Origin of the sequence: Pseudomonas sp. IT-P294 (assembly GCF_949767865.1) — a bacterium.
Classification (GTDB): domain Bacteria; phylum Pseudomonadota; class Gammaproteobacteria; order Pseudomonadales; family Pseudomonadaceae; genus Aquipseudomonas.
The window spans coordinates 1-57,316 of the sequence record NZ_CATKQW010000058.1; the positions used below are offsets into that span (position 1 = coordinate 1).

Annotated in this window: 51 protein-coding genes (1 of these 51 cut by a window edge); 24 read left to right on the plus strand and 27 right to left on the minus strand. The window is 59.8% G+C overall.

What is annotated here, in order from left to right; translation table 11 throughout:
- Positions 1-1,166: retention module-containing protein (locus ACM6I0_RS28840; protein ID WP_414923857.1), on the minus strand; the 1,166-nt coding region annotated here is incomplete at its 3' end.
- Positions 1,167-1,757: 591 nt separating this feature from the next.
- Between ACM6I0_RS28840 and ACM6I0_RS28845 the strand changes: the two genes are divergently transcribed.
- Genes ACM6I0_RS28845 through ACM6I0_RS28855 form a run of 3 tightly spaced genes read left to right on the plus strand, consistent with a single transcriptional unit; the run spans position 1,758 to position 6,684 of the window.
- A complete protein-coding gene (locus tag ACM6I0_RS28845; RefSeq protein WP_285436547.1) occupies positions 1,758-3,116 on the plus strand; it encodes a TolC family outer membrane protein in 1,359 nt (452 codons plus the stop codon).
- A 19-nt stretch (positions 3,117-3,135) separates the two neighbouring features.
- A complete protein-coding gene (locus tag ACM6I0_RS28850; protein WP_222585174.1) occupies positions 3,136-5,295 on the plus strand; it encodes a type I secretion system permease/ATPase in 2,160 nt (719 codons plus the stop codon).
- 9 nt (positions 5,296-5,304) lie between these two features.
- A complete protein-coding gene (locus ACM6I0_RS28855) occupies positions 5,305-6,684 on the plus strand; it encodes an HlyD family type I secretion periplasmic adaptor subunit (protein ID WP_090181407.1) in 1,380 nt (459 codons plus the stop codon).
- A gap of 137 nt (positions 6,685-6,821) precedes the next feature.
- Here ACM6I0_RS28855 and ACM6I0_RS28860 read toward each other — a convergent pair whose 3' ends face one another.
- Positions 6,822-7,418: a tRNA-uridine aminocarboxypropyltransferase gene (locus tag ACM6I0_RS28860; RefSeq protein ID WP_285436548.1), complete on the minus strand. Its 597-nt coding sequence runs from the start codon at positions 7,416-7,418 to the stop codon at positions 6,822-6,824.
- A 4-nt stretch (positions 7,419-7,422) separates the two neighbouring features.
- Entirely contained in the window at positions 7,423-8,316 is an 894-nt protein-coding gene (locus ACM6I0_RS28865; RefSeq protein WP_007945995.1) for a LysR family transcriptional regulator, read from the minus strand.
- 311 nt (positions 8,317-8,627) lie between these two features.
- Here ACM6I0_RS28865 and speB point away from each other — a divergent pair, with 311 nt between their 5' ends.
- From speB to ACM6I0_RS28895, 6 genes are all read left to right on the plus strand, one after another.
- On the plus strand, positions 8,628-9,578 hold the full coding sequence (speB, locus tag ACM6I0_RS28870) for an agmatinase (RefSeq protein WP_090181405.1): 951 nt from the start codon (positions 8,628-8,630) through the stop codon (positions 9,576-9,578).
- Positions 9,579-9,588: 10 nt separating this feature from the next.
- Positions 9,589-10,011 (plus strand): YybH family protein, encoded by a 423-nt coding sequence (locus ACM6I0_RS28875; protein ID WP_285436551.1) that lies wholly within the window; start codon positions 9,589-9,591, stop codon positions 10,009-10,011.
- A gap of 54 nt (positions 10,012-10,065) precedes the next feature.
- On the plus strand, positions 10,066-11,577 hold the full coding sequence (locus ACM6I0_RS28880) for a purine-cytosine permease family protein (RefSeq protein ID WP_285436553.1): 1,512 nt from the start codon (positions 10,066-10,068) through the stop codon (positions 11,575-11,577).
- A 189-nt stretch (positions 11,578-11,766) separates the two neighbouring features.
- Positions 11,767-13,146 (plus strand): sodium:solute symporter, encoded by a 1,380-nt coding sequence (locus ACM6I0_RS28885; protein WP_222585170.1) that lies wholly within the window; start codon positions 11,767-11,769, stop codon positions 13,144-13,146.
- A gap of 85 nt (positions 13,147-13,231) precedes the next feature.
- Positions 13,232-13,957, plus strand: coding sequence for an MBL fold metallo-hydrolase (locus tag ACM6I0_RS28890; protein ID WP_414923858.1), 726 nt, complete (start codon positions 13,232-13,234; stop codon positions 13,955-13,957).
- A gap of 55 nt (positions 13,958-14,012) precedes the next feature.
- Complete coding sequence (locus ACM6I0_RS28895) at positions 14,013-14,264, plus strand: acyl carrier protein (protein WP_285436555.1); 252 nt, start codon at positions 14,013-14,015, stop codon at positions 14,262-14,264.
- Between the two features lie 88 nt (positions 14,265-14,352).
- Here the strand turns inward: ACM6I0_RS28895 and ACM6I0_RS28900 are convergent, their stop codons facing one another.
- On the minus strand, positions 14,353-14,481 hold the full coding sequence (locus ACM6I0_RS28900; RefSeq protein ID WP_007914492.1) for a PA1414 family protein: 129 nt from the start codon (positions 14,479-14,481) through the stop codon (positions 14,353-14,355).
- A 139-nt stretch (positions 14,482-14,620) separates the two neighbouring features.
- Entirely contained in the window at positions 14,621-15,514 is an 894-nt protein-coding gene (gene ptrR / locus ACM6I0_RS28905) for a putrescine utilization regulator PtrR (RefSeq protein WP_285436559.1), read from the minus strand.
- Between the two features lie 103 nt (positions 15,515-15,617).
- Here ptrR and ACM6I0_RS28910 point away from each other — a divergent pair, with 103 nt between their 5' ends.
- Positions 15,618-16,799, plus strand: a complete 1,182-nt coding sequence (locus ACM6I0_RS28910) for an MFS transporter (RefSeq protein WP_414923859.1) — start codon at positions 15,618-15,620, stop codon at positions 16,797-16,799.
- On the opposite strand, the gene ACM6I0_RS28915 is transcribed toward ACM6I0_RS28910, so the two are convergent.
- The 4 genes from ACM6I0_RS28915 to ACM6I0_RS28930 form a co-directional block, all read right to left on the minus strand.
- A complete protein-coding gene (locus tag ACM6I0_RS28915; protein ID WP_285436563.1) occupies positions 16,744-17,676 on the minus strand; it encodes a DMT family transporter in 933 nt (310 codons plus the stop codon). The genes ACM6I0_RS28910 and ACM6I0_RS28915 overlap by 56 nt on opposite strands.
- A gap of 166 nt (positions 17,677-17,842) precedes the next feature.
- The gene (locus ACM6I0_RS28920; RefSeq protein ID WP_414923860.1) at positions 17,843-19,288 is read right to left on the minus strand and encodes an NCS1 family nucleobase:cation symporter-1; all 1,446 of its coding nucleotides are present in this window, start codon (positions 19,286-19,288) and stop codon (positions 17,843-17,845) included.
- A gap of 377 nt (positions 19,289-19,665) precedes the next feature.
- A complete protein-coding gene (locus ACM6I0_RS28925; protein WP_285436566.1) occupies positions 19,666-20,055 on the minus strand; it encodes a DUF2177 family protein in 390 nt (129 codons plus the stop codon).
- Between the two features lie 46 nt (positions 20,056-20,101).
- The gene (locus tag ACM6I0_RS28930) at positions 20,102-20,938 is read right to left on the minus strand and encodes a S1 RNA-binding domain-containing protein (protein ID WP_090181387.1); all 837 of its coding nucleotides are present in this window, start codon (positions 20,936-20,938) and stop codon (positions 20,102-20,104) included.
- 351 nt (positions 20,939-21,289) lie between these two features.
- On the opposite strand from ACM6I0_RS28930, the gene ACM6I0_RS28935 reads away from it, so the two are divergent.
- The 3 genes from ACM6I0_RS28935 to ACM6I0_RS28945 all read left to right on the plus strand — a co-directional run bounded on the left by ACM6I0_RS28935 (position 21,290) and on the right by ACM6I0_RS28945 (position 23,347).
- The gene (locus ACM6I0_RS28935; RefSeq protein WP_017337097.1) at positions 21,290-21,478 is read left to right on the plus strand and encodes a hypothetical protein; all 189 of its coding nucleotides are present in this window, start codon (positions 21,290-21,292) and stop codon (positions 21,476-21,478) included.
- A gap of 205 nt (positions 21,479-21,683) precedes the next feature.
- On the plus strand, positions 21,684-22,400 hold the full coding sequence (locus tag ACM6I0_RS28940) for a TorF family putative porin (RefSeq protein WP_285436569.1): 717 nt from the start codon (positions 21,684-21,686) through the stop codon (positions 22,398-22,400).
- Between the two features lie 77 nt (positions 22,401-22,477).
- On the plus strand, positions 22,478-23,347 hold the full coding sequence (locus ACM6I0_RS28945) for a DUF6279 family lipoprotein (protein ID WP_414923861.1): 870 nt from the start codon (positions 22,478-22,480) through the stop codon (positions 23,345-23,347).
- A gap of 125 nt (positions 23,348-23,472) precedes the next feature.
- On the opposite strand, the gene ACM6I0_RS28950 is transcribed toward ACM6I0_RS28945, so the two are convergent.
- Positions 23,473-23,862 (minus strand): transcriptional regulator, encoded by a 390-nt coding sequence (locus ACM6I0_RS28950; protein ID WP_414923862.1) that lies wholly within the window; start codon positions 23,860-23,862, stop codon positions 23,473-23,475.
- Positions 23,863-24,039: 177 nt separating this feature from the next.
- Here ACM6I0_RS28950 and ACM6I0_RS28955 point away from each other — a divergent pair, with 177 nt between their 5' ends.
- The gene (locus ACM6I0_RS28955; protein ID WP_414923863.1) at positions 24,040-24,780 is read left to right on the plus strand and encodes a DUF899 domain-containing protein; all 741 of its coding nucleotides are present in this window, start codon (positions 24,040-24,042) and stop codon (positions 24,778-24,780) included.
- A gap of 167 nt (positions 24,781-24,947) precedes the next feature.
- On the plus strand, positions 24,948-25,223 hold the full coding sequence (locus tag ACM6I0_RS28960) for a hypothetical protein (protein WP_414923864.1): 276 nt from the start codon (positions 24,948-24,950) through the stop codon (positions 25,221-25,223).
- 70 nt (positions 25,224-25,293) lie between these two features.
- On the opposite strand, the gene ACM6I0_RS28965 is transcribed toward ACM6I0_RS28960, so the two are convergent.
- Positions 25,294-26,640 carry a DEAD/DEAH box helicase gene (locus tag ACM6I0_RS28965; protein ID WP_414923865.1) on the minus strand — a complete coding sequence of 449 codons (1,347 nt, stop codon included), beginning with the start codon at positions 26,638-26,640 and terminating at the stop codon, positions 25,294-25,296.
- 193 nt (positions 26,641-26,833) lie between these two features.
- Between ACM6I0_RS28965 and ACM6I0_RS28970 the strand changes: the two genes are divergently transcribed.
- Positions 26,834-28,132 (plus strand): mechanosensitive ion channel family protein, encoded by a 1,299-nt coding sequence (locus tag ACM6I0_RS28970; protein WP_222590237.1) that lies wholly within the window; start codon positions 26,834-26,836, stop codon positions 28,130-28,132.
- A gap of 137 nt (positions 28,133-28,269) precedes the next feature.
- Here ACM6I0_RS28970 and ACM6I0_RS28975 read toward each other — a convergent pair whose 3' ends face one another.
- A complete protein-coding gene (locus tag ACM6I0_RS28975; RefSeq protein ID WP_090181375.1) occupies positions 28,270-28,914 on the minus strand; it encodes a hydrolase in 645 nt (214 codons plus the stop codon).
- Positions 28,915-29,074: 160 nt separating this feature from the next.
- Here ACM6I0_RS28975 and ACM6I0_RS28980 point away from each other — a divergent pair, with 160 nt between their 5' ends.
- Entirely contained in the window at positions 29,075-29,974 is a 900-nt protein-coding gene (locus ACM6I0_RS28980) for a LysR substrate-binding domain-containing protein (RefSeq protein ID WP_414923866.1), read from the plus strand.
- Here ACM6I0_RS28980 and ACM6I0_RS28985 read toward each other — a convergent pair.
- From ACM6I0_RS28985 to ACM6I0_RS28995, 3 genes are all read right to left on the minus strand, one after another.
- A complete protein-coding gene (locus ACM6I0_RS28985; protein WP_222590234.1) occupies positions 29,971-30,837 on the minus strand; it encodes a carboxylate/amino acid/amine transporter in 867 nt (288 codons plus the stop codon). The genes ACM6I0_RS28980 and ACM6I0_RS28985 overlap by 4 nt on opposite strands.
- 346 nt (positions 30,838-31,183) lie before the next feature.
- Positions 31,184-31,783: an FMN-dependent NADH-azoreductase gene (locus ACM6I0_RS28990; RefSeq protein ID WP_285436580.1), complete on the minus strand. Its 600-nt coding sequence runs from the start codon at positions 31,781-31,783 to the stop codon at positions 31,184-31,186.
- A gap of 229 nt (positions 31,784-32,012) precedes the next feature.
- Positions 32,013-32,327: a 3-phosphoglycerate kinase gene (locus ACM6I0_RS28995; RefSeq protein WP_414923867.1), complete on the minus strand. Its 315-nt coding sequence runs from the start codon at positions 32,325-32,327 to the stop codon at positions 32,013-32,015.
- A 49-nt stretch (positions 32,328-32,376) separates the two neighbouring features.
- On the opposite strand from ACM6I0_RS28995, the gene ACM6I0_RS29000 reads away from it, so the two are divergent.
- The 5 genes from ACM6I0_RS29000 to aqpZ all read left to right on the plus strand — a co-directional run bounded on the left by ACM6I0_RS29000 (position 32,377) and on the right by aqpZ (position 37,588).
- The gene (locus ACM6I0_RS29000; RefSeq protein ID WP_285436582.1) at positions 32,377-33,300 is read left to right on the plus strand and encodes a LysR family transcriptional regulator; all 924 of its coding nucleotides are present in this window, start codon (positions 32,377-32,379) and stop codon (positions 33,298-33,300) included.
- A 14-nt stretch (positions 33,301-33,314) separates the two neighbouring features.
- Positions 33,315-34,130, plus strand: a complete 816-nt coding sequence (locus ACM6I0_RS29005) for an alpha/beta fold hydrolase (RefSeq protein WP_414923868.1) — start codon at positions 33,315-33,317, stop codon at positions 34,128-34,130.
- The gene (locus tag ACM6I0_RS29010; RefSeq protein ID WP_285436586.1) at positions 34,124-34,681 is read left to right on the plus strand and encodes a peptidylprolyl isomerase; all 558 of its coding nucleotides are present in this window, start codon (positions 34,124-34,126) and stop codon (positions 34,679-34,681) included. The genes ACM6I0_RS29005 and ACM6I0_RS29010 overlap by 7 nt, the downstream gene beginning before the upstream one ends.
- A gap of 85 nt (positions 34,682-34,766) precedes the next feature.
- Positions 34,767-36,599 carry an ABC transporter ATP-binding protein gene (locus ACM6I0_RS29015; protein WP_285436588.1) on the plus strand — a complete coding sequence of 611 codons (1,833 nt, stop codon included), beginning with the start codon at positions 34,767-34,769 and terminating at the stop codon, positions 36,597-36,599.
- A gap of 293 nt (positions 36,600-36,892) precedes the next feature.
- The gene (gene aqpZ / locus ACM6I0_RS29020; RefSeq protein WP_414923869.1) at positions 36,893-37,588 is read left to right on the plus strand and encodes an aquaporin Z; all 696 of its coding nucleotides are present in this window, start codon (positions 36,893-36,895) and stop codon (positions 37,586-37,588) included.
- 13 nt (positions 37,589-37,601) lie between these two features.
- On the opposite strand, the gene ACM6I0_RS29025 is transcribed toward aqpZ, so the two are convergent.
- Entirely contained in the window at positions 37,602-38,726 is a 1,125-nt protein-coding gene (locus tag ACM6I0_RS29025; protein ID WP_090181356.1) for a GNAT family N-acetyltransferase, read from the minus strand.
- 281 nt (positions 38,727-39,007) lie between these two features.
- Between ACM6I0_RS29025 and ACM6I0_RS29030 the strand changes: the two genes are divergently transcribed.
- The gene (locus ACM6I0_RS29030) at positions 39,008-40,339 is read left to right on the plus strand and encodes a putative porin (RefSeq protein ID WP_285436593.1); all 1,332 of its coding nucleotides are present in this window, start codon (positions 39,008-39,010) and stop codon (positions 40,337-40,339) included.
- A gap of 136 nt (positions 40,340-40,475) precedes the next feature.
- On the opposite strand, the gene ACM6I0_RS29035 is transcribed toward ACM6I0_RS29030, so the two are convergent.
- The 5 genes from ACM6I0_RS29035 to aceK form a co-directional block, all read right to left on the minus strand.
- Positions 40,476-40,712 carry an anti-sigma factor family protein gene (locus ACM6I0_RS29035; protein ID WP_090181353.1) on the minus strand — a complete coding sequence of 79 codons (237 nt, stop codon included), beginning with the start codon at positions 40,710-40,712 and terminating at the stop codon, positions 40,476-40,478.
- A complete protein-coding gene (locus ACM6I0_RS29040) occupies positions 40,706-41,317 on the minus strand; it encodes an RNA polymerase sigma factor (RefSeq protein ID WP_222590223.1) in 612 nt (203 codons plus the stop codon). The genes ACM6I0_RS29035 and ACM6I0_RS29040 overlap by 7 nt, the downstream gene beginning before the upstream one ends.
- A 153-nt stretch (positions 41,318-41,470) precedes the next feature.
- Complete coding sequence (locus tag ACM6I0_RS29045) at positions 41,471-42,592, minus strand: beta-ketoacyl-ACP synthase III (protein ID WP_090181350.1); 1,122 nt, start codon at positions 42,590-42,592, stop codon at positions 41,471-41,473.
- Between the two features lie 329 nt (positions 42,593-42,921).
- Positions 42,922-46,833, minus strand: coding sequence for an ATP-dependent RNA helicase HrpA (gene hrpA / locus ACM6I0_RS29050; protein ID WP_414923870.1), 3,912 nt, complete (start codon positions 46,831-46,833; stop codon positions 42,922-42,924).
- Between the two features lie 178 nt (positions 46,834-47,011).
- Positions 47,012-48,730, minus strand: coding sequence for a bifunctional isocitrate dehydrogenase kinase/phosphatase (gene aceK, locus ACM6I0_RS29055; RefSeq protein WP_285436597.1), 1,719 nt, complete (start codon positions 48,728-48,730; stop codon positions 47,012-47,014).
- A gap of 157 nt (positions 48,731-48,887) precedes the next feature.
- Between aceK and ACM6I0_RS29060 the strand changes: the two genes are divergently transcribed.
- On the plus strand, positions 48,888-49,796 hold the full coding sequence (locus ACM6I0_RS29060; RefSeq protein ID WP_414923871.1) for a DMT family transporter: 909 nt from the start codon (positions 48,888-48,890) through the stop codon (positions 49,794-49,796).
- A gap of 130 nt (positions 49,797-49,926) precedes the next feature.
- Here ACM6I0_RS29060 and ACM6I0_RS29065 read toward each other — a convergent pair whose 3' ends face one another.
- The 6 genes from ACM6I0_RS29065 to ACM6I0_RS29090 all read right to left on the minus strand — a co-directional run.
- Positions 49,927-51,507: an aldehyde dehydrogenase (NADP(+)) gene (locus tag ACM6I0_RS29065; RefSeq protein WP_414923872.1), complete on the minus strand. Its 1,581-nt coding sequence runs from the start codon at positions 51,505-51,507 to the stop codon at positions 49,927-49,929.
- A gap of 42 nt (positions 51,508-51,549) precedes the next feature.
- Entirely contained in the window at positions 51,550-52,545 is a 996-nt protein-coding gene (gene araD1 / locus ACM6I0_RS29070) for an AraD1 family protein (RefSeq protein ID WP_414923873.1), read from the minus strand.
- Between the two features lie 52 nt (positions 52,546-52,597).
- A complete protein-coding gene (locus ACM6I0_RS29075) occupies positions 52,598-53,773 on the minus strand; it encodes an L-rhamnonate dehydratase (RefSeq protein WP_414923874.1) in 1,176 nt (391 codons plus the stop codon).
- Between the two features lie 331 nt (positions 53,774-54,104).
- Positions 54,105-55,109 (minus strand): 4-hydroxythreonine-4-phosphate dehydrogenase PdxA, encoded by a 1,005-nt coding sequence (locus ACM6I0_RS29080; protein ID WP_414923875.1) that lies wholly within the window; start codon positions 55,107-55,109, stop codon positions 54,105-54,107.
- Positions 55,106-56,077 (minus strand): amidohydrolase family protein, encoded by a 972-nt coding sequence (locus ACM6I0_RS29085; RefSeq protein ID WP_414923876.1) that lies wholly within the window; start codon positions 56,075-56,077, stop codon positions 55,106-55,108. Before ACM6I0_RS29085 ends, ACM6I0_RS29080 begins: the two co-directional genes overlap by 4 nt.
- Positions 56,070-57,316: the 3' portion of an MFS transporter gene (locus tag ACM6I0_RS29090; RefSeq protein WP_414923877.1), read on the minus strand. The gene runs 94 nt beyond the window's last position; only the last 1,247 of its 1,341 coding nucleotides appear in the window; its start codon lies off the right edge, out of view; the stop codon is at positions 56,070-56,072. The genes ACM6I0_RS29085 and ACM6I0_RS29090 overlap by 8 nt, the downstream gene beginning before the upstream one ends.

Here is a 57,316-nt window from a genome sequence, read left to right on the forward strand (position 1 = left end):
GTGCCGTTGGGGTTGAGCACCAACGTGCCGTAGGTCCCAGTGAAGGTGCCGCCGATGATCGGCCCGCTGTTGGGTCCGACGGGAATGCGGTCAGCGCCTTGCGAGTCATTGGGCAACACGCTGCCGGTGAGGGTCAGCAGGGTTTCCGAGGCGGTACTGGCGTTGCTGTCATCGACCGCTTTGGGTACGTCATCGGTGATGTTGACGTCCAGCGTGCCGGTGGCGGTATCGCCGTTGGAATCACCGGCCACCACGGTGAACTGTTCGCTGAGGTTATTGGCCCCGTCGCCGGCCGAATGGGTTTCGTTGCCGACCAGCGTGTAGCTGTAACTCAACACGCCCGTGGCCGGGTTGTAGCCGGTGACGGTCAGGGTGTTGCCCAGTTGCGTGGTGATCGACTGCGGAAAGCCGACAGCCACTCCGCCCGTGATCACGTTGATCCCGCCGATGCTCAGGCTGGTCAGACCATCAGGCGCGGATACGGTGAAATTGCCGTTCTGGGTCAGCGCGCCCGGGTTGCTGGCGGAGCCGTTGGCGAGGTTGGCTTCGTTGAGGGTCAGCTCGCCACCCGCGACCGACAGGCCGGTAAGGGTGACCGGGTTGTTCGGAACGTCAGGCACGGGCACAACGCCTGTGTCGCCGGCACCGTTGTTCGGATCAGCGGCCAGACGCTCCTGCGGAAATTCGGGAATGCCGTTGAAGCCTGCGGTAGGGAACCCAATGACCGGATCGACGTGCCCCCCCACTTCTTCAAGCAAGACAAAACTGTGACCGCCACCCGCGGCACCACCGGGTGCGCCCGTCGATGCCGGACCGGCCGCCGTGGCCTCAGCGTTCTGGGTCGGGTCATCGCCGGCCGCGATAGCTTTTTGCAGTTGCTCGACGTCGGTCAGTTGCGCTTGCGTCGGCGTCACCGCTTCAGCGGTGTCCACATGGGGCGCCTGATGCGCCAGTAACTGCGGCGTCATGTCCAGGCTGCTGCCACGCCCAAGGGTCAGTTCCTGGCCATTTTGCAGATGCACCGCCACCGCGCCTTCGGCCCCGGTGACCAGTTGATCGCCAGCGAACAATCGATCGCCCTCGACCAACGCGCGCCGGGTGCCGTCGCCCGCGACCGCGAATACTTCACCAATGACCTTACTGACGATACCGATGAGCGTTGCCATGTGCATTTCCTCCGCTGCCAACAGCTGTCGGCATCCTGTTGTTCGCGAAGATGTGCTCATGGTTCAAGCAGGTGGCCTGGCGGATCGCCTGCCGGGCGCGTTTACCTGAGTAAGCCGCCGCCCTGGCGATCGTCTCGCCAAGCGTGTCGCTCACGGGGCGAGGTGTCCGGATTTTTTGTAAACCTCAATGCAATCAATGACATTGAAGGTCTGTTCCGGGTCAACCTGCTCAGTGAACGATGCGTAACGATTTTGAAGCACCAAAGTGACAAAAAACCGTCACCCCAAAATCGCTCGCTTCCCTCCCCTTCAGCACTTCTCCGCCCTATGTCGATAAGTGGATGGAACTTTTTCAAAGTCCCGAGAAGCTCCCTAAAGCTCCGAAATCAAGGGCTTTCGGAGTGAACAATGTGCTGGATTTAGCAGAGCGCATAAGTTTTTTTTGGCATAAGGCTTATGAAAAAAATTTCTTAGCTATTCTCTAGAATGTTCTTAGCTCTGTTGTTACAAGAGTGAAACGATTTCACCTATAAAAGTCGTCAAATAATTGGCGATCGATAAAGTACCATCAGGAATCAGGGAGATGTACCCATGCGCGTTTTAACCCCCCTATGCAGCGCAATTCTGCTGGCCATGGCCTGTACATCCCAGGCTCAAGCCATGTCATTGACCGAGGCGATCCAGAGCACCATCGCGACCCACCCGGAGCTGGCGTCACGCGTTGACAGCCGTCTCTCGGCCGATGAGCAAGTGAAAGTTGCCAAAGGGGGCTTTTATCCAACAGTTGATCTGAACGCCGCCTACGGGCGCGGGTACAGCGATAACACCAATACTCGAGCGTTGGGCAATCACCACACCGAAACCCTCAACTACACCCAGTCGGAGCTGCGCCTGCGGCAAATGCTCTTCGACGGTTTCAACACCGCCAACGAGGTTGAGCGCACCAAAGGCGTGGTCAATTCCCGGGCCTATTACGCTCAAGGCACCGCCCAGGATCTGGCATTGCGCACCATCGAGGTCTACCTCGAAGTGCTCAAGCGTCGTGAACTGGTGACCCTGGCCACGAACAACCTGCAGGCGCACCTGCGGGTCAACGACCAGATCGGCCTGCGCACCCAGCGCGGCGTCGGCAGCAACGCCGACTCCGACCAATCGGTAGCCCGTAAGGCACTGGCGCAAAACAACCTCGAAACCGCCGAAGTCGATCTGGCGGACGCCGAGTCGAATTTCTACTCCGTCGTGGGCCGCCTGCCCGATGAGCTCGAAGCACCGCCGTCGATTCGCGGCGAGGTGCCCACCACCCTGCCGGAAGCCCAGCAGAGCATGGTGGAAAACAACCCGTACCTGAAATCCGCGCAGGCCGATGTGCAATCGGCCGAGAGCCAGTACGAAGTCGCCAAGTCGCCGTTCTACCCGCGTTTCGACGCCGAAGCGGCAGTGGGCGCCAACAACAACGTGCAAGGCGATATTGGTCACGACAACGAGTGGCGCGCGGGTGTGGTGATGAACTACAACCTGTTTCGCGGTGGCAGCGACAAGGCGCGCCTGGCGTCCGACGCGCACCAGATCAACCAGGCAATGGACATTCGCAACAATGCCCTGCGCCAACTCAACGAAAACATCCACCTGGCCTGGAACGCCATGGTCAACGCCAAGAAACAAACCCCGACCGCACGCGAATACGCTGAGACCAGCCGGCGCGTTCGCGTGGCGTATCAGGATCAGTTCGGCCTCGGCCAGCGCACCCTGCTCGATTTGCTCGACAGTGAAAACGAGCTCTACAACGCCAATCGCCGCTACACCGAAGTGCGCTACATCGAGGAATTCTCGATGTACCGCGTGCTGGCGAACATGGGCCAGTTGCTGAGCAAACAACGCGTGGTGCTGCCCGCAGATGCGATCGCCTCTTCTGAAGTGAAAAACGAAGCGCGCTTGCCTGAACTGAAATAGCTCAACCGGAGCGATCAATGTGACCAGCATGGAACCCGGCAACATCGGTGTTGATCCGCGCCTGAGCTTCGATGACCCGCTTCTGGACGGTCTGTTGATCCTCTGCAAACTCCACGGCGCGACGGTCAGTCGCGCCAGTCTGAGCGCCGGGCTGCCCTTGAACAAACAGCGTCTGAGCCTGGACCTGTTGCCGCGCGCAGCGGCCCGGGCCAGCTTGCAGGCGCGTTTGCTGCGCCGTGAACTGGCGGATATTTCCGCGCTCAACCTGCCGGTGATGCTGATTTTCAATAACGGGCGCACCGCCATCCTGCGACGTTTTGGCGATGACGGCCGGCTGTTGATCCTGCCCAGCGAAGCCGACGGCGGTGAACAATGGGTCAGCCGCGAGGAACTGGCCGAAAATTACAGCGGCCAGGCCTTGTTCGCCCGGCCGCGTCACGAACTCGAAGACTTGCGCTCGCCACTGGTGCCGCGCGTGGAGGCGTGGTTTCGCGACACGTTGAAGCTGTCGAAATGGCTGTACAGCGACGCGATTCTGGCGAGTTTCCTGATCAACCTGCTGGGGTTGATGGTGCCGCTGTTCGTGATGCAGACCTACGATCGGGTGGTGCCTAACCAGGCCACGTCGACCTTGTGGGTGCTGTCGATCGGTCTGTTGATCGGCACCGGTTTCGAACTGGTGTTGCGGGTGGTCCGCGCGCACTTGCTGGACACTGCCGGGAAGAAAACCGATGTGATTCTGTCGGCCACCTTGTTCGAACGCATCACCGGCATGGCGATGAAAGCGCGGCCGGCGACCATCGGTGGTTTCGCCCAGAGCATTCATGATTTCCAGGGCCTGCGTGAGTTTCTCACCGCGGTCACGCTGACCAGCCTGATCGACCTGCCCTTCGCCGTGCTGATGCTGGTGGTGATCGGCTTGCTCGGCGGCTGGCTGGTGGTGATTCCGCTGCTGGCTTTTCCGATCACGATCATTTTCGCCATGGTGATCCAGGTGCGCCTGCGCGACACCGTGCAGAAAAGCTTGAGCCTGGGCGCGGAACGCCAAGCGTTGCTGATCGAAACCCTCGGCGGCCTCGAAACCCTCAAGGCCTGCAGCGCCGAAAGCGAACGCCAGCACAAATGGGAAAGCACCCACGGCGCCCTCACCCGCCTCGACAGCCATGCGCGCAACCTCTCGGCGCTGGCCACCAACGGCACGCTGTTCATCCAGCAATTCTCCGGCATGGCGACCATCGTCGCCGGGGTCTACAGCATCATCGCCGGCAACCTGAGTGTCGGCGCGCTGGTGGCGACCTACATGCTCGGCAGCCGCGTCCTCGCGCCCCTGGGGCAGATCGCCGGCCTGATCACCCGCTACCAGCAAGCGCAACTGACGATGAAAAGCACCGACGCGCTGATGTCCTTGCCGCAGGAGCGCGACGCCAAACAAAGACCGCTTGAGCGCACGCAACTGCAAGGCGCACTGGACGTCAGCGGCGTGACCTTCCACTACAACGGCCAGAATGCGCCGGCACTGGCCAACGTCAGCTTCAGCGTCAAACCGGGTGAACGGATCGGCATCATCGGTCGCAGCGGCTCGGGCAAGAGCACTCTGGCGCGGCTGGTGATGGGGTTCTATGCCCCGGAAGAAGGCCAGTTGCTGCTCGATGGCCTGGATCTGCGGCAACTCGATGTCGCCGACCTGCGCCAGCAAGTCGGCTACGTCGCCCATGACCTGCCGTTGCTCGCCGGCAGCCTGCGCGACAACCTGACCCTCGGCGCGCGTTACATCAGCGACTCGCGGATGCTTGAGGTGGCTGAATTGACCGGCGTCACCGAGCTGGCTCGCCAGCACCCACAAGGCTTCGACCGGCCCGTGGGCGAACGCGGCCAATTGCTCTCGGGCGGCCAGCGTCAGGCCGTGTTGCTGGCTCGGGCGCTGTTGCTCGATCCGCCGATCATGCTGCTCGACGAACCCACCAGCGCGATGGACAACAGCAGCGAAGACGTCTTGCGGCAGAAACTTCACGGCTGGGTCCAGGGCAAAACCTTGTTGCTGGTGACCCACCGCACCTCGATGCTCAGCCTGGTGGATCGGCTGGTGGTGCTGGACAACGGGCGGATCGTCGCCGACGGTCCGAAAGAAGCGGTCATCGATGCACTGCGCAAGGGCCGTGTCGGCTCTGCGGCTGTCTAGGAGCTCACCATGGCCCGTTCATCTTCCGACGCGTCGCTCCCTGAATCGAAGTCGCGCGGCTATTTCGGCAGCTTCGGCAAAACCGCCGAGAGCGAGTTCATGCCGGAAACCGCTGGCGCTTCGTTGCAGGACTCACCCCGTGGTTCGCGGATCACCGTCTGGCTGGCCGCCGGACTGATTATTGCGGCGCTGGTCTGGGCCAAGTTTGCGGTGCTGGAAGAAGTCACCATGGGCGAAGGCAAGGCGATTCCATCCAGCAAGGTTCAGGTGATCCAGAACCTGGAGGGCGGCATCGTCACCGAGATTTTTGTCCGCGAAGGACAAATGGTGAACAAGGGCGATACTTTGCTGCGCCTGGATGACACGCGCTTTCTGTCGAACAAGGGTGAGAGCGAAGCGGATCGCTACGCGCTGACGGCGCAAGTCGAACGTCTTTCGGCGGAAGCGGAAGGCCGGCCGTTCAAGCTCTCGCCTGAAGTGATCGCCAAGGCGCCGCAAGTGGCCGAAGACGAACGCTCGCTGTATGAACAACGCCAGCGCCGACTGGCCAGTGAACAGCGCACGCTGAGTGAGCAACTGCGGCAGAAAACCCAGGAGCTGGCGGAATTTCGCTCAAAACAAGGGCAGTTCAGTTCAAGCCTGGCGCTGCTGCAACAAGAGATGAACATGTCTGCGCCACTCGTGGGCACCGGGGCGGTTTCCCCGGTGGAAATCCTGCGCCTCAAACGCAGCGCGGTGGAAATTCGCGGCTCGTTGAATGCGACGACGCTGGCGATTCCCCGGGCCGAATCGGCGATCAACGAGATCAAGAGCAAGATCGACGAATCGGAACAATCCTTCCGCTCGGACGCGGCGAAAGAGCTGAATGAAAAACGCACCGATCTGTCGAAAATCACTGCGTCGAGCATCGCCATCGACGACCGCGTGAGCCGCACCACGGTGGTGTCGCCGGTGCACGGGATTATCAAGGTGCTGAAGGTCAACACCATCGGCGGCGTGGTCCAGCCCGGCAGCGACATGGTGGAAATCGTGCCACTGGAAGACAACCTGCTGATCGAAGCCAAGGTGCGGCCGCAGGACGTGGCGTTTCTGCACCCGGGGCAGAAAGCGATGGTCAAGTTCAGTGCATACGACTACACGATTTATGGCGGGTTGAGTGCCAAGCTTGAGTTGATCGGGGCGGACACGATTACCGATGACAAGGGCAACAGTTTTTATTTGATTCAGGTGCGCACGGACAAGAATCACTTGGGCGGGGATGTGAAGCCGTTGCTGATCATTCCGGGGATGGTGGCGACGGTCGATATCATTACCGGTGAGAAGAGCGTGCTGGATTACCTGCTTAAACCGGTGCTTAAAGCCCGGACCGAAGCGATGCGCGAAAGGTAGTTTTTGCTGGGATTCCCTGTGATTGTTCTACCGCTATCGCGAGCAGGCTCACTCCCACAGGGGCCGCATTCCTTCAGGAAGAACTTGGTCAACTGTGGGAGCGGGCTTGCCCGCGATGAGGCCATCAGCGAAACCGCCTATTTCAGCCCATGGTTGCGCTGGAAAGTCTCCTCCCCCATCGCTGCAATCTGCCCTTCGATCAACGCCTCGAACGGTTTTAACAACGGCTCGAACGTCGTTGGCGCTTCAAGCGTCTGCAACGCCTGGACTATCGCTTCCACCGTCGACAACGCCCCCGGCCCCGGCGACTTGCGCAGTCGATAGCGCGACACGCCGCCCTCCGCCAGCGTCACCCTCGGCAACGCCGCCAGCAACGGGTTGAGGTGCAATAGCTTGCGCGCCTTGCGCCAGGTGCCGTCCGGGACCACCAGCAACAGCGGCTCTTCGTTCCCGGTGTACGCTTGCAACGGCTGCGCATCATCAGCTGGAAACAACAACCGCGCCTGATAACCCGGCTGATTCAACAACGCCGACAGATCGTCGAACACCTCGCCCACCACCAACTCGGCATTGTTCAAGCCCAACGCCGCCAATCGAGCGGTGTTCAGTGCGTGGTTCACCTCGCTTGGATGCTGCAACAACAGCACCCGCGTGCGGCTGTCGAGACTGGGGATCAGTGGGCACAGGCAATGGGTTTGTGGGCGCAGGCAGCGCGGACATTGGGCTCTGGACATGTTCTCAAGCCTGATTCAGTTGTGCTTTAAGCAGGTCGCGGAAAGTCTGGATCAATGGTTCACGGCTGCGACCACGGCGCACGATCATCGAGAACGGCGCCTGATAACCAAAGGTCGCCGGCAGCAACACGCGCAAATCGCCCTTGTCGGCCCACGCCTGGGCGTAATGCTCCGGCAGGTAACCGATGTAGGCGCCGGACAGCACCAGAATCAACTGCGCCTCCATACTTTCCACGGTCGCGGCGCTGTGCTTGAAACCGTGGCGGGCCAGTTCAGCCTGGCTCCAATAGCCCCGGCCGACCATGCGTTGCTGGGTGATGACTTGTTCTGGGATGCGCCGCTCGGTGAACAACGGATGCCGGCTGCTGCAATACAACCAGTGCTGCTCGCGATAAAGCGGCATGTAGACCAGGCCGCTCATGCGCGTGGAAAACGCCCCGATGGCCAGGTCGAGGCGGTTGTCCTGAACGCCGAGCTGCAATTCGTAGGGGCTCATGACCGACAGGTGCAAGTGCACGGCCGGGTGCTCCTGGCTATAGGCGCCGATGGCTTCGGCGAAAGGCAAGGCCTTGTCGCTGACGGTGGAGTCGATCACGCCGAGGTTCAAGGTGCCGCGCAGCTCGCCCTTGAGCGCCGCCGCGTATTGCTCGAACCCTTCGAGCTCGCCGAGCAGGCGCAGGGTTTCCTGATGGAACAACTCGCCCTTGCTGGTCAGGCTGAAGCCGCCGCGACCACGATGACAGAGCACTAGGCCAAGGGCTGCTTCGAGCTGGCTCATGTAGGTGCTGATGGCCGAGGTCGAGAGGTTGAGCTCTTGCTGAGCGTTGGCAAACCCCTGATGGCGAACCACGCTGACGAAGATGCGCAATAGTTTCAGATCGGGTAAAGCGTTGGCCATGGGTTTCTCCACCGGTCGATCGTTCCCACGCTCTGCGTGGGAATGCAGCCCGTGACGCTCTGCGTCACATGCACAAAAAGAGCGGGACGCGGAGCGTCCGTGGATGCATTCCCACGCGGAGCGTGGGAACGATCACGCGAAGAAGTCTATCGCTGTCGCGGCCTTTAGTTTAGAAAAATCTGAACTAAGTATTTGCCCGTAGCGATTCTTCCCGCGCACTACATTTCGCAGAATCGCCCCACAACGGTGCCTGTGTCTGTCCAGACCTGCGCAACCGACATAAATAAAACAACGACGATGAGGCCTTTCCCGTGGACAAGATTCTTCACCAACCACTGGGCGGCAATGAAATGCCGCGCTTCGGCGGCATCGCCACCATGATGCGCCTTCCCCATTTGCCAACCGCTGCCGGTCTGGATGCTGCCTTCGTTGGTGTCCCGCTGGACATCGGCACCTCCCTGCGTCCAGGCACCCGTTTCGGGCCTCGCGAAATCCGCGCTGAATCGGTGATGATCCGTCCGTACAACATGGCGACCGGTGCAGCCCCTTTCGACTCGCTGTCGGTGGCCGACATCGGCGACGTGGCGATCAACACGTTCAACCTGCTGGACGCCGTACGGATCATTGAAGAGTCCTACGACGCCATCCTCGAACACAACGTGATCCCCCTGACTCTGGGCGGCGACCACACCATCACCCTGCCGATCCTGCGTGCCATTCACAAGAAGCACGGCAAAGTCGGCCTGGTGCACATCGACGCTCACGCTGATGTGAACGACCACATGTTCGGCGAGAAAATCGCCCACGGCACCACGTTCCGTCGTGCGGCCGAAGAAGGCCTGATCGATTGCGATCGCGTGGTGCAAATCGGTCTGCGCGCTCAGGGCTACACCTCTGAAGACTTCAACTGGAGCCGTAAACAAGGCTTCCGCGTGGTTCAGGCTGAAGAGTGCTGGCACAAATCCCTGGCTCCGCTGATGGCCGAAGTTCGCGAGAAAGTCGGCGGCGGTCCGGTGTACCTGAGTTTCGACATCGATGGCATCGACCCCGCGTGGGCACCCGGCACCGGCACCCCGGAAATCGGTGGTCTGACGACCATTCAGGCGATTGAAATCGTTCGTGGCTGCCAAGGCCTCGACCTGATCGGCTGCGATCTGGTAGAAGTCTCGCCCGCTTACGACACCACCGGCAACACCTCGCTGTTGGCCGCCAACTTGCTGTACGAAATGCTCTGCGTACTGCCTGGCGTGACCCACCGCTGAGGGATGGTTGATGAACGAACGTGATCAGGTTCTGAAAGCCGCCGCCGACCTGGTGTCGGCGTTTGCCCGCAACGATCGCGAAGCCTACTTCGGCGCCTTCAGCGCCGATGCCAGCTTCGTCTTTTACACCCTCGAGCAGCCTCTGCTGTCGCGCGATGCCTATCAGGCGTTGTGGGACAGCTGGCGCTCGGAGGATGGCTTCGAGGTGCTCTCGTGCACTTCGAGCAACGCCTTCGTCAGCCTGCAGGGTGATGTAGCGATTTTTATCCATGACGTGGCCACCGAGCTGCGCATGCAGGGGGAGCAACACTTCAGCCAGGAGCGCGAGACGATTGTTTTCAAGAAACAAGCGTCTGGCCAAGAACAACAAGGCCTATGGCTGGCCTGCCACGAACATTTGTCCGCAATGCCGGAAGGGCTGCCAACCCCTTAGCCAAACAGGTGACGCTCACACACGATGAGTGCGCCTTTATGATCGGAGCTGATCATGAATAACAACAACAAAGACCAAAGCCTTACGCAAATTGAAACCTACGGGGTGGAACAGATCCCGGACAACGAACGTACCGCAGGCCCGACGGACTTGTTCCGGATGATCTTCGGCGGTTCGAATACCTTTGCCACCGCCGTGCTCGGCAGTTTTCCGGTGCTGTTCGGCCTGTCTTTTCAGGCCGGCGTCTGGGCGATTGTCCTCGGTGTGTTGCTCGGTTCGCTGATCCTCGCGCCAATGGGCCTGTTCGGCCCGATCAATGGCACCAACAACGCCGTGTCTTCCGGTGCGCACTTCGGCGTGCACGGGCGGATCGTCGGTTCGTTTCTGTCGCTGTTGACCGCCATCGCCTTCTTCTCGCTCTCGGTGTGGAGTTCGGGTGATGCGCTGATCGGTGGTGCAAAACGCTTGATCGGCCTGCCGGAAACCGACCTGACTCTGGGCCTGGCCTACGGTCTGTTCGCGATCCTGGTGCTGACCGTCTGCATCTATGGCTTCCGCTTCCTGCTGTGGGTCAACAAGATCGCCGTGTGGAGCGCCAGCTTGCTGTTCCTGCTGGGCATCTTCGCCTTCATCGGACCTTTCGATGTGAACTACGCCGGCACCGTGAGCATGGGCCAGCCGGGCTTCTGGGCGGCCTTTATCGGCGCTGCGCTGGTGGCGATGAGCAACCCGATTTCCTTCGGTGCGTTCCTCGGTGACTGGTCGCGCTACATCCCTCGTGATACGCCTAAAGGCCGGATCATGGCGGCGGTGGTGATCTCGCAGGTTGCGACCTTCATCCCGTTCCTGTTCGGATTGGCGACCGCCACCATCGTGGCGATCAAGGCACCGGACTACATCGCGGCCAACAACTACGTTGGCGGTCTGCTGGCAGTTTCGCCGAGCTGGTTCTTCCTGCCGGTGTGCCTGATTGCGGTGATCGGCGGCATGTCCACCGGCACCACGTCGCTCTATGGCACCGGGCTGGACATGTCCAGCGTATTCCCTCGCGTGTTGTCGCGGGTCAAGGCGACGTTGCTGATCGGTGTGATGTCGATCGCGTTCATCTTCATCGGTCGCTTCGCGGCGAACCTGGTGCAGAGCGTGTCGACCTTCGCCGTACTGATCATCACCTGCACCACGCCATGGATGGTGATCATGATCATCGGCCTGGTCGTGCGTCGTGGCTTCTATTGCCCGGATGATCTGCAAGTGTTCACTCGCGGCGAGAAAGGTGGTCGTTACTGGTTCACGCACGGCTGGAACTGGCGTGGCCTGGGTGCCTGGATCCCGAGCGCACTGGTGGGTCTGTGCTTCGTGAACCTGCCAGGGCAGTTCGTGGGCGTGCTGGGCGATTTGGCGGGTGGCATCGACATCAGCCTGCCGGTCACCCTCGGCCTGGCGTCGCTGGTGTACCTGACGTTGCTCAGCCTGTTCCCGGAATCACGGGAAGTGTTCGGCCCGCAGGATGCACGCAGCAAGGGTTCGAATTCGCTCGGTAAATCGGCGGTTCGACAAGCCGCCTGATCAAACGCATTACCTGTGGCCAACACATGACCTGTGGGAGCGGGCTTGCCCGCGATGAACGATGACGCGATCTGTCTGACAGATCGGTGTACTCCCATCGCGGGCAAGCCACGCGCCCACAGGAATTGATGTTCCCGCAGGGATTGATTTTCGCTTCAACATAAAAAAGACAATCGGAGACACGCCAACATGGCACTGGATTTATTCGTCGTACTCATCTACGCAGCCGCAATGCTGATACTCGGCTACTACGGGATGCGTAAGGCCAAGACCAACGAAGACTTTTTGGTCGCCGGCCGGAACCTCGGCCCGAGCCTGTACATGGGTACCATGGCCGCCACCGTACTGGGCGGCGCGTCCACCGTCGGCACCGTACGCCTGGGCTACGTCCACGGCATTTCCGGTTTCTGGCTTTGCGCCGCACTGGGTTGCGGGATCGTGGCGCTGAACCTGTTCCTCGCCAAACCACTGTTGAAACTGAAGATCTACACCGTTACCCAGGTGCTGGAAAAACGCTACAACCCGATGGCCCGTTCCGCGAGCGCGGCGATCATGCTGGCCTATGCACTGATGATCGGCGTGACCTCGATCCTGGCGATCGGCACGGTCCTGCAAGTGCTGTTCGGCCTGCCGTTCTGGGTCTCGGTATTGCTCGGTGGCGGCGTCGTGGTGATCTACTCGGCGATCGGTGGCATGTGGTCCCTGACCCTGACCGACATCGTCCAGTTCGTGATCAAGACCGTAGGCCTGATGTTCATCCTGTTGCCGATCTGCCTGTATCGCGTCGGCGGCTGGGATGAGTTGGTGCTGAAACTGCCGGCAACTGCCTTCAGCTTCACCACCATCGGTTGGGACACCATCATTACCTACTTCATGATCTACTTCTTCGGCATCCTGATCGGTCAGGACATCTGGCAACGGGTGTTCACCGTCAAGTCTGCCAAAGTCGCCCAGTACGCCGGTACGTTCGCCGGTTTCTACTGCATCCTTTACGGACTGGCCTGCGCCCTGATCGGCATGGCCGCTCACGTGCTGATTCCGGACCTGGACAACGTCAACAACGCCTTCGCCGCCATCGTCAAACTGTCCCTGCCGGACGGTATCCGTGGCCTGGTGATCGCCGCTGCACTGGCGGCCATGATGTCCACCGCCAGCGCCGGCCTGCTCGCCGCTGCCACCACCCTGACCGAAGACCTGCTGCCGAAACTGCGTGGCGGTAAACAGTCGAGCCTGGGCATCAACCGCCTGTTCACCCTGCTGACCGGTATCGTTGTGCTCGGTATCGCGCTGGTGGTGAACGACGTGATCAGCGCGCTGACCCTGGCTTACAACCTGTTGGTCGGTGGCATGTTGATCCCGCTGATGGGTGCGATCTTCTGGAAGCGCGCAACCACCGCCGGCGCTATCGCCAGCATGGGCATGGGTTTCGCTACCGCGCTGGTGTTCATGTTCAAAGACGGTCTGGACGCCAACACCCCGATCTACTACAGCCTCGGCGTCGGCCTGGTGAGCTTCGTGCTGGTCAGCTTGCTGTCCCCGCGCCCGGCAGCCGTGGCCAGCCCCGCCTAAGCTGAATATAACGACTTGATGCTTTCTTCGACGGGTGTGGCGTCGGTTGCCACATCCGTTTTTTTTCGCCTGGAGAAAACCTTTGATGAAGATTGTTTCTCGCGATCTGTGGTTCGAAGTCAAACAGCTCAGTGACGGCATTCGGCTGATTCACGAGCCTTACATCCGGCCCTTCTATCGCTGCAACCTCTGGCACGTTCAGGGCCGCGACAAAGACCTGTTGCTGGACAGCGGGTCCGGGCTGGTCAGCCTGCGCGAGCAATTGCCGTGGATCACCGAGCGGCCGTTGGTGGCGGTGGCCAGTCACTGCCATTTCGACCACATTGCCGGGCATCACGAATTCCCCGAACGGCTGGTGCATCCGGCCGAAGCACAGATTCTTGCTCACCCCGATGGCGATAACACGCTGAGTACGGCGTTTGTCGGTGACGACATGTTCGAAGCGCACCCGGACTGTCCGTTGTGCTACGCCGAATACCGGGTCAAAGCCGCGCCGGCCACCGGCATGATTGAAGAAGGCGACGTCCTGGATCTCGGTAATCGTGTGCTGCAGGTTCTGCACACACCGGGGCATTCACCGGGCGGCATCAGCCTGTATGAAGCGGCGACCGAAACGTTGTTCAGCGGCGACATCATCTACGACGGCCCGCTGATCGAAGATGCCTACCACTCCAATCTCGACGACTACGCCCGCAGCCTGCAGCGCTTGCGCGAGTTGCCGATCCGCACGGTTCACGGCGGGCATTTCGGCAGCTTTTCCGGAGAGCATTTGCGCACGATGATTGACGAGTGGCAGCGCTCACATGCCTGAAGCCTGCTGTACTCAACGTCAGGGAAAACAACAATAACGCCCTCGAAGAACAACCATGAAAAGAGCCGCCGTTCGCGCCGCCGTGCATCGTTTTATCAGCCGCCTGCTGGAGCGTCAGGATGACTTCGACGACAACGCCAGTCTGGCGCAGATGGGATTGGATAAGCAGGACATCGAAGAGTTGATCTTCCATCTGGAAGATGAGCTGGGGTTAACGGCGTTTACGGCGGAAGAAGACCAGATGCTCAAGACCGCCCGGACGGCGAATGACTTGAGCCGGTTTTTGATCGAGATCGGGCGGCATTGAAGTCCGCCCACTCTTTTGGATTTGCGTCTGCGCCGCCGAACGCGGCCTCGCGGGCTCGGCAGCGGCTACAAACACTACTTGCGCCGCGTTACCGGCGGCGCTGCTGGCGTCGGCGTTGTTCGTCGTCAGTACGAATAGGCACAGGTTGCAGAGGCGGTTCAATCAAACCGAGTGCAACACCCAGATCGTGCAGCCAGTTTTGGATTTTCTCTTTCATGGTGCCCCCTTCAGGGTAGTGCCGAGCGACCGGAATTCTGTAGCCGCTTCGCACTGATAATAGTCCGAAGTCCTACGTATTGCTCGTCCAAATCCGCAATGATCTGTTACTGAATTGAACAAAATACTTGACCATTAGTTCAAGCAATCGCTCGATCCCGAACCGCTGTCGATGGATAGACCGCTTGCTGTTGTTCGATCCAGGCATTCAGGTTGGCCCCGACCATGCCCTTGCGCCACATCAGCCAGGTGGTTGCGCGGGCAAACGGCTCGGCCAACGGGTGCACCGCCACGCTTTCACGGCCCGGCAGGCTGGCGAGCATCGACTCCGACATCAACGCCACCCCTGAACCCGCAATCACGCAGGCGAGCATCCCCGGGTAGGACTCGATCTCCATCGCCCGGCCCATCGCGGCGTGGTCGTGAGCAAACCAGGCCTCCAGACGCATCCGGTACGAACAGCCCTGCCGAAAGGTGAACACCGACCGGCCTTCAACATCCCGCGCACTGTGCACCGGCGGATGATCGGCCTCGCTGATCAGCACCAACCGTTCGTCGCACAATGGCACGCCGTCCAGGCCTGCCAATTCCAGCGGGCCATCCACCAACGCGGCGTCGAGACGACCGGTGAGCAAACCTTCGAGCAATTCGCCGCTGGGCCCGGACTGCACCTGCAGGTTCACCGCCGGGTACGTGCGGTGATAACGCGCCAACAACTCCGGCAGATGAATCGCCGCCGTGCTGTACATGGTGCCCAGCACGAAATCCCCGGCCGGTTGCCCGCCCTGCACCGCCGCACTGGCTTCATCATGCAGGGCGAAGAGCTTGGCGGTGTAGTCCAGCAGGACTTTTCCCGCAGGCGATAACTGCAAACGCTGACGCTCGCGGACGAAAAGTTCTACGCCCAGTTGCTCTTCAAGCTGTTTGAGCCGGGTCGACAGGTTTGACGGCACCCGATGCAAACGCTCGGCGGCGCGGGTGATCGAGCCTTCCTGCGCGACCGCCTGGAAGATCCGTAATTGGCTGAACTCCACGATCTTCTCCAATTCAGAACAAGTTCCTCACTATTATTCATTTTTAAAGAAAGTCAATCAGTCCTAGCCTGACGGTCATTGATCCTCTGCTGGAACTCAGACCATGTCCCCTCTGATCCGCTTGTCCGCCAGTTTTATCGCCCTGATGATGGCCATGGGCATCGGGCGTTTCGCCCTCACCCCGCAAATGCCGCACTTGCTCAGCGAAGGCCAGATCGACCTGACCGCCGCCGGTCTGATTGCCGCCGCCAACTACCTCGGCTACTTCGTCGGCGCCGTGGATGCAATGTTCTCCCGTCGCCCGGAGCAAGTCCGGCGACGTCTGCTGGGAGGCTTGTGGCTGTGCGTGCTATTGACCCTGGCGTCGTTCTGGGCCAACGGTTTCTGGTCGCACCTGGTGTTGCGCTTCGGCACCGGCGTCGCCAGTGCGTGGGTGTTGGTAATGATTACGGCGTTGAGCCAGCCACTGGCCGCAGCCGCCGGACGTCCACGCCTCGGCGCTCTGGTATTTGCCGGACCGGGTTTGGGGATTTTTCTGACAGGGTTGCTGGCTTTGGGCTCGAACCTGCTGGGGCAGACCTCTGCCACCTTGTGGCTGGTCTACGCCGGCGTAGGGCTGGCGATGCTGCTTGGGATCCTGCCTTTCCTGCCGCAACCTGGCGCGAGTGCGCCCACCGTGCAACACGCCGTCACATCGGGCAATCAAGGCATCGGCCGTCTGGCGTTGATCTACGGCTTGTACGGTTTGGGCTACATCATCCCGGCCACGTTTCTCTCGCAAATGGCCAGCGCACAGTTTCATGGCCAATGGCAGGCCGACCTGTTCTGGCCGTGCTTCGGCTTGGCGTCGGCCATCGGCGTGGTGCTGGTCAGCCTGCGTCGACAAACCGCGAATGGCACGCGTCACTGGCTGATAACCACATTGTGGCTTCAAGCGGCCGGGGTGTTCGCCTGCCTGTTCGGCAGCGGTCCGGGCCTGGCATTGGGGGTGATCCTGTGCGGTACGCCGTTCCTGGCCTGCATGCAATTGGTGATGCAACGTTCGCGGGAACTGGCGCCCCACGCCGCCCAGCGCAACGCCGGGCTGCTGACAGCGTGCTTTGCCGTGGGCCAACTCAGCGGGCCGTTGCTGGCAGCCTTGAGCAGCCACTTCAGCGGCGGATTGGCGCCAGCGCTGGTATTCGCCGGCAGCGGCTTGCTCATCGCCGGCGGGCTGTTACTGCGCCCGGTCAGTGCTGCCCAAGGGCTTTGCGCAAACGACGGCGCACCCACTGCTCAGCGCTGACAAAGGTGATGCCAAGCAACACCAGTACGGCACCGATGACGAAGTTGAGGCTCAATTTTTCACCCAGCAGCACCACGCCGAACGTGACGCCGAACAGCGGCGTCATGAACGAAAACACCGCCAGATTCGCCGCCAGGTAACGGCGCAGCAGCCAGAACCACGTCAGGTAGCTGAAGAACGACACCACCAACCCCTGAAACAGCACGCTCGCCACCGCAAACGTGGTCAGGCTGACATGGGTGACCTGACCACTGAGCATCGCGATCAGCAGCAGGCCGACGAATCCGACGATCAGTTGATAAAACAGGGTCAGGGTGACGGGCGCTTCCGACAGTCGCGAGGCGCGCACCACGACTGTGGTCGCGCCCCAGGAAGCACCGGCCAGCACGCCCAATGCATCGCCCATCAACATGCGGTGATCGAGGTTGTCCCAGGACACGCCACCCGCAAAGGCAACGGCGATCCCGACGAAGGCGAGGAAAATCCCCAGCCACTGCACGGGCCTCAAACGCTCACTGGGCAGCAGCCAGTGCACGCCCAACGCGGTGAAGATGGGCGCGGTGTAAAGGAACACCGACATGTGCGCGGCCGTAGTCAGTTGCAAACCTTCGGAGATGAAGTAGAACTCCAGGCCAAACAATGCTCCGGCCAGCAAGCCGCCGCGCCAAGTGCTACCGACCTGATCCCAGCCGCCCTTCCAGCAGATCAACAGTCCTACAAGCAACGCGGAAATACCCGACCGCCCCGCCGCTTGCATCACGGGTGCAATATCGGGCGCCGCCCACTTGATCATGACCTGTTGCACACCCCAGATCAGGCACAGCCCGATCATCACTTGCAGGGCAAACCCATCGGCGCTACGCCGGGTGGCGCTCACCGGAACACCTCGACAACACAATCCATGGCAGTGACTCGACAGTAAAAAGCAAAGCCCCGGCGTGCTTGTTCAAAAAGCATCGCCGGGGCGAAAAATTATGCTGTCGATTATTAACCAGATGGCCAGAAAATGCCGCCTGAACGGGACCTTTAAATTCCCGATTGCGTCATCCGGCGGTGGCCACCGCTACGGTTTGCTGGGTTTGTTCGCGCCAGGCCAACACGAGATACAGGGCGCCCCCAAGGAAGCAGCCAGTGAACCAGGCGAAATTCGCCATCGGCTGCAACACAGGGGTAAAGGTAATGGCCACGCCCGTGAGGGTCGCAGGAATCAGCGCTTTCACCGCCGTCCAATTGACCCCGCCGCTGTAGTAATACTTACCGTTGGGGCCATCATCGAACAGCGCATCGACGTCAATCTGCTGTTTTTTGATCAGGTAGTAATCCACCAGCAGAATCCCGAACAGCGGACCGATGAACGCCGCCAACACGTCGAGGGTGTAGTGAATCACTTCGGGGTTGTTGAACAGGTTCCACGGGGTGATGAAGATCGAGGCCACGGCCGCAATCATCCCGCCGGCACGCCAGCTGATTTTGCTCGGGGCGACGTTGGCGAAATCGAATGCAGGGGACACAAAGTTGGCGACGATGTTGATGCCGATGGTCGCGGTGACAAAGGCGAAGGCGCCGAGCAGTACGGCCACACTGTTGTCGATGCGCGCCACAGTGGCAATCGGGTCGTGCAGCATTTCACCGAACACCGGCAAGGTCCCGGAAACGATGACCACCGTAACCAGGGAGAAGGCGAGAAAATTCACCGGCAAGCCCCAGAAATTTCCACGCCGCACGTCCTTCATGCTTCGGCAGTAGCGACTGAAGTCACCGAAATTCAGGGTCGGACCGGAAAAGTACGACACCACCAGCGCCGTGGCGACAATCACTTGTCCGAACGCTTCCCAGCCGGACAGGGATTTTTCCGCAAGGGTGAAACTGATGTTGCTCCAGCCGGCCTGCCAGACGATCCAGCCGGCAAGCATGAACATCACGCCATACACCACCGGCCCCGCCCAATCGATGAAACGTCGGATCGACTCCATGCCGGCCCAGAACACCAACGCCTGGACACACCATAAGCTAAGGAAACCGAACCAGCCCAGGTAGGACAAACCGGCGAAATGCGGTTCGGCGTAGGCCGCCATTGCAGGAAAGAATCGCAATACAACGATGATCAAGGCGCTGGACGCCAGGTACGTCTGAATTCCGTACCAAGCCACGGCGATCAGTCCGCGGATAACCGCAGGAATATTCGCCCCGAACACGCCGAAGGCCAGTCGGCAGATCACCGGGTATGGCACCGCCGCTTGTTGGCTCGGCTTGGCCACCAGGTTGGCGATCAGTTGCACGATGCAGATCCCGCCAAGCAATGCGATCAATACCTGCCAACTGGCCAGGCCCAGGGCGAACAGGCTGGCGGCGAACACATAACCACCGACGCTGTGCACATCGCTCATCCAGAAAGCGAAGATGTTGTACCAATTCCATTTCTGCGGCAGCGGCCCCAGATCCTCGTTATACAGGCGGGGGCTGTAGCCGTTGGGCAATTGCTCGGTCATCGCGGGGCTCCTCGAAACAGCCCCCGGAATTGATGCAGCAACCACACTGCACACGGGAGCTGGCATGGTTTGTATACGAGTTGCTACGCAGAATGCGTGCCATGCGACTAGAACCTGTGACAAACCGGTCTTTCAGCGCCAGATAGCGTCAAGCAATTAGGGGTTGAAGCTCACGACAATGCCCATGAACAGGGCAACCCCGCCAGCAAACGGTGCAGAATTTTATGTATACAACCGAATAAGTGGCTGCTGCGCAGCCAATCGCGAGCAGGCTCACTCCCACATTTGATTGTTGTCGTACCAAATATTTGTAATCACTGAAGATCAATGTGGGAGCGAGCCTGCTCGCGATGGCGTCACTGCAAACCGCCGAGATGCTAGGCCTTGCGCGCAGCCCAGAATCCAATAGAACAGGCCACACACGTCGCAAAAGTACCCCAGGCCATGTCCATCAACGCCAACTGCGCCGACCACCCGTGCAACGTCGCCCAATTACTCAAGTCATACGTGCCGTAAGCCACCAGCCCCAGCAACGCGCCCAACGCCGAGGCACGTCGCCAGGTTTTCGCCGGCAACACCACGAACACCACGCAACCGAATACATAAAGCAGATAGAACACCGCTGCCGGGGCCAGCAGCGGTGAATCGAGCATCAGCGAACCGAGCAGCGCCCGATAAGTGGGCGCCATCAACACGCCAAGCCAGAGGCCGTCGAGCACGAGAAACGCCAGCAGGGTGCCAGCGTATGCCCACAGTGATTTCTTCATAGCCGCTCAACCCCATGCCATCGACCTGCATGGGGCCGATGCGAGGTCAGCTTAGTTCAATGCGATCGGCATGAATGACGATCTGGCCATTCTTGTACAGCGCGCCGATGGCCTTCTTGAAGTTGCCTTTGCTGACGCCGAACAGATTGGTAATCACGGTCGGGTCGCTCTTGTCGCTGACCGGCAGGGTGCCGTTGTTTTCACGCAACTTGGCAAGGATCTTCGAATTGAGGCTGGTGGCCGCTTCTTCGCCGACCGGTTGCAGACTCAGGCTGATCTTGCCGTCGGCACGGACTTCTTTGATAAAGCCCTTCTCTTCTTTGCCGGCGCGCATGAACTTGAAGATTTCGTTCTTGTGAATCAGGCCCCAGTGCTTGTTGTTGATGATCGCCTTGAAGCCCATATCGGTCGCTTCGGCCACCAGCAAATCAACTTCCTGACCAGGGGTGTAATTGGCCGGGGTCTTGTCCAGGTAGCGATCCAGACGCGCCGTCGCGGTGATGCGGCGGGTGTGTTTGTCGAGGTAGACGTGAACCACGACATATTCGCCGGCCGTCATCTGGCGCTTTTCTTCGGAGTACGGCAGCAGCAGATCCTTCGGCAGACCCCAATCCAGGAAAACACCGATGCTGTTGACTTCAACGACTTTCAAACTGGCGAACTCACCGACCTGAACTTTCGGCTTTTCGGTAGTTGCGATGAGTTTGTCATCGCTGTCCAGATAAATAAAAACGTTAAGCCAATCTTCATCTTCGCTGGGAATATCTTTGGGAATATAACGATTAGGCAGAAGAATCTCGCCTTCCGCGCCACCGTCCAGATATAAACCGAAGTTAGTGTGTTTAACCACTTGCAAACTGTTGTAACGCCCGACTAAAGCCATTTCCAATACCCTCATTGCGTGGGCGACATTCTACCCGGTTTTGCGGGCGGCGTTTCCGTGGCCAGCCCGGTGACACCGGAATTTCTTCCGAACGCCTTGATTTCCGTGGGTTCTGCCGGTTGTGTCTGGCCGCTCGTCAGACCGCACGGATGACTTCTGCCCTCCTCACCCGATCAAACGGCTGAATTTCATCCCCCTTGTTCTTAGTTAAAACAGCGGCTTAGGGGCTTATTTCGAATAATAATCGGCGAATAAATACGCCCTACGATGTGTATTTTGAGGGGATATTTACCAAGCAATTGTCAAGTATTTCCTGTACGATGCCTGGCCAAGTTAATTTTCTACAGGTTAATGGCCGCCATGCGTGTAAAAGCATCCAACAGCAAAGCAAAGCCAGCTCCAGCCGTTGAAACCAGCGAATCAATCAACAACCAGATCGCTGCGTTCCTCAAGTCCGGCGGCGAGATCCAGCAAATTGCCAAAGGCGTCAGCGGCCAGACGTTCGGCCCGTCCAAGCAGATTACGCTGGGCAAGAAGTAACACCCCGCGTTAACTGGTCCATAAGCGCTTTGAGCTTCGAAGCGCTTGGACTGGAACCCTCCCCGCAACACCCCGCAAAACCCATCTAATTTTCAAAAATCGACGAACGGCCTTCGATGCCGAGCATTCGCCGGTATGCTTGCACACGTCTAGATCAAGCGTTTCAGTAGGTTTTAGTTCCTGCTCCGCGGTCATGGAGTGACGCATGCTCAAACCCTCCTGTTTATTACTCGGCACCCTGTTGTGGTGTTCGTTCGCCAACGCGCAAGTCTTCCAGCGCGAATTGGGCGATTTCGATCTCAAACTTGGCACCACTGCCAGCCGCAGCATGGCGCAGGGACTGGTCAAGCCTTCCAGCACCGGCTCGTTTCACGGTGGACTCGACCTGAGCCACAACAGCGGCTTCTATGTGGGCCAATGGGCACCCAGCATGGGCCTGACGCCCGGGGCCAACCTTGAAGTCGATTCCTACATGGGCTTCAAACAGTCTTTCGATCATACCCTCGGCTATGAAGTCGGCATGATCCATTACAGCTATCCGAAAGTGGACACCCTCGACAGCCAGGAGCTGTTCGGTGGCCTGACCTTTCTCGGCAGCCGTTTCGGCGCAGCGTTCAGCAACGACCCCGACAAACAGAACAGTACCGTCTTCGCCGACCTGGGCGGCAATCAGCCGTTCGGCATCGGGATCAGCATGAAATACACCACCCACCAACTCAACACCCCGGTGTCCGTCGACGGCGGATATGTCGGCAGTTTCACCGATTGGTCAGTACAACTTTCCCGGCCCTTCATGGGCGTCGACCTGGACTTGATCTACAGTGGATCCAGCCTCAGCGGCGGCGATTGCTCGGCCTATTCCGGGCACAACAGCCAATGCGACGGACTGGTCACCCTCAAGGCCGAACGCGCATTCTATTAATGGGCTGAACTGCCGCGCTCATGCAGCGCTCTTATAAGAATCCACTCAAGAAGCCAGAACTTCGCAAGGATTCGCCCATGCCGCGCTGGTTAAAGTGTCTCGCCGTCATCATCACCCTCAGCCTCGCACTCGGTGCGTGCAGCCGCGTGGGCCTGGCCTATCGCAATCTCGATGTGATCATTCCATGGACGCTCAGCGATTACCTGGACATGAACGGCGAGCAGAAAGGCTGGTTCAACGAGCGCCTCAAAGAGCACTTGAGCTGGCACTGCAGCACGCAGCTGCCGGGATACCTCGACTGGCTTGATCGCTTGCAGACCATGGTCGAGACCAATCAGGTCACCGACGCCGCGCTGCAAACCCGCACGGAGGAAGCCAAAGCCGCCATCGCCCAGACCGCCCGGGAAATCACCCCGTCGGCAATCGAATTGTTACAAGGGCTGGACGACAAACAAGTCGCGGAGATGAACGACGCCTTCGCCAAGGATCAGCGCAAGCGCCAGGAGGAATACCTGAAACCGACGCTCGATCAGCAGATCAAGGAACGTAGCGAGCGCATGCAAAAACGCCTGAATGACTGGCTCGGTCCACTCAGCCCGACCCAGCAACAACGGGTGGTCACATGGTCGAAAGCCCTAGGCGACCAGAACACCCAATGGATCGCCAACCGCGCCCACTGGCAGAAACAGTTCAGTGCAGCGGTCGAGCAACGGCACAGTCCAGAATTCCCACAGCGAATCGAGACACTTCTGGTCAATCGCGAGAGCTTATGGACACCGGCTTACCGTCAGGCCTACGCCAACACAGAGGCTCAGGCACGGGGATTGATTGTGGACTTGATGGCCGAGAGCACACCGTCGCAACGCCAGCGGTTGTTGAAAAAAATGGAAGGGGTGAGAAAAGACTTCAACGATCTGAAGTGCCTCAAAGCAGCCAAACAAAACTAAGCGCAACACAAAACAAATGTGGGAGTGAGCTTGCTCGCGATGGCGGTATATCAGTCGACATCATCGTTAACTGACACACCGCCATCGCGAGCAAGCTCGCTCCCACATTGGTTTCAGATGGGCTTTCAGGCAATCTGCGCCTTCGACGCCACCTCATCAAACGTCACCTCATCCAGCGCATCTTCCTGCTCATCCAATACCTGGCGCGGATGGTCATTACCCGGAATGCTGCTGTCGATCAGGCTCAACAAACTCGAGCCCCGGAGCGTCAAAATGTAATTGGAGCCCGTACCGCCCTGCTCTTCAGGCCGAGACTCGATATAACCACGCGCCAACAGTAGTTTTTCGTACTCGCCGGCCACCGCTTTCAGATGATCCAGGTTTTCAGGCTCCTCACCCTCCATAGCTTTCTCCGCCGCGTACTGTTCGGCATAGGGCCGTGGGGTAAAGCTGGCGGCACCGTTCTGCACTTCGTGCAGCAAGCGTTCAATCAAATCCCAGTTGTAAGTTGTCATCCTGATTCAACCTCCGAAGCCTGTGAGTGAAATGGCCTTCTTAAGTTGTGACCCACTGGGTGTGCAGCCGTTCAGCCGAGGTTTCGAACAGCACCGCCCGGCGGCGTGTCGAATTTGGCGTAGGTCAAACGACTAGGCTTTGTCAGTCACCTCCCAGCACATCGCAGGAGAAAGCCAATGAACATTCAGAATCATCCCGTCGTGTCCCGCGAAGAATGGCTCGTCGCCCGCAAACAACACCTGGCCCACGAAAAAGCCTTCACCAAGGAACGAGACAAACTCAGCGCCGAACGTCGCGCCCTGCCCTGGGTGAAAATCGACAAGGACTACCGCTTTCAGGGCCCGAACGGCGAATTGAAACTGGCAGACCTGTTCAATGGCCGCAGCCAACTGGTCATCTACCACTTCATGTTCGCCGCAGGATGGGACGAAGGCTGCCCCGGTTGCTCGTTCCTGTCCGATCACATTGACGGCGCTAACCAGCACCTGGCCCATCATGACGTCGCCGTGGTGGCGGTTTCCCACGCACCGTTCGCCGAATTCCAGGCATTCAAACGGCGTATGGGCTGGAAATTTGATTGGGTGTCGTCAGATGGCAGCGACTTCAATTACGACTTCGGCGTATCAGCCCGAGCCGAAGATGTTGTCGCCGGTAGAGCTACGTACAACTACGAAAAGTCTGACGGCGCCGAGGAAGAACTGCCTGGTCTCAGCGTGTTTTATCGCAATGAAGCGGGAGAGATTTTTCACACGTATTCCACTTATGCGCGGGGGCTTGACCTGTTGGTTGGCGCCTATAACTACCTGGATTTGACGCCCAAGGGCCGTAATGAAGAGGAAATCATGGAGTGGGTGAGGCATCACGATAAATACGAAGACAAGGGGTCGCCGAGTTGCTGCCATGGGGATAGCCGGTAGACAGCGAGTCGCGGCCAATGCAGGTGAGCCTGCGGCGTTGATATATGCCTTGCCGCCGGCATTTGACGAGGCATTCCCGAAGAGCGATGCGTCTTACAGCCAGATGAACTTTCAGCTACTCGCAACCTCAACCGTTTAACCGCCCAACACGGAATTCGAGGCCTGCCATGAAAACTCTAATGACGCTCACCCTCGCCGCCACGTTTGCCTGCGCCCTCCCCACCTGGGCCTGCACGCCGGAGGAAGCCACCGCCAAGCGCGAACAGCTGGCCAAGGAAGTGTCCAGGCTCACCGAACAGAATCCGACCAAGGCCAAAGAAATCAACGCCGAGTTGCAGAAGATGGATCTGGGCACCGCCAGCAAGGACTTGCCGGACAAGTGCCAGTTGATTGATCAGCGTCTGAAGGAGTTGCAAACGGCAGACAAAAAAGTCGAAGGCTGATCAGTCGTTAAATCCTGGGCATAAAAAAACCGGACATCAGTCCGGTTTTTTTATGGGTCGCTACAACGGCTTATTCAGTTGCTGGCGCTTCCGGCTTGCGGCGCTTGAGCGGCGCCATGCCGTCCTTGCTGACCAGCGACAGCGCGTCGGTCTTCGGGCGGTTAGCGATCTTGCGCTTGGTCGGTGCCTTGGCGCCGGTTTTCTTCTTGTCGCCCTTGGCGTCGACCTTTTTCTTCTTCACGCCAACGGCTTTGCCCGAGGCCTTGACCTTTTTCGGTCCGCCGTAGGTGCCTTTGACTTCCTTGATGGTGCGGCGTTCGAAGCTCTGCTTGAGGTAGCGCTCGACGCTCGACATCAGGTTCCAGTCGCCGTGGCAGATCAGCGAGATGGCCAGGCCATCGTTGCCGGCGCGGCCAGTACGACCGATGCGGTGAACGTATTCGTCGCCGCTGCGCGGCATGTCGAAGTTGATCACCAGGTCCAGGCCTTCCACGTCGAGGCCGCGAGCGGCGACGTCGGTGGCGACGAGGATCTTCACGCCGCCTTGCTTCAGGCGATCGATGGCCAGCTTGCGGTCCTTCTGATCCTTGTCACCGTGCAGGACGAACGCTTTGTAGTCCTGCGCCACCAGGCGGCCGTAGATACGGTCGGCCATGGCCCGGGTGTTGGTGAACACGATGGCCTTCTGATAGGTCTCGTTGGCCAGCAGCCAGTTCACGATCTGTTCTTTGTGCTGGTTGTGGTCAGCGGTGATGATCTGCTGACGGGTGGTCGCGTTCAGATCGCTGACGTTGTTCAGTTGCAAGTGTTCTGGATTGTTCAGAACCTTGGCGACCATCTCGCGCAGGCCCGAACCGCCGGTGGTGGCGGAGAACAGCATGGTCTGCTGGCGGTTGGTGCACTCTTCCACCAGGCGCTGGACGTCTTCGGCAAACCCCATGTCGAGCATGCGGTCGGCTTCGTCGAGGACCAGCACTTCAACTTCCTTGAGGTCGAGGTTGCCGGCGTTCAGTTGCTCGATCATCCGGCCCGGCGTACCGATCAGGATGTCTGGCACTTTGCGCAACATGGCGGCCTGGACCTTGAAGTCTTCACCGCCGGTGATCAGGCCGGATTTGATGAAAGTGAACTGCGCAAAGCGCTCGACCTCCTTGATGGTCTGCTGCGCCAGTTCGCGGGTCGGCAGCAGGATCAGGGTCTTGATGCTGACGCGGACTTTCGCCGGGCCGATCAGACGGTTGAGGATTGGCAAAACGAATGCAGCGGTTTTGCCGCTACCGGTTTGCGCTGTCACCCGCAGGTCACGCCCTTGGAGCGCCAGCGGAATAGCCGCTGCTTGCACTGGCGTTGGCTCGACAAATTTAAGCTCGGCCACGGCTTTGAGCAGGCGTTCGTGCAGGGCGAATTGGGAAAACACGGGTGCTACCTCGAAGAAATACAAAAAAACAGCTGCATAGGGTAACGGTTTCGAGCGCTAAGGCCGAGTGTCTTTATACAAACGACGGCAAACAGTGGCTTTTTTGTTGCCCGATTTGTCTCCAAACGTCATGCAATGCGTCTTAAATGCTCTAATCGCCCCGTCGCGTCCTATAGAAGAACCGTTTTCGCCCATGGATATCAAACAGCTCTGGCTCAACGCCCAAGACCTTTGGGGTGCCCTCGATCAGCACCCGCTCCTGCATTCCAGCCTGGCGCTGATCCTGCTGCTGATGATTGCGCTGGTCCTCGGACGAGTGGCGCGCTACCTCATTCTGCATGCGACCAAAATCCTCGGTCGACAGCCAGCGCTGCACTGGATCAACGACTTTCGCCACAACAAAGTGTTTCATCGGCTGGCGCAGATGACGCCCTCGCTGGTGATCCAGTTCGGCCTGCATCTGGTGCCGGAATTGAGCAAGACCAGCCTGATTTTCCTCGGCAATGTCGCGCTGTCGTTCACCATTCTGTTCCTGTTGCTGGCGGTCAGTGCCCTGCTCAGCGCCCTGCTGGACATCTACGCGCGCACCGAGCATGCCCGCACCCGCTCGATCAAAGGCTACGTGCAACTGACGAAAATGGTGCTGTATGTGTTTGGCGCGATCATCATCGTCGCCACGCTGATCGACCGTTCGCCGCTGTTGCTGCTGTCCGGCCTGGGCGCCATGTCGGCGGTGATTCTGTTGGTCTACAAGGACACCCTGCTGTCGTTCGTTGCCAGCGTGCAACTGACCAGCAACGACATGCTGCGGGTCGGCGACTGGATCGAGATGCCGCAAGTCGGTGCCGACGGTGACGTGGTGGACATCACGCTGCACACGGTGAAAGTGCAGAATTTTGACAAGACCATCGTCTCCATCCCGACTTGGCGCCTGATGTCCGAGTCGTTCAAGAACTGGCGCGGCATGCAGCAGTCCGGCGGCCGACGGATCAAGCGCAGCCTGTTCATCGACGCCAGTGGCGTGCGCTTCATCCGCGATGACGAAGAATTGAAGCTGTCCCAGGTTCACCTGCTGACCGACTACATCAGCCGCAAACAGGCCGAACTCAAGGCCTGGAACGAGGCTCAGGGCAATGTGGCGGCGATGTCGGCCAACCGTCGGCGGATGACCAACATCGGCACCTTCCGCGCCTATGCGCTGGCGTATTTGAAGAGTCACCCGGAGGTCCAGCCGAACATGACGTGCATGGTCCGCCAGATGCAGACCACCGCCCAAGGCATCCCGCTGGAAATCTACTGCTTCACCCGCACCACGGCGTGGGCCGATTACGAGCGGATTCAGGGGGATATTTTCGATTACCTGCTGGCGGTGCTGCCGGAGTTCGGCTTGAGCCTGTATCAGCAGCCGAGCGGAGGGGATTTGCGGGCGGGGTTGCTGCCGGCCATGCTCGGCGCAAGCCACATTCCAGAGCCTGAAAAACACATCATGTAACCCCCACAGAACCCAATGTGGGAGCGGGCTTGCTCGCGAAAGCGGTGTGTCAGTCAAAGCAGATGTCGACTGACACTTCGCCTTCGCGAGCAAGCCCGCTCCCACATGGACTTGCATTGTTTTGCGAGGTTGACGGGTTACTTGACCTGACGCTGAGGCGCCTTGTGCACCATGGTGTAAGCGTAATCCACGCCCATGCCATACGCACCGCTGTGTTCCAGCACCAATGCCATCACCGCTTCATAAGTGTCCTTGTGTGCCCAATCACGCTGGTACTCAAGCAGCACCTGTTGCCAGGTTACCGGTACCGCACCGGCCTGAATCATCCGCTGCACCGACATGTCGTGTGCTTCCTTGGTGGTGCCGCCAGATGCGTCGGTGACGATGTACACCTCGTACCCTTCAGCCAATGCTTCGAGTGCCGGGAAGGTCAGGCAGACCTCGGTCCACAGCGCGGCAATGATCAGCTTTTTGCGGCCGGTGGCTTTCACTGCGTCAACCAGTGCCTTGTCTTCCCACGAGTTCATCGAGGTGCGCTCGATCGGCTTTTGCTCCGGATGAACCGCCAGCAACTCGGGCCAGATGTAACCGCTGAAGCTTTCAGTTTCAACCGAGGTGTAGATGGTCGGCACGTTGAAAATCTTGGCGGCCTTGGCCAGGCCTACCGTGTTGTTCTTCAGCGTTTGACGGTCGATTGACTGCACGCCAAAAGCCATTTGTGGCTGGTGGTCGATCAGGATCAGGGCGGAGTTGGTTGGGTTGAGCAGTTCACGAATAGACATGGCGCGTTCCTTTTGATGTCGATTTTTCAAGGTCAGTAATGGGGGAGTCGACGTTGCCGTCAGCGGCTTTGTCGTCGGCTTGGATGTAACTTTAGAAGCTGGCACAAAAAGGGACAATCCCATAAAATCGAGAATCATTGATTCTAAAATAGGGACAATCATGGATCGCATCGAATGCATGCGCGCCTTTGTCGTCACGGTCGGCGAGAATGGTTTTGCCGCGGCTGCACGGGCAATGGATGTGCCGCGATCAAAAGTCAGTAAACAGATTCAGGCGCTGGAGGAAGCCATCGGCGTGCAATTGCTGCAGCGCACCACCCGCAGCCTGCACTTGACCGAGGCCGGCGCCGAATACTTCGACGCCGCCCGCGAAGTGCTGGCCGCACTGGACGATGCTGAACAGCGCGCGCGTAACGGCATCGGTGAATTGCGCGGAGTGTTGCGGGTCAATGCGCCGATGTCCTTTGGCTTGCGCCGACTGGGGCCACTGATCCCGCTGTTCCATGAGCAGCACCCGAACATCGAGTTGCAACTGGTGCTCAGCGACCAGCAGGTTGACCCGGTGCGTGGTGGTTTCGACGTGACCATCCGCATCGCCAGCTTGCCGGACTCGACGATGATCGCCCGGCAGCTGGCGCCAGCCCCGCGCATCATGGTGGCGTCCCCGGCGTATCTGGCGCGCGCTGGCATACCGCAGACCCCGCAAGACTTGCGCGCCCATCAATGCCTCAATTACGGGTACCTGCAAAGTGGCGTCAGCTTGCAGCTGTGCAATGGCACGGAAACTCAACGGGTCAACGTGACCGGCCCTTTACACGCCAACAATGGCGACTTGCTTGCTCAGGCCGCCGAAGCCGGCATGGGCATCGCCCTGTTGCCAAACTTCATTGTCGAGGATGCGCTGGCGGCTGGCCGCCTGGTGCCGGTGATGTGTGAATGGCAGGCCCCCGCGATCACGATCAACGCGGTGTACCCTTCGGCACGTAAGGTCCCGCAGAAAACCCGGACGTTCATTGAGTTTTTGGTGGAGCAGTTATCGGAGAAAAAACGCAGGGTTTAGTGTGCGATTGCAGGCTTGCGGATGCCCAACCGGCTGATCCACACCGCCGCCAGAATCACCGCCCCACCAAAGAACAATCGCCCCAACTCCTCATGCTGATTCCAGATCAGCAAATTGATCAGCAACCCCAGAGGGACATGCAGGTTATTCATCACCGCCAAGGTGCCGCCATTCACCAGGCACGCGCCCTTGTTCCACCAGTACATTCCCAACGCGGTCGAGACCAGGCCGAGGAACACCAGCACGCCCCATTGCAGCGGTGCTTCAGGCAGGAAGTTCTGTTTGCCGAACAATAGGAACGCCGGCAATACGACCGCCAACGCCCCCAGATAGAAGTAGCCAAACCGTCGATAATGCGGCAGATCGCTCGGATGTCGCGCCACCAGATGCTTGTAAAGCACCTGCCCGGCGGCGTAGGTGAAGTTGGCCAGTTGCAGCAGCAGGAAGCCCATGAAGAAGTCCGGATTGATCCGGTCGTAGCGAATCACTGCCGCACCCATCACGGCCACCAATGCCGCGACCAGCGCCCACGGATTGAAACGTCGGTTCAGCGCGTCTTCGATGAGGGTCACGTGCAGCGGCGTGAGGATGGTGAACAGCAACACTTCCGGCACGGTCAGCACCCGGAAGCTCAGGTACAGGCAAACGTACGTCACGCCGAACTGCAACGCGCCGATCAGCAGCATGCCGCGCATGAACGCCGGTTCCACCGAACGCCAGCGCGTCAGCGGAATAAACACCAGCCCCGCCAGCAACACCCGCACCAGTACCGCGAAGTAACTGTCGACGTGACCGGCCAGGTATTCACCGATCAGACTGAAGGAAAACGCCTGGATCAGCGTGACAAAAAGTAGATAGCCCATGCTCGCCTCGTTTCGAATGGCGGCGACGATAGCGGTTTTTTTTCGTTATCGCGAACAGTCAGCCAACACACACATCCCCTGTGGGAGCGGGCTTGCCCGCGATTACGGTGTGTCATTCGACCTCAACGCAGCCTGATACACCGCTATCGCGGGCAAGCCCTCTCCCACAGGGTTATGGGTATGCCCGTCAAATCGCAGGCAAAAAAAGCCCGATCTCGCTAAAGCGTTCAATCGGGCTACAGCACTCAGGAGCAACAAGTGCAAAGGGAGGTTCGATGCGCGTAAAGCCTTGAAGGGGTTTCGCCAGGTCACTTGAACATCAAGGGATTATCTGGCGATTAAAGCCTCAAGCCACTTGGGAAAGCTTGGCGTTGGCCTGGTTCAGGCCTTTCTCCTGGAAGTCACCGCCCAGGTTCATGCCTTCGGCGTGAATAAAGGTCACGTCGTGGATCCCGATGAAAGCCATTACCTGACGCAGGTACGGTTCCTGGTGATCGGCGGTGCTGCCGGCGTAGATCCCGCCGCGAGCGGTCAGCACATAAGCGCGCTTGCCGCTGAGCAGGCCTTGCGGGCCGGTGTCGGTGTACTTGAAGGTCACACCGGCACGCAGCACATGGTCGAGCCAGGCTTTCAAGGTGCTTGGGATGGCGAAGTTGTACATCGGTGCGGCCATGACCAGTACGTCGGCTGCCAACAGTTCGTCGGTCAACTCATTGGAGCGATCCAGGGCAACCTGTTCGATGTCGTTACGTTGTTCGGCAGGTTTCATCCAGCCGCCGAGCAGGTTGATGTCCAGGTGCGGCACCGGGTTCACCGCAAGGTCACGCACGGTGATCTGGTCGGCGGGGTGGGCGGCTTGCCACTGGCTAATGAAGGTCTGGGTCAGTTGACGAGAAACCGAGTCTTGCTGACGGGCGCTGCTTTCGATGATCAGAACGCGTGACATGGGATGTAGGCTCCATCTGAGAATGCTGTAAGGCGATGGAGTGAAGGTTAAACAGAGTCATATCGATGAAAAAGCGCAAATAACTGCTATAACCCATCAACAATTTCGTTTATAAGCGGAGCATGCCTTGTAGGAGTGAGCCTGCTCGCGATGGCTGAGTGTCAGCCAACATCAATGTTGAGAGTGATATCGCTATCGCGAGCAGGCTCACTCCTATAGGAGATTGAATTCATTTCGGGGTGCAGGTCAGCTCGATACGTAGCTTGATAATGCTGCGGGTGAACTTGGCGGTGGCGTCTTTATGTTTTCCCGCCGGTACATCGATCTTGCGGGTACGTGGCGCTTCCGGGCCATTGATGAAGACCGCCTTGCAGCTGACATCGACGTCGCCGTAGTTAGCCACCCGGATGGAGCCGATGTCGTTATCCGTATCGAAGGTCTCGTAGTCGACTTTCAAGCCGTTGAGGTCTTTCTGCACATCAATCGGATAAGCAAACGCCGTCAGCGGCAGCATCGCCAGCAGTACACAACAGAATTTATTCATTCAGCAGTCTCCAATAAGGACTGCCAGCTTAGGACAAGAGGAGCTATTCATGAAAGCGCCCCGCGTGACCCTTGATCAATGGCGAACGTTACAGGCCGTGGTCGACCACGGCGGTTTCGCCCAGGCCGCCGAAGCGCTGCACCGCTCGCAATCGTCGGTGAGCTACACCGTGGCGCGCATGCAGGACCAGCTTGGCGTACCGCTGTTGCGCATCGACGGCCGCAAGGCGGTGCTGACCGAGGCCGGCGGCGTGTTGTTGCGTCGCTCGCGACAACTGGTGAAACAGGCCAGTCAACTGGAAGACCTGGCCCACCACATGGAGCAAGGCTGGGAAGCGGAAGTACGGCTGGTGGTCGACGCCGCGTACCCGAGTGCCCGCCTTGTGCGCGCCCTGACGGCGTTCATGCCGCAAAGCCGCGGTTGCCGGGTGCGCCTGCGTGAAGAAGTGTTGTCTGGCGTCGAGGAAGTGTTGCTCGAAGGCGTGGCTGACCTGGCCATCAGCAGCTTCAGCATTTCGGGATATCTGGGGGCGGAGTTGAGCGACGTTGAATTCGTCGCGGTCGCCCACCCCGAACATGCCCTGCATCGCCTCAACCGCGAATTGAATTTCCAGGACCTTGAAAGCCAGCTACAAGTGGTGATCCGAGATTCCGGTCGCCAGCAACCTCGGGACGTCGGCTGGCTCGGCGCAGAGCAGCGCTGGACCGTCGGCAGCCTGGCCACCGCGGCAACTTTTGTCAGCAGCGGCCTGGGTTTCGCCTGGTTGCCCCGACACATGATTGAACGCGAACTCAAGGAAGGCACGCTCAAGCTGCTACCGTTGGATCAGGGTGGCAGCCGCAACCCGAGCTTCTACTTGTATTCGAACAAGGAAAAACCCTTGGGCCCGGCCACGCAGATTCTCATCGAACTGCTGCGCACCTTTGATACCGCGCCGCTGGATGCGCCGTTCGCCGCCCCTGAACAAGCCTGACACGGAGTGAAACCATGGCCTATTTCGAACACGAAGGTTGCAACCTGCACTATGAGGAATACGGCCACGGCACGCCGCTGCTGCTGGTCCACGGCCTGGGTTCCAGCACCCTGGACTGGGAAGAGCAGATCCCGGCGCTGTCGGCACGTTACCGGGTCATCGTCCCGGATGTGCGCGGCCATGGCCGCTCTGACAAACCCCGCGAGCGCTACAGCATCGCCGGGTTCAGCGCCGACCTCGTCGCCCTGATCGAGCATCTGAACCTGGGGCCGACACACTATGTCGGACTTTCGATGGGCGGCATGATCGGCTTTCAACTGGCCGTGGATCAGCCGCAATTGCTCAAAAGCCTGACCATCGTCAACAGTGCGCCCGAGGTCAAATTGCGCAGCCGTGACGACTATTGGCAATGGTTCAAGCGCTGGAGCCTGATGCGCGCCCTCAGTCTGGGCACCATCGGCAAGGCCTTGGGCGCTAAACTGTTCCCTAAACCGGAACAAGCCCAATTGCGTCAAAAGATGGCCGAGCGCTGGGCAAAAAACGACAAACATGCTTATCTCGCCAGCTTCGATGCGATCGTTGGCTGGGGGGTTCAGGAACGACTTTCAAGGGTGTCCTGTCCAACCCTCATCATCAGTGCCGACCGTGACTACACACCGGTCTCGCTGAAAGAGACGTACGTAAAACTGCTGCCCGATGCGCGGCTGATGGTGATCGCCGATTCGCGCCACGCCACCCCGCTGGATCAGCCCGAACGCTTCAACCAAACCCTGCTCGAGTTTCTCACCGCAGTCGACACCACCCCACTCAGGATCCCTGACCCATGCTGAAAAAAATCGCCCTCGTCGCTGGCTCCGTTCTGTTTGCCGCCAACCTGATGGCCGCCACGCCTGCCAAGGCGCCGCACGTGCTACTGGATACCACCAACGGCCAGATCGAAATCGAACTGGACCCGGTCAAGGCGCCGATCAGTACCAAGAACTTCCTTGAGTACGTCGACAGCGGCTTCTACAACAACACGATTTTTCACCGTGTGATCCCGGGCTTCATGGTCCAGGGCGGCGGTTTCACTCAACAAATGCAGCAAAAAGAGACCAAGGCAGCAATCAAGAACGAATCCAAGAACGGTCTGCATAACGTGCGCGGCACGCTGTCCATGGCCCGCACTTCGGTGCCTGATTCGGCCACCAGCCAGTTCTTCATTAACGTCAAGGACAACGACTTCCTCGACCAGGGTGACGGTTACGCCGTGTTCGGCAAAGTGGTCAAGGGCATGGACGTGGTGGACATCATCGTCAACTCCCCGACCACCACCAAGAGCGGCATGAAAGACGTTCCGGCTGACCCTGTATTCATCAAGTCGGCCAAGCGCATCGACTAAACTGCACAGGAGTGCTTGAGCGGCTGCCGGTCTCTGGCGCCGCTCATTTCGTTCAAAGGAAAGCCCGCGAGCGGGCGGAGAACTGATGCTTTATCGCCGTTTTGAAAAACTGATCGACATTTTCCGTGATGCACCGACGGCGGCTCCGCCGGATCGGGTTCTCCCCTTCTATACCTATTACTTGAAGCAGGTCTGGCCGAGTTTTGCCGCCCTGCTGATCGTCGGCCTGTTTGGCGCACTGATCGAAGTGGCGCTGTTCAGCTACCTGAGCCGCATCATTGACCTCGCCCAAGGCACGCCCGACGTCAACTTCTTCAAGGAACACGGCATCGAACTGGCGTGGATGGCCGTCGTGGCGCTGATCCTGCGCCCGGTGTTCGTGGGTCTGCATGACCTGCTGGTGCATCAGACGTTGAGCCCCAGCATGACCAGCATGATTCGCTGGCAAAACCACAGCTATGTGCTCAAACAGAGCCTTAATTTCTTCCAGAACGACTTCGCCGGGCGCATCGCCCAGCGCATCATGCAGACCGGCAACTCGTTGCGCGATTCCGCCGTACAAGCGGTGGACGCGCTATGGCACGTGCTGATCTATGCGATCAGTTCGCTGGTGCTGTTTGCCGAAGCCGACTGGCGCCTGATGATTCCGCTGCTGAGCTGGATCGCCGCCTACGTCGGTGCGCTGTACTACTTCGTGCCACGCGTGAAGGAGCGCTCGGTGGTGTCCTCGGATGCGCGCTCAAAACTGATGGGGCGCATCGTCGATGGCTACACCAACATCACCACCTTGAAGCTGTTTGCCCACACCAATTTCGAACAGCAATACGCCAAGGAAGCCATTGAGGAACAGACGGTCAAAGCCCAACTGGCCGGTCGCGTGGTCACCAGCATGGACGTGGTCATTACCACCATGAACGGCTTGCTGATTGTCACCACCACGGGCCTGGCCCTGTGGCTGTGGACACAGTCGCTGATCACGGTCGGCGCCATTGCACTGGCCACCGGCCTGGTGATCCGCATCGTCAACATGTCCGGCTGGATCATGTGGGTGGTCACTGGCATTTTCGAAAACATCGGCATGGTCCAGGACGGTTTGCAGAGCATCTCGCAGCCGGTCAGCGTCACCGATCGCGATCAAGCCAAACCGCTGTCTGTCGCCCGTGGCGAAGTGCGCTTCGAGCATGTGAATTTTCACTATGGCAAGAAGAGCGGGATCATTGGCGACCTCAATCTGGACATCAAGCCGGGTGAAAAGATTGGCCTGATCGGTCCGTCCGGTGCCGGTAAATCGACGTTGGTCAACTTGCTGCTGCGCCTGTATGACGTCGAGGGCGGGCAGATTCTGATCGACGGGCAGAACATCGCCGACGTCGGCCAGGAAAGCCTGCGCGAACGGATCGGCATGATCACTCAGGACACTTCGCTGTTGCACCGCTCTATCCGCGACAACTTGCTGTATGGCAAACCCGACGCCACCGACGCGCAACTTTGGGAAGCGGTGCACAAGGCCCGTGCCGATGAGTTCATTCCCTTGCTGACGGACTCCGAAGGCCGCACCGGTTTCGATGCGCATGTGGGTGAACGCGGGGTGAAACTCTCCGGCGGCCAGCGTCAGCGGATTGCGATTGCTCGGGTGCTGCTCAAGGACGCGCCGATCCTGATCATGGACGAAGCCACCTCCGCGCTGGACTCGGAAGTCGAAGCGGCGATCCAGGAAAGCCTGGAAACCTTGATGAAGGGCAAAACCGTGATTGCCATCGCGCACCGGCTTTCGACCATCGCCCGGATGGACCGGCTGGTGGTGCTGGAAAACGGCAAGATCGCCGAAACCGGCAGCCACGCTGAGCTGCTGGCCCATGGCGGATTGTATGCTCGGCTTTGGCAGCACCAGACGGGCGGCTTTGTCGGGATCGACTGATTCCAGCTCACCACCTCCCCCCCTGTGGGAGCGAGCTTGCTCGCGATGACGGCGTAACAGTCAACATGTATGCCGATTGATACTCCGCCATCGCGAGCAAGCTCGCTCCCACAATAATCTTCGACAATCTGAAAAACCGCCACAACCCGCCAACCACGGGCTCTGGCGGTTTTTTTATCGCCACTGGAAATCCGCAAAAATCCTGCTGTACTCAGCCAAGGTTCTGGATCCGAGCCTGTCGTAACTGCAGGAAGCATCACTCAATGATAGGTCCGCCTATCAAGGACGCTCTCATGTCTCTGTTCAAACGTTCAGTCACTGAGTTGTTGGGTACGTTCTGGCTGGTGTTGGGAGGTTGCGGCAGTGCAGTCCTCGCCGCATCTTCTCCGCTTGGGATTGGAGTGCTGGGCGTGGCCATCGCGTTTGGCCTCACCGTGTTGACCATGGCGTTCGCCATTGGCCATATCTCCGGTTGTCACCTGAATCCCGCCGTCTCGGTCGGATTGTGCGTCGGGGGTCGCTTCCCGGCCAATGAGCTGCCCGCCTACATCATCGCCCAGGTCATTGGCGCGATTATCGCTGCCGCTTTGATCTACTACATCGCCAGCGGCAAGGAAGGCTTCGACCTTTCGACCGGACTGGCCTCCAACGGCTACGGCGAACATTCTCCGGGCAAATACTCGATGGCCACCGGCTTTGTCTGTGAACTGGTGATGACCGCAATGTTCGTGCTGATCATCCTCGGCGCCACCGACAACCGCGCCCCCGCCGGGCTGGCACCGATCGCCATCGGCCTGGCCCTGACGCTGATCCACTTGATCTCGATTCCCGTCACCAACACCTCGGTCAACCCGGCACGCAGCACAGGCCCGGCGCTGATCGTCGGCGGCTGGGCCATCGCGCAATTGTGGATGTTCTGGGTGGCGCCGCTGCTGGGCGCGGTGATTGGCGGCGTGACCTATCGCTGGCTGGGCAAGACAGGCAGTTGATGCCTCACGAGGATCAGTCTTGTCGATACGGCAAGGCGGTCCTCGCTTCCTCGGCATAGGCCAATACCCCGAGACGTTCCTGCTGCAGGAAGTCTTTGACCGCTGCTTTCAGGCCCGGGTGGCGCAAGTAATGCCAGGAATGGGTGATGACCGGTTCAAAGCCGCGAATCAGCTTGTGCTCGCCTTGGGCGCCCGCATCGAAACGCTGCAAGCCATTGGCGATCGCATAGTCCATGCCCTGATAAAAACAGGTCTCGAAGTGCAGGCGGTCGAATTCCGCCAGGCACCCCCAATAACGCCCGTAAAAGCTGTCGCCGCCCACCAGGCTGAAGGCCATCGCTACTGGCCGTGAGCCTTGCTTGGCCAGGACCACGCGAATGGATTCAGGCATGCGCTCGGCCAGCAGACTGAAAAACTCGCGCGTCAGGTACGGCGCTTGCCGGCGCACCGCGTAGGTATTGGCGTAACAGGCGTAGACGAAATCCCACTGCGCCTGATCCAGCTGCCCACCTTCAAGCCATTCAAACTCAATGCCCTGCCCCGCCACCTGCTCGCGTTCCTTGCGCATCTGCTTGCGCTTGCGAGAACTGAGCGCATCGAGAAAGTCCTGAAAATCCCGATAGCCGCGATTCTGCCAATGGTACTGGCAGCCAATCCGTTGCAGCCAGCCTGGCTGTTCGGCCAATGCGGCGTCGGTGAACGGGTCGGTAAAATTGATGTGAGCGCTGGAAAGTTCTTCGATCTCAAGGTAGCCCGGCAGGCTCTTCAGCAACTCGAAACCGTCTTCGACACTGGCCGCCAGCAAGCGCGGCCCGCTGACCGGGCTGAACGGCACGGCAGTCAACAGCTTGGGGTAATAGTCGATACCGGCACGCTCGCAGGCATCGGCCCAGGCGTGATCGAACACGTACTCGCCGTAGGAATGCCATTTGCGGTAACTGGGCAACGCCGCGATCAGCCGCCCGCCTTCGGTGTGCAGTAAATGCTCGGGCTGCCAGCCGGAATGCGGGCCGAGACTGGCGCTGTCTTCCAGCGCACTGAGGAACGCGTGGCGCAGGAACGGCTGAGCCTGCGGCACCAAGGCATCCCAGGCGCGCGGTGAGACATCGGACAGACTTTCCAGGCGTTGCAACGGCATCAACTTCCTCTCCACTTCTTGGCGCGACAGCCCCGCGAGTATCGCTTATCGCGGCGCAATCCACACTCGCGATTCGCTGACAAAGCCCGGAATAGAAAGTTCACTCGCGCTGTGCATCGTCATCGAGCCGCCATCACTTTGCCACTGGTTTGTCATAAACCATCGCGATACTGGCGCCAGTTTTTATAGCGCCGGGTTCTAACCCTTCCCTGTTTCCGTCCTTCAACGGTCGGTTGTGTCCTGGATGGCTTTGTCATCCCCTTACATCTTCGGAGATTGATATGCGTCTTGCTTCCACGAAAACTGCGGCGGCCCTGTGTGGCGGTCTGCTGCTGGCCATGAGCGTTCCGGCCAGCGCCGCAGTCGACGCCAAACTGCTCGACATGCTCAAGGCGAACGGCTCCATCACGCCTTCTCAGTACACCGAACTGCAAGCCGAGCTGGCCAGGGATCAGAAAGACCAGCAAATCGCCCGTCAGGCTCAACAAGAGACCAACGAGCAAATCGCAGCCACCGCGAAGAAGACCACGGAACTGAGCACCTTCGACCAGAAACTCGCCTGGGCCGCCAAGACCCAATTCAAGGGCGACGTGCGGTTCCGTCAGGAAACCGTGAAAAACGATGGTGTTCCAAACAACAAAGACCAGGATCGCCAGCGCATTCGTGCCCGCCTGGGTGCCTACAGCGAAATCAACCCGCAAGTCGACACCGGCATTCGCATTGCTACCGGCAGCAACGATGACGCCCGCTCCACCAACCAGGACCTGAACAACTACTTCGACAAGAAGTCGATCTGGCTGGACCAGGGTTACGTCGATTACCACCCGGACGCGATCAAGAACCTGCACCTCGTCGGCGGCAAGATGCCGCAACAATGGGTGAGCATGGGCGACATCATCTGGGATAGCGACATCAACCCGGAAGGCCTGGCAGCGACTTACAAATACCCGCTGGGCGGCAGCACCGAGCTGTTCGGTAGCGCCGGTCACTACACCCTCAAGGACAACGTCGACGGCGAAGGCGTGCAGTTCAAACACGACCTGCGTCTGTACGCTGGCCAGTTGGGTGCGCGCTTCGCCATCACCGACAGCATGAAAATGACCTTGGGCGGCAGTATCTATTCGTACGACAACGACGCGAACAGCGCCTGCCCGACCACCGGCACTGTCACCGCGCCATGCGCCCTGGCCGTCAACGGCAACAGCCCGAACGAACGCTTCAAACTGTATGAAGGATTTGGTCAACTCGACTTCAGCAACCTGCCAGTACCGCTCTCGTTGTACGGTCAGTACGTCAACAACAAAGACGCGAGCAACGATCAGGACACTGGTTGGTTGGCCGGCGTCAAGTCCAAGATCTACGGCTTCGCAGTGGACTACAACTACCGCGATGTACAGCGTAACGCGGTGGTCGGCGCTTTCACCGACTCCGACTTCGCCAACGGCTTCACCGGTTCGCGCGGCAGCAAGTTGAAAGTGAGCTACGAGTTGGACAAAAACTTCAACCTGGGCGCGACGTACTTCCTGGCGACGTCTGACCAAACCAACGCCAACATCAACAAGAAAGATTCGGACATCAACACCCTGCAACTGGACGCCGAAGCCAAGTTCTAAGCACGACCGCTACACGCCTCAGGTCATGGACGCTTGAGGCGCTTTTACAGTCTGGCCTGGATGGATCGATCCCCATCATCCGTTCGGTGCATCCACGCCGGCCTGTTCTCTTCCCCCCCGCGACAACATCACCGATCTACGGAATGTCCTTGCGACGCTCCGCAGCCAGACGCTCGGCGAGCGCATCGATATCCGGCACAGCCTTCTGCGGCAAAATACGCAACGTTGCCTGCATCAACCGCATCTGCCGAATGAACCGCCGACAATTGGGGCAGAACATCAGATGATGACGCACCATCAGTCGCTCACGAAAACTCAGTTGGCCATCGAGATAGTCGCTGGAGCGCGCCACTTGTTCCTTGCAGGTCAGCATTCGCCGGTTTCCTCAAAATGTTCTACGGTCGCAAAGACCTTCAACCGTGCCCGATGCAGCAGCACCCGAACATTGGAGAGTGAGATTTCCAGAAGATTACAGATCTCTTCCAGCTCCAACCCCTGACGCTCGCGAAGTAACAGAACACTGCTTTGCAGTTCCGACAAGCTTAGCAACGTGTGCTCCAGGCACTCGCGCAACTCGTTCTCGGTCAACAACGCCTCTGGCGTGTCTTGATGCCAGGCGAACGGGGCGATCAGCCAGTGGCCATCTCCGGGAGAAAAACGATCGTCATCGAGGGTGCCGTGAGGCGACGGAAGGTCATCGAGCAAGACTTCCCGACGATTTTGCTTGTAACGACCCTTGGCCGAGTTTGCGGTGATGGTCAGCAACCAGGTCTTGAGGCTGGAACGCCCCTCGAACCCTTTCAGGCTGCGTACCACCGACAGCCAGGCATCCTGCACCACTTCGTCGGCATGCCGGTTGCCCACAATGGCGTACGCCACTGCGCGCATGGCGCTTTGGTAAGTGCTGACCAACTCTTTGAAAGCCAGTTGCTCACCTGCCAGTAAACGCTCGAGCAGTTGCGCGTCGTCAGCCGCCATTTGCAAATCCCCTTGTCCTGACCTCGAATATGAGCCAGCAGGATCTTGCCGTAGGCAAAGTCCTGCTGTCATGTCCGAAAATTACAATGTCCTGACGGCTTCGAATGTAGGAAAAGTCTTCGAGAGCCAAAGGAAAGTGCGACAACCGCTCACTTAACGCTTGCGCAGAATCACGCTGCCGATCGAGTAGCCGGCACCGAACGAGCTGAGCACGGCCAGCGAACCCGCGGCCAGATCATCCTGATTCTTGTGAAACGAAATCACCGAACCGGCCGAACTGGTGTTGGCGTAGGTGTCCAGGATCACCGGCGCTTCTTCTTCGGTGGCTTCGCGACCCAGCAGTTTCTTGACGATCAGGTGGTTCATGCTCAGGTTGGCCTGGTGCAACCAGAAGCGTTTCACGTCACCGATGTTGAGCTTGTTTTCTTCCAGGTGTGTAGCGATCAGCTCGGCCACCATCGGGCAGACGTCGCGGAACACCTTGCGGCCTTCCTGGACGAACAGTTTGTCTTTGGTGCCGATGCCCTCTTCCGCCGCGCGGTTGAGGAAGCCGAAGTTATTGCGGATGTTGTTGGAGAACTTGGTCAGCAGTTTGGTGCTGACCACATCGAACTGATACTTGGACGTCGCCAGATCAGCACGCTCGATGATCACCGCCGTGGCGGCGTCGCCGAAGATGAAGTGGCTGTCGCGGTCGCGGAAGTTCAGGTGACCGGTGCAGACTTCCGGGTTGACCATCAGGATCGCCCGGGCCTGGCCCAGTTGCACGCTGTTGGCGGCCGCTTGAATGCCGAAAGTCGCCGAGGAGCACGCCACGTTCATGTCGAAACCGAAACCCTGGATGCCCAGCGCTTCCTGAACTTCGATGGCAATGGCCGGGTAAGCCCGTTGCAGGTTGGAACACGCGACGATCACGCCGTCGATGTCCGCGGCGGTCTTGCCGGCGCGCTGCAAGGCTTGTTCGGCGGCGCCGATGGCCATCTGGCAGAGCACCGACCATTCGTCGTTGGAACGCTCAGGCAGACGTGGTGCCATGCGCTTCGGGTCGAGGATGCCGTCCTTGTCCATGACAAAGCGGCTTTTGATGCCGGACGCTTTTTCGATGAACGCAGCGCTGGACTCAGTCAACGCTTCCACTTCACCACGGGCGATGGCCTCAGCGTTGTCGGCGTTGAACTGCGCGACGTAAGCGTTGAAAGACTGCACCAGCTCTTCGTTGGAAATGCTGTTGGCCGGGGTGTACAGGCCGGTGCCGCTGATGACGACGTTATGCATGGTCGTTTCTCTAATCTGTTCAGGCAGAAAATATTGGCACCGACGTACCAACACACAAAGGGTCTGCTCCCGTCACGGCAAGCACACCTGGCATCGCTTTATTCCGTACCGCCCGAACCTGAAGTGGCTCAAAAACGCGGGACCGGCGTTTATAGGCGCGAAGTTTGCCATAAACCTCGTGGTTTGGCCCTATTTGCTGGATCAAACACATACCAAATGTGGGAGCGAGCTTGCTCGCGATAGCGGAGTGTCAGTCAACATTGATGTTGAAGCTGACGGCCTCATCGCTAGCAAGCTCGCTCCCACAGGGTATTGTGCAAGACTTGGTTCTAGGGTTCGACCTGGGTCCACTGCTTGTTCAGGCGCTTATCGGAGATCGGCACCTTGGTCCCCAATTGCTGGGCGAACAGCGAAACCCGGTATTCCTCCAGCCACCAGCGGTAAAGCTCCAGCTGCGGATCGCGCTTGCCTTCCTGGGCGTGTTTGTTGGCACGGGTCTGGTATTGCGTCCAGAGACCGGACAATTCGCCGCTCCAGACCCGATCCCTTTGTACCTGAGCGCCGATTTTCTCGAAGCGCTGCTCGACCGCTTTCAGATAGCGTGGCAGTTCCTTGAGCCACTGCATCGGGGTTTCCCGGACGAAGCCCGGATACACCAGATGACTGAGCTGCTGCTTGATGTCGTTAAGGGCCACGGCTTGCGCCAGGTCGATCTTGCCCTTGAAGCGTTTTTGCAAACCGTGCCAGAGCTTCAAAATCTCCAGCGTCAGCTTCGCCAGGCGTTCGGCGTGCTCGGTCCAGCCGCCGCGCTTGCGCTCAGCCAGCGACGCCAACCCGGCGCCATCGCGAGGCAACGGGTCTTCGCCATCCAGAATGCAGGCGTCGAGGCTTGCCAGCAGAATGTCTTCCACCAGCGCGTCAATACGTCCCAGCTCGCGGTACATCAACCCCAGCTCGGTCAGCCCCGGCAATTTGCCGCGCAGGAACTTCGCCGGCTCGGCCAGTTGTTGCATGAGCAAACGCTGCAACGCGCGACGATGCTGGAACTCGGCTTCGGCCGGGGTCGAAAAACGCCCTTCCTTGACCGTGCCGCTCTCCTCCACCAGCGCCGGATACACCGTCATCGACAGCCCGGCAATCTTCTGCTGGGTTTTCTCGGCCACGGCGGCAAAGACTTTCGGCTCGACCGGCTGCTGATTCTTCGCGGTTTGCGGCACGGCCAATGCGGCCTGACTGGCTTCGGCAAAGCGTGCAGTCAGTTCCGCCAGGTCTCGTCCTTCGCCGAGAAACTTGCCTTGGCCATCGACGATTTCCAGGTTCATGCGCAAATGGCTGTCGACCTGTTGCGCGGCTTCCGCCCAGGCTTCGTCGCTGACCCGCGCACCGGTCATGCGCAGCAGTTCACGGCCCAAGGCCTGAGGCAATGAACCTTCGGCGAAGGTCATGCGCTGCAAGGCGGCTTTGACGAAGTCCGGCACCGGCACGAAATTCTTGCGCAGGGCTTTCGGCAGGTTACGGACCAAGGCAATGCACTTGGCCTCGATGACGCCCGGCACCAGCCATTCCAGGCGTTCTGGCGGCAGCATCGGCAGCAACGGCGCCGGCACGCGCAGGGTCACGCCGTCGCGCGGGTGGTTAGGCTCAAAGTGGTAACTGAGCGCCAACTCCAGATCGCCGATGTGCAACGTGTCCGGGTAATGCAACGCAGTGACTTCACTGGCCTCGCGGGCCAGCACGTCTTCTTCGCGCATGATCAGCAGCTGCGGGTCTTTCTGACTGTTGACCCGGTACCAGCTGTCGAAGGTGGCGGTCTGGTGAATCTCCGCCGGCAGTCGCGCATCGTAGAAGGCGAACAGGGTTTCCTCATCAGCCAGAATGTCGCGACGGCGAGCCTTGGCTTCCAGTTCGTCGAGCTGTTCGAGCAACTGCGCATTGGCAGTCAGGCACTTGGCCTTGGATTGAATCTCGCCGCGCACCAGGCCTTCGCGAATGAAAAACTCACGGGAAACGACCGGGTCGATCGGCCCGTAATGCACCGGGCGGCGACCGACGATGATCAGCCCGAACAAAGTGATCTGTTCAAACGCTACCACTTGGCCGCGCTTCTTTTCCCAATGCGGTTCGAAATGGTTTTTCTTGATCAGGTGCCCAGCCAGCGGCTCGATCCAGTCGGCGTCGATCTTGGCGACCATCCGTGCGTAAAGCTTGGTGGTTTCAACCAGTTCGGCGGTCATCAGCCATTGCGGGCGTTTTTTGCCCAGCCCCGAGGACGGGTGAATCCAGAACCGCCGCTGACGGGCGCCAAGGTAATCGCCTTCATCGGTTTTCTGGCCTATCTGGCTGAGCAGGCCCGACAGCACGGCTTTGTGCAGTTTCGGGTAATCCGCCGGCTCCTTGTTGATGCTCAGCTGCATGTCACGGCAGATCAGGCTCAACTGACGGTGAGAATCACGCCATTCGCGCAGACGCAGGTAATTCAGGAAATTCTTGCGACACCAGTTACGCAACGGGCTGGCCGTCAGTTCCAGGCGTTGCTCTTCAAAACCGCGCCACAGATTGACCAGCCCGGCGAAGTCCGAGTCCACGTCTTTCCACTGCGCGTGGGCCTGATCCGCCGCTTGCTGGCGTTCCGGCGGACGTTCGCGCGGGTCTTGAATCGACATGGCGCTAGCGACGATCAGCACTTCCTGCAAGCTGCCCAGTTTCGCCGCTTCCAGCAGCATGCGGCCCATGCGCGGGTCCACCGGCAGCCGCGCCAATTGGCGACCAAGCGGTGTCAGCTGACTGTTGCGGTCGACTGCAGAGAGTTCTTGCAGCAGGTTGAAACCGTCGCTGATGGCTTTGCCATCCGGCGGCTCGATAAACGGGAAATCGGTGATCTCGCCGAGGCGCAGATGCAGCATCTGCAAAATCACCGCCGCGAGGTTGGTACGGAGGATTTCCGGGTCGGTAAATTCCGGGCGGCCGAGGAAGTCTTCTTCGGCGTACAGGCGGATACAGATACCTGGCTCGACCCGCCCGCAACGGCCTTTGCGCTGGTTGGCGCTGGCCTGGGAAATCGCTTCGATGGGCAGGCGCTGGACTTTGGCGCGGTAGCTGTAACGGCTGATGCGCGCGGTGCCGCTGTCGATCACGTAGCGGATGCCCGGCACGGTCAGCGAGGTTTCCGCGACGTTGGTCGCCAACACCACGCGACGGCCCGGGTGCGACTGGAAAATCCGCTGCTGCTCGGCCGGCGACAACCGCGCGTACAACGGCAAAATTTCGGTGTGCTTGAGCTGCGCCTTGCGCAGCATGTCCGCCGCATCACGAATCTCGCGCTCGCCGGGCAGGAACACCAGCACATCGCCAGGGCTCTTGCGCTCGCTACGTTCGAACGCGGCGATTTCGTCGAGGGTGGCGAGGATCGCCTGATCGACGGTCAAGTCATCCTCGACCCGATTGCCCTCTTCGTCCTGCTCCAGCGTCAGCGGGCGATACCAGGTTTCCACCGGGAAGGTGCGGCCAGAGACTTCGACGATGGGTGCATCATCGAAATGCTTGGAGAAGCGCTCAAGATCGATGGTCGCCGAAGTGATGATGACTTTCAGGTCGGGACGACGGGGCAGCAGGGTTTTCAGGTAACCGAGCAAAAAGTCGATGTTCAGGCTGCGTTCGTGGGCTTCGTCGACGATGATCGTGTCGTAGCGTTCGAGGTAGCGGTCGTTCTGGGTTTCCGCCAGCAGGATGCCGTCGGTCATCAGTTTGATCAGGGTGTTGGAATCGCTCTGGTCCTCGAACCGCACCTGATAACCGACCAGCGCGCCCAACGGTGTCGCCAATTCCTCGGCAACGCGGCTGGCCACGCTGCGCGCCGCGATTCGGCGCGGCTGGGTATGGCCGATCAGGCCGTGCTGGCCGCGACCGATTTCCAGGCAGATCTTCGGCAACTGGGTGGTTTTGCCCGAGCCGGTCTCGCCGGCGATGATCAGCACCTGGTGCTTGAGCAACGCCTCCTTGATTTCATCGCGCTTGGCGGCAATCGGCAAACTGTCGTCGTAACGAATCACCGGCAGGCTGGCACGCCGCGCCAACACCTGATCACAGGACGCCTGCGTGCGCGTCACCCACTGGGCCAGCTTGGCCTCGTCGGGTTTCTTGCGCAGCTCAAGCAACTGCCGCCGCAGCCGGTGGCGGTCGGCAAGCATGGCGTGATCGAGGTTTTTCAGCAGTTTGTCGATGGAGGGCGATTCGTCGGTCATCAGGTACGCAATTCAGTCGTCTAGTGGCGCAGGGGGGCGATTGTCGCAGATTTGCGCCGCCATGTGATCGTTCCCACGCTCTGCGTGGGAATGCCTCAATGGACGCTCTGCGTCCGCTCTTGGGACGCGGAGCGTCCCGGGCTGCATTCCCACGCGGAGCGTGGGAACGATCGGTGCGTTATTCGTTATCGAAGCCTTTACGCCGATACGGGAACACATCAATGATCTTCCCTGCCCGAATCGCCTCTTGCAGGCTCTTCCAGTAATCGGCGTTGTACAACTCGCCATGCAACTGATCGAACAACTTGCGCTGCCCGGAATCGGCAAACAAAAACGGTGGAAACTCTTCGGGGAACACGTCCAGCGGACCGATTGAGTACCACGGTTCGGACGCCATTTCGTCTTCCGGTGTGCGCGGCTCCGGGATGTGGCGGAAATTGGCTTCGGTCAGGAAACAGATCTCGTCGTAGTCATAAAACACCACGCGGCCGTGACGGGTCACGCCAAAGTTCTTCAGCAACATGTCGCCCGGAAAAATGTTCGCCGCCGCCAGTTGCTTGATCGCCAGGCCGTAATCTTCCAGGGCTTCGCGAACCTGTGCGTCGTTGGCGTTTTCCAGATACAGGTTCAACGGCGTCATCCGCCGTTCGGTCCAGCAGTGACGGATCAGCACCGTATCGCCTTCCACCGACACGGTGGACGCCGCCACCTCAAGCAGTTCTTCCAGGCACGCCGGATCGAATTTGCTCAACGGAAAACGGAAGTCGGCGAACTCCTGGGTGTCGGCCATGCGCCCGACCCGGTCGACGCTTTTCACCAGTCGGTATTTTTCGATCACCGTCGCGCGGTCAACGTTTTTCGACGGTGAGAAACGGTCCTTGATGATTTTGAAAACGGTGTTGAAACCCGGCAGGGTAAACACGCTCATTACCATCCCGCGCACACCCGGCGCCATGATGAACTGGTCATCGGTGCTGGCCAGGTGATTGATCAGCGCCCGGTAGAACTCGGACTTACCGTGTTTGTAGAAGCCGATCGACGTATACAGCTCGGCGATGTGCTTGCCCGGCAGGATGCGCTTGAGAAAACCGATGAACTCCGCCGGCACCGGCACATCCACCATGAAATACGAGCGGGTGAACGAGAAGATGATCGACACGTCCGCTTCATCGGTGATCAGCGCGTCGATCTGAATTCCACGACCTTCGCGGTGCAGCAGAGGAATCACCAGCGGCCACTGTTCATCCTGGGTGTAGATGCGCCCCACCAGGTACGCGCCCTTGTTGCGGTAAAGTACCGAGGAAAACAGCTCGACGCACAATTGCGGGTCCTTGCAGACCCAATCGGGCAGGTTTTCGCGCAGCTGTGCTTCGAGGCGACGCAGGTCGCCGGCAAGGTCAGCGTAATCTTCGCTGAACCGGTAGTCGGCAAAAATGCTCGCGAGCATGCCGGACAACTGCCCCTCGGGCTTGTAGGTCCGGGTTTGCGCGGCGCGAGCCCGACGCAGGCTCGGCCGGGTGGTGTGGATGAACATGCAGCCGTCGCTGATCAGGTCATGGCTGAACAGCCCGCAGAAAATCGAGTTGTACCAGGTCTCGGACAGTTCATCGTCAAAACGCAGGTCGATCAGGGTGATGTAGGCGTTTTTGACCAACGGCCAGCAGCTGACGTCCAGCGTGTCGGCGTCAAAGGCGATGTGCAGGCGCTCTACCGTTTCACCGACCTTCTCTTCGTACAGATTGATCCGCGCGGCCGAGGCGACCTGCGCCTCTTGCCACTTGGCCTGCTCGAAGCGGGCCCGGGCGCCGTCGGTGATCTGCCGGAAATGCTCGCGGTAATCGTCAAAGCCATCGAGGATCATTCGGGCGATGTCGGCGGCTGGCCATTGCTGCGGCATGGTGAGACCTCTGCGGGAATTCGGAAGCCCTGAGCTTAGCCAGTGAACCGGGTGCAGGAGAAGCGTAATTTTCGGGCAGGATTATTTGCTCGTTTTCCGGTTGCCATCGATCAGGCGCTCGGCAACACTCTCGTCCCCACCCAGCAAGGAGCACACCGTGAACCCCGTCGATATTTTCCGTTTACTGTCACTGGCGGCGATTTGGGGTGCGAGCTTTCTGTTCATGCGCATCATCGCCCCGGTGATTGGCTCGATCCCCACGGCTTTTTTCCGTGTGTCGATTGCCGCCGTCGGCTTGCTGGTGATTCTGGGGTTGATGCGCATCAGCTGGGATTTCAAAGGCAAACTCAAGACAGTGATGCTCCTGGGCGTGATCAACTCCGGCATTCCGGCGACGCTCTATTCGGTGGCCGCCCAAGTATTGCCGGCCGGGTACTCGGCCATTTTCAACGCCACCACGCCGCTGATGGGCGTGCTGATCGGCGGTCTGTTCTTCCATGAAAAACTCACGGCCGCCAAGCTGGGCGGGGTGCTGCTCGGCCTGATGGGTGTCGGCATCCTGACCCGTGCCGGTCCCGTGGCGTTCGACATGCAATTGCTGATGGGCGCCCTCGCCTGCCTGCTCGCCACCACGTGTTACGGCTTCGCCGGCTTCCTGGCCCGCCGTTGGCTCGATCACGCGGGCGGTCTGGACAGTCGCCTGTCGGCGGTGGGCAGCATGATGGGGGCCACGTTGTTTTTGCTGCCGCTGTTCGGTTACAGCGTGATTACCCAGCCACCGGCGAGCTGGGGTGGCTGGAATGTCTGGCTGTCATTGCTGGGGTTGGGCCTGGTGTGCACGGCCTTGGCATACATTGTTTACTTCCGTCTGCTCAGCTCGGTCGGGCCGGTGAAGTCGATGACCACGACCTTCCTGATCCCGCCGTTCGGGGTGCTGTGGGGGGCGTTGTTGCTCGATGAACCGCTGTCGATGGCGCATCTGTATGGCGGGGTGTTGATTGCGGCGGCGTTGTGGCTGGTGTTGAAGCCTTCGGTGGTGAAGGCTTCGGTGATTTCTGCCAAATAGTTTGTGGTGTAGCTGATGCCGCTATCGCGAGCAGGCTCACTCCCACAGTGCTTGGTGTCGTACACAGATTCTGCGATCAATACCAAACTCTGTGGGAGCGAGCCTGCTCGCGATGGCGGTAGGTCAGGCGCTACAAAGCCGACTGACTCACCTCCCCATCCACCAATCGCCGAATCCCCAGCGGATTGGCGTTCTGCAACGCCTCGGGCAGCAAGGCATCCGGGTAGTTCTGGAAGCACACCGGCCGCAGGAAACGATCGATGGCCAGCGTTCCCACCGACGTGCCCCGTGAATCGGACGTCGCCGGATACGGCCCGCCGTGCACCATCGCCTCACACACCTCGACCCCGGTCGGATAACCATTGAGCAGAATCCGCCCGACCTTTTCCTGAAGCGACTCCGCCAGCCAACGGTACTCCAACAGTTCGTCCGCCTCGCCGATCAATGTCGCCGTCAGTTGCCCGCGCAAACCCTGCAATGCCGCCGCCAGCTGCGCCCGGTCCTGGACCTCGACAATGATGGTGGTCGGCCCGAAAACCTCTTCCTGCAGCAGTTCATCGCCCTTGAGCAACAGGCTGACGTCGGCCTTGAACACTTGCGGCTGTGCCTGATTGCCCTGTTGTGGCTTGCCCGCCAGGTGCGTGAGCCCCGGGTGTTCGTGGAGTTCAGCAAGGCCCCGGCTGTAGCTGACCAGCGCGCCGGCATTGAGCATGGTTTGCGCCGGTTGCTGGTTCATGTTGGCGCAAAACGTTTCCAGGAACTGACTGAACTGCGATGAACGCAGGCCGATCACCAAGCCTGGGTTAGTGCAGAACTGACCGCAGCCCAACGTCACCGAACCGGCCAGTTGTACAGCGATCTGCTCACCTCGCACGGCGAGCGCTTCGGGCAACAGGAACACCGGGTTGATGCTCGACATTTCGGCGAATACCGGGATCGGTTGCGGTCGGGTGGCGGCCATGTGGCTCAGCGCATTGCCGCCCTTGAGTGAGCCGGTGAAGCCGACAGCCTGAATCGCCGGGTGCTTGACCAGCCATTCGCCGACGCCCCCGCCAAAGATCATGTTGAAAACACCGGCGGGCATTTCGGTTTTTTCCGCCGCGCGAATGATCGCATCCGCGACCCACTCGGCCGTTGCCATGTGCCCGCTGTGTGCCTTGAAAACCACCGTGCAACCCGCGGCCAGGGCCGAGGCGGTATCGCCACCGGCGGTGGAAAACGCCAAGGGAAAGTTGCTGGCGCCGAACACCGCGACAGGTCCTAGAGCGATGCGGTATTGGCGCAGGTCCGGACGCGGCAACGGTTGGCGATCCGGCAGCGCCCGATCAATGCGCGCCCCATAGAAATCACCGCGACGCAGGACCTTGGCGAACAAGCGCATCTGGCCGCTGGTGCGACCGCGCTCGCCTTGAATACGCCCGGCCGGCAATGCGGTTTCGCGGCACACGGTGGCGACGAAATCATCGCCCAGCGCATCGATTTCATCGGCGATGGCATCGAGGAATTGCGCACGTTTTTCCGCGCTCAGGCTGCGATAGATCGGGTACGCAGCTGCCGCAGCGCTCGCAGCCGCGTCGACTTCGGCTTCGGATGCCTGGAAAAAGCTGCCGGGCAGCGCCTCGCCGGTGGTCGCGTCGAGGCTTTGCAGCTGCACGGTGCCTTCTGCACTGCGGCGACCGCCGATATAGTTGTGTCCAAATAGCGTGGTCATGAGGGGTTCCTTGACCGGCAGACAGCGCCGGCAATTAAAGACTTAAAGCGCGCGGACCTGGCCGATGGCCAACGGCTGGGCGCTTTCGCCAATCCCGTTTTCCAGGGGCGCGCCAAACTCATCGAGGCCGATCTGGAAGCGGTCGCCCGGCTGGGTTTTGACCCCGTCGGCAAACGACAGCGTGGCGGTGCCGAAGTAATGCACGTGAACATCGCCGGGGCGCAAAAACTGAGCGTATTTGAAGTGGTGGAATTCGAGGTTGGCGAGGCTGTGGCACATGTTGTCTTCGCCGCTGAGAAACTCTTTTTCCCAGAGCGTTTCACCGTTGCGAATGATGCGGCTGGTGCCGGCCAGATGCTTGGGCAACTCACCCACGCGCAGCTCTGGACCGTAGGCACAGAAGCGCAGTTTCGAATGGGCGAGGTACAGGTAATTGCGCCGTTCCATCGCATGGTCGGAAAACTCGTTGCCCAGGGCGTAACCGACGCGGTACGGCTGGCCGTCGTCGCCGATCACATAGAGGCCGGTCAGCTCCGGCTCTTCGCCGGCATCTTCGGCAAATGGCGGTACCGGGAAGTCTGCGCCGGGGCGCACGACGATGCTGCCGTCGCCCTTGTAGAACCACTCCGGCTGAGCACCGACCTGGCCAGCCGCCGGTTTTCCGCCCTCCAGCCCCCATTTGAAAATGCGCATGGTGTCGGTCATGCCGGCTTCGACCGCGCCATCGTGCTGGTGCATTTTGTCCCGGGCCGAGGCGCTGCCCAAATGGGTCAGGCCGGTGCCGCTGATCAGGCAATGGGCCGGGTCTTCGTGGTCCAGTGGCGGCAGGACGCGACCCTGCTGCAACAGTTGCGCGTAATCCGGGCCTGGCGCAGTGCCGCACCGGGCGACTTCTTCTTGCAGGCTGCGTTGAGCGCGGATGGCCTCGAGTGCCAGTTCACGGGTGCTACGGATGCCGTTGAGCACCTGGATCTGTGCGCCCTCGACGAGGCCCACCTGGCGTTCACCGGCAGTGTTTTCAAATTGAATCAGGCGCATGACGGCCTCCAGAAAGTCGTGAATGGCGCCGCGTGTGTGCGGCGCCTCAAGATCACTCGATGATGTTGAAATCGCTCAGGTACTCATCAGAGATTTCCAGGCCCAGGCCGGGCTTGTTATCGTCGAGCTGGATGTAGCCGTTCACCGGTTGCGGCTCGCCCTTGAACACGTAGTAGAAGAGTTCGTTGCCAACCTCGACGTCGAACACCGGGAAAAACTCGGCCATTGGCGAGGCGGTGGTGGACATGGTCAGGTGATAGTTGTGCATCTGCCCGGCGTGCGGGATCACCGGCACCGACCAGGCTTCAGCCATGGCGTTGATCTTGCGCGCCGCGGTGATGCCGCCGACACGGTTGGTGTCGTACTGGATCACGTCGACGGCGCGGCGCTCCAGCAGGTCTTTGAAGCCATAGGAAGTGAACTCATGCTCGCCGCCGGAGATCGGCATGATCCCCATTTTTTTCAGCTCGATATAGCCTTCGATGTCGTCGGCAATCACCGGTTCTTCGAGCCAGCGCGGTTCGAACTCGGCCAGTTTGGGCAACATGCGGCGGGCATATTCCAGGGTCCAGCCCATGTAGCATTCGAGCATGATGTCGATGTCGGGACCGGCCAGGTTACGCAGCGCCCGCACTTGCTCGATGTTCTTGCGCATGCCCGCCGGGCCGTCTTTCGGGCCGTAGCCGAAACGCATTTTCAGCGCGGTGAAACCCTGGTTCAGGTAACCCTGGGCTTCTTCGAGGAACAGGTCGAGGTTGTCGTTGGCGTAGAGCTTGGAGGCGTAGGTCCAGATCTTTTCCTTGGTGCGCCCTCCGAGCAGTTTGAATACCGGCTTGTTCACCGCTTTGCCCATGATGTCCCAGATCGCGATGTCGATCGCCGAGATCGCCGCCATGCCGATGCCTTTGCGGCCCCAGGCGTGGCTCTGGCGGTACATCTTTTGCCAGATGTATTCGTTGTCGAACGGGTCTTCGCCCATCGCAATCGGCGCCAGATAGGTGTCGATGATTTCCTTGGCCACACGCGGTGCCAGGGCGCAGTTACCGATGCCGACAAGACCGGTGTCAGTCTCGACTTCCACCACCAGCCAGCCGTGGAAACGGAACGAGCCCATGGCATCGCCGCGCTCGAACAGGATGTCGCTGGCGTTGGTGCAGAAGTGCGCTTGCGGGGGAACGACTTTACCTTTCCACTCGAAAACGCGGGTACGGATGGCTTTGATTTTCATGAATACAGTTCCTTGCGCTACCGGCTTTTTGTAGTTGTTGGGTCGCTGCGCAGAGCCGTTCGTGCGGCCAGCCCCGGGCATTCGATGGAGCGACTTTAGCCAGCGCCCGGGGCGTGCGGATAATCACTTATGCGTATCCGGCGATAACCTGAGGTGATCGCAAAAACGCGATATCCGTTAGATCGGGTTATCAGCCCCAACCCAAAACAAATGTGGGAGCGAGCTTGCTCGCGATGGCGGTGGGCCAGTCGACATTCATGCTGACTGACAGACCGCTATCGCGAGCAAGCTCGCTCCCACAGGGGATTTATGTGAATTTGGCGATTGTGGATCAGTAGTTGTTGACGCCCATCCGGCAGGCGATTTCGAATGCCTGGCGGATCGCGCCGACGTTGGCCTTGCCCTGCCCCGCGATATCGAACGCGGTGCCGTGTGCCGGCGTGGTGATCGGGATCGGCAACCCGCCCTGCACGGTCACCCCACGGGAGAAGCCCATCAACTTGATCGCGATCTGTCCCTGGTCGTGATACATGGTCACCACCGCGTCGAAGGCACTGGCATCGCCCTGCACTTTGAGGAAGATCGTGTCGGCGGGGTATGGCCCTTCAGCCGCAATCCCCAGTGCCTGGGCCGAACGCACGGCCGGGCCAATGATGTCCAGTTCTTCGCGGCCGAACGAGCCGTTGTCGCCGTTGTGCGGATTCAGCCCGCACACGCCAATGCGTGGTTTTTCCAGGCCGTTGCGCTTGAGCGCGGTGTCGATCAGCTGGATCGCTTCCACCACTCGCGTCTGGCTGAGCATGCCCGGCACTTCGGCCAGCGCCACGTGGGACGTCACGCGTGACGTCCAGAGGTTGTCGAGCACGTTGAATTCGCAAAACGGCCCATGGAAATCCAACAGCTCGGCGAACCAGTGCAGCTCGTCGCTGTAGGCCATGCCGGCCATGTGCAACGAGGTCTTGTTCAATGGGCCGAACAGCACCGCGTCGGTGGTCCCGGCCTCGGTCAGGCGCAGGGCTTGCTCCAGGGTGTCGAGGCTATAGCGACCACCAATGACACTGGCTTCACTGCGCGGGAACTCACCCACTGTGTCGCCGCGAAAGTCATAGAACAACGGCGTGTCATCGACAAATGACAACTGCTCCAGCGACTCCACGCGACGGTATGGAAATTCCGTCCCGGCAATGCGCATGCCCCGGCGCATTTCGGCCTCGTCAGCAATCAGGATCACGTTGGCCTGACTGCGCACCGAAGGCTCTGCAAGCAGGCGCGCGATCAGTTCCGGACCGATGCCCGCCGGGTCACCCAGCACCATGGCGATAGTGGTTTTGTTCATGCTTCACTCCTCAAGGATTCAGGCCGCACCCGGTCAATGGCGCAAGGCTCGCAGCGATAGACTTGCTGCGCGTTGCTGTAGAAAAGTCGTTGCTGATCGGCACTCGGAAAATCGGCAACGATGGATTTGAAACCGCTGTAGATCTCGTCGAACGAGCCACACAGGCTGTCCACGGGAAAGTTGCTGGCGAACATCGCCCGGTCGCTGCCGAACATGGCGATGACTTCGCGCACGATCCAGGTGTTGTCCTTGGCCCGCCAGCGTTGACCGCCCTGCCCGAGGCCGGAAATTTTCACCCGCACGTTCGGCCACTGCGCCAGCCGCGCCATCGCCAGGCGCCAACCCGCCAGGCCTTCGGCGCTGCGGTCGTTGGGCAACCCAGCGTGGTTGAGAATCAGCGTGGTGCCGGGGAAATCCCGGGCCAGGCGCTCGGCTTCGTGCAAATTCCACCAAGGTGTTTGCAGGTCGAAATGCAGGCCCAGGCCTTCGAGCGCAGCGTAACTGCGGCGCCAGTGTTCGTCGCTCATCAGGCTGCGCACATGGCCAACCTGCGCGGGCGACGCAGGTCCGCCAGGTTTGTGGCGCACGCTGCGTACGCACTTGAAACTGGCTTGCTCGGTCAGCACCGCGATGGCGTCCGCGTGATCGAGCCAGGCCTGCGCCACGATGGCATTGGGAACGCCGTATCGGGCGATCAGCCCTTCGATAAAAACGGTTTCACCTATCGGGTCTTGCGGATCCCATTCGGTCTCGACGTACACCGTTTGCACGACGTTATGAGGACCGACATCGGCGAAGTAATCTTCGGGAAAATAGCGACGCTTGATCGCGCTGTAATCACCGTAGCGAAACGGGATATTCGCCTCGGGCGCCAACCACGGATGATCATTGATCGACGGGTCCCAGAAGTGATGATGGGCATCGATGATCGGGCCGTTCCATGCTCCGTCAGATAAGTGTTTAACCATGGCGCACCTCATCCAGGCTGATGAACAACGTCGCCAGCACAAACACCGCCGAGCACGCCGCGAAGAACCCCAGTACCGGCGCAAATCCACCGGCCATTTGCACAATCACCCCCACCAGAATCGGCACCGCGATGCCACCGGTGCTGCCGGCCATGTTCATCACGCCGCCGATCAACCCGACCCGCGCCGGCGCCGCCAGCAACGCCGGGAAGCTCCAGTAGAGGCTGCCCCACATAAGGAAAAATGCGGTCATCGCCAACAACGCCACGGCCGCAAAAGGATTGCTCAGGGTCGGCAGCAACAGGAAGGCACCGAGGGCCACCAGACCGGAAAACGCCAGCAGGCTCTTGACCGCCACCCCACGGCTGACACCTTTGCGAATAAGACCATCGCAGAGGAAACCTCCGGTCAACGAACCCAACGCACCACACACAAAAATCACGAACGTGGCCGCGCCAATGCCCTTGATATCAAAACCGCGAGCCTGCGCCAGATAACTCGGGCCCCAGGTCAGCAAGCCAAAATAGACCATCGCCCAACTGGCACGACCGATCAGCAAACCGCTCAGCGAGCGGGCCGCAATGCCCAGCCCCTTGACCGGTAAACGGGCGGCTTCAGCCGCTGGCGTAGCTCGCCCGGCGTTGATTTTTTCGAGTTCTTCGGCGTTCACCTGCGGGTGAGTGGCCGGGTCGTCACGCAGGTAACGCCGTGCCAGCCAGGCGAGCACCAGCGTCGCTATACCGGCAATCACAAACGCCAGGCGCCATGAATCCAGCGAGGCGATCAGGTACGCAATGATCAATCCGCCCAGCGCCACGCCCAACGGGCTGCCGCTGTCCATCAGCACGGCACCGCGACTGCGCTCGCTCGGCGCCAGCCACAACGAAATCAGTTTGCCGCCCGATGGAAACAAGGGCGCCTCTGCGGCGCCAAGTGCGACCCGGGCGAACAGCAATGACAACCCACCCGTGGCGAATGCCGCGATCACCTGGAAAGTCCCCCACAACCCGGTGGACCAACCGATCACCCGGTGCGGTCCGAAGCGGTCGATCAACCAGCCGCCGGGAATCTGCAGCAGCGCGTATGCCCAGAAGAAGCTGCTGAGGATCAGCCCCTGCATGCTCGGCGAGAGGGAAAATTCATGGGCGATGGTCGGCATCGCAATCGACAGCGACACCCGATCGATCAGGTTGACCATGGTCAAGGCGAAGATGATCGCGAAGATCCGCCAGCGCACGC

What these genes read in the sequence shown, in the direction of transcription:
- ACM6I0_RS28945 (WP_414923861.1), top strand. Translation starts at nt 22,478, where the DNA reads ATGCCGCGCTGGTTAAAGTGTCTCGCCGTCATCATCACCCTCAGCCTC.
- ACM6I0_RS28980 (WP_414923866.1), top strand. Translation starts at nt 29,075, where the DNA reads ATGGATCGCATCGAATGCATGCGCGCCTTTGTCGTCACGGTCGGCGAG.
- ACM6I0_RS28985 (WP_222590234.1), bottom strand. Translation starts at nt 30,837, where the DNA reads ATGGGCTATCTACTTTTTGTCACGCTGATCCAGGCGTTTTCCTTCAGT.
- ACM6I0_RS28925 (WP_285436566.1), bottom strand. Translation starts at nt 20,055, where the DNA reads ATGAAGAAATCACTGTGGGCATACGCTGGCACCCTGCTGGCGTTTCTC.
- ACM6I0_RS28900 (WP_007914492.1), bottom strand. Translation starts at nt 14,481, where the DNA reads ATGAAAGAGAAAATCCAAAACTGGCTGCACGATCTGGGTGTTGCACTC.
- ACM6I0_RS28845 (WP_285436547.1), top strand. Translation starts at nt 1,758, where the DNA reads ATGCGCGTTTTAACCCCCCTATGCAGCGCAATTCTGCTGGCCATGGCC.
- ACM6I0_RS28935 (WP_017337097.1), top strand. Translation starts at nt 21,290, where the DNA reads ATGGCCGCCATGCGTGTAAAAGCATCCAACAGCAAAGCAAAGCCAGCT.
- ACM6I0_RS28865 (WP_007945995.1), bottom strand. Translation starts at nt 8,316, where the DNA reads ATGGCCAACGCTTTACCCGATCTGAAACTATTGCGCATCTTCGTCAGC.
- ACM6I0_RS28855 (WP_090181407.1), top strand. Translation starts at nt 5,305, where the DNA reads ATGGCCCGTTCATCTTCCGACGCGTCGCTCCCTGAATCGAAGTCGCGC.
- ACM6I0_RS28880 (WP_285436553.1), top strand. Translation starts at nt 10,066, where the DNA reads ATGAATAACAACAACAAAGACCAAAGCCTTACGCAAATTGAAACCTAC.
- ACM6I0_RS28995 (WP_414923867.1), bottom strand. Translation starts at nt 32,327, where the DNA reads ATGAATAAATTCTGTTGTGTACTGCTGGCGATGCTGCCGCTGACGGCG.
- ACM6I0_RS29075 (WP_414923874.1), bottom strand. Translation starts at nt 53,773, where the DNA reads ATGAAAATCAAAGCCATCCGTACCCGCGTTTTCGAGTGGAAAGGTAAA.
- ACM6I0_RS29065 (WP_414923872.1), bottom strand. Translation starts at nt 51,507, where the DNA reads ATGACCACGCTATTTGGACACAACTATATCGGCGGTCGCCGCAGTGCA.
- ACM6I0_RS28940 (WP_285436569.1), top strand. Translation starts at nt 21,684, where the DNA reads ATGCTCAAACCCTCCTGTTTATTACTCGGCACCCTGTTGTGGTGTTCG.
- aqpZ (WP_414923869.1), top strand. Translation starts at nt 36,893, where the DNA reads ATGTCTCTGTTCAAACGTTCAGTCACTGAGTTGTTGGGTACGTTCTGG.
- ACM6I0_RS29010 (WP_285436586.1), top strand. Translation starts at nt 34,124, where the DNA reads ATGCTGAAAAAAATCGCCCTCGTCGCTGGCTCCGTTCTGTTTGCCGCC.
- ACM6I0_RS28860 (WP_285436548.1), bottom strand. Translation starts at nt 7,418, where the DNA reads ATGTCCAGAGCCCAATGTCCGCGCTGCCTGCGCCCACAAACCCATTGC.
- ACM6I0_RS28895 (WP_285436555.1), top strand. Translation starts at nt 14,013, where the DNA reads ATGAAAAGAGCCGCCGTTCGCGCCGCCGTGCATCGTTTTATCAGCCGC.
- ACM6I0_RS28955 (WP_414923863.1), top strand. Translation starts at nt 24,040, where the DNA reads ATGAACATTCAGAATCATCCCGTCGTGTCCCGCGAAGAATGGCTCGTC.
- ACM6I0_RS29005 (WP_414923868.1), top strand. Translation starts at nt 33,315, where the DNA reads ATGGCCTATTTCGAACACGAAGGTTGCAACCTGCACTATGAGGAATAC.
- araD1 (WP_414923873.1), bottom strand. Translation starts at nt 52,545, where the DNA reads ATGCGCCTGATTCAATTTGAAAACACTGCCGGTGAACGCCAGGTGGGC.
- ACM6I0_RS28950 (WP_414923862.1), bottom strand. Translation starts at nt 23,862, where the DNA reads ATGACAACTTACAACTGGGATTTGATTGAACGCTTGCTGCACGAAGTG.
- ACM6I0_RS28970 (WP_222590237.1), top strand. Translation starts at nt 26,834, where the DNA reads ATGGATATCAAACAGCTCTGGCTCAACGCCCAAGACCTTTGGGGTGCC.
- ACM6I0_RS29015 (WP_285436588.1), top strand. Translation starts at nt 34,767, where the DNA reads ATGCTTTATCGCCGTTTTGAAAAACTGATCGACATTTTCCGTGATGCA.
- ACM6I0_RS29080 (WP_414923875.1), bottom strand. Translation starts at nt 55,109, where the DNA reads ATGAACAAAACCACTATCGCCATGGTGCTGGGTGACCCGGCGGGCATC.
- ACM6I0_RS29085 (WP_414923876.1), bottom strand. Translation starts at nt 56,077, where the DNA reads ATGGTTAAACACTTATCTGACGGAGCATGGAACGGCCCGATCATCGAT.
- ACM6I0_RS29045 (WP_090181350.1), bottom strand. Translation starts at nt 42,592, where the DNA reads ATGCATAACGTCGTCATCAGCGGCACCGGCCTGTACACCCCGGCCAAC.
- ACM6I0_RS28975 (WP_090181375.1), bottom strand. Translation starts at nt 28,914, where the DNA reads ATGTCTATTCGTGAACTGCTCAACCCAACCAACTCCGCCCTGATCCTG.
- ACM6I0_RS28990 (WP_285436580.1), bottom strand. Translation starts at nt 31,783, where the DNA reads ATGTCACGCGTTCTGATCATCGAAAGCAGCGCCCGTCAGCAAGACTCG.
- ACM6I0_RS29030 (WP_285436593.1), top strand. Translation starts at nt 39,008, where the DNA reads ATGCGTCTTGCTTCCACGAAAACTGCGGCGGCCCTGTGTGGCGGTCTG.
- ACM6I0_RS29035 (WP_090181353.1), bottom strand. Translation starts at nt 40,712, where the DNA reads ATGCTGACCTGCAAGGAACAAGTGGCGCGCTCCAGCGACTATCTCGAT.
- ACM6I0_RS28920 (WP_414923860.1), bottom strand. Translation starts at nt 19,288, where the DNA reads ATGACCGAGCAATTGCCCAACGGCTACAGCCCCCGCCTGTATAACGAG.
- ACM6I0_RS29040 (WP_222590223.1), bottom strand. Translation starts at nt 41,317, where the DNA reads ATGGCGGCTGACGACGCGCAACTGCTCGAGCGTTTACTGGCAGGTGAG.
- ACM6I0_RS28890 (WP_414923858.1), top strand. Translation starts at nt 13,232, where the DNA reads ATGAAGATTGTTTCTCGCGATCTGTGGTTCGAAGTCAAACAGCTCAGT.
- ACM6I0_RS28930 (WP_090181387.1), bottom strand. Translation starts at nt 20,938, where the DNA reads ATGGCTTTAGTCGGGCGTTACAACAGTTTGCAAGTGGTTAAACACACT.
- ACM6I0_RS28960 (WP_414923864.1), top strand. Translation starts at nt 24,948, where the DNA reads ATGAAAACTCTAATGACGCTCACCCTCGCCGCCACGTTTGCCTGCGCC.
- ACM6I0_RS29000 (WP_285436582.1), top strand. Translation starts at nt 32,377, where the DNA reads ATGAAAGCGCCCCGCGTGACCCTTGATCAATGGCGAACGTTACAGGCC.
- hrpA (WP_414923870.1), bottom strand. Translation starts at nt 46,833, where the DNA reads ATGACCGACGAATCGCCCTCCATCGACAAACTGCTGAAAAACCTCGAT.
- ACM6I0_RS28885 (WP_222585170.1), top strand. Translation starts at nt 11,767, where the DNA reads ATGGCACTGGATTTATTCGTCGTACTCATCTACGCAGCCGCAATGCTG.
- ACM6I0_RS28875 (WP_285436551.1), top strand. Translation starts at nt 9,589, where the DNA reads ATGAACGAACGTGATCAGGTTCTGAAAGCCGCCGCCGACCTGGTGTCG.
- ACM6I0_RS29025 (WP_090181356.1), bottom strand. Translation starts at nt 38,726, where the DNA reads ATGCCGTTGCAACGCCTGGAAAGTCTGTCCGATGTCTCACCGCGCGCC.
- aceK (WP_285436597.1), bottom strand. Translation starts at nt 48,730, where the DNA reads ATGCCGCAGCAATGGCCAGCCGCCGACATCGCCCGAATGATCCTCGAT.
- ACM6I0_RS28910 (WP_414923859.1), top strand. Translation starts at nt 15,618, where the DNA reads ATGTCCCCTCTGATCCGCTTGTCCGCCAGTTTTATCGCCCTGATGATG.